Genomic DNA, 53,272 nt, shown 5'->3' on the forward strand with positions numbered 1-53,272 from the left:
CGTCGCTCCGCCGTGGTGATCTTCACCTCCGACCGCGGACTCGCGGGCGCGTTCAACTCGCAGATCCTCCGTGAGGGTCTCGAGCTGAGCGAGCTGCTGCGTTCGCAGGGCAAAGAGGTGGAGTACTACCTCGTGGGTCGCAAGGCCGTCGGCTACTTCCAGTTCCGACGCATGGCCAGCAAGGCCCAGTGGACCGGCGACACGGACACGCCCCAGTTCTCGACGGCCGAAGAGATCTCGGCCGCCGTTCTGGAGTCGTACCGCCGCTCCGGCGAGAACGACGGCGTCGATGAGATTCACCTCGTCTACAACCGTTTCGTCAGCATGATGACGCAGTCGCCCGAGACGGTGCGCCTGCTTCCTCTCGAGGTGGTCGAAGCAGACACCGCCGCGGCCCCCGCGACCGTCTACCCGCTCTACGAATTCGAGCCGGACGCCGAGACCGTTCTCGACGCGCTCCTGCCGGTGTACGTGCAGAGCCGAATCTTCAACGCCCTCCTGCAGTCGTCGGCGGCAAAGCACGCCGCCACGCAGAAGGCCATGAAGTCGGCCAGCGACAACGCCGACAAGCTCATCACCGACTACACCCGCCTGCGCAACAACGCGCGTCAGGCGGAGATCACGCAGCAGATCGCCGAGATCGTCGGCGGCGCCGATGCTCTGGCATCCGGCAAGTAAGTCCCAAGGAGAGAAGAAGCCATGAGCCTCACCGCCGAGAAGAGCGACGCGACCGTCGTCGGGCGCGTCGCGCGCGTCACCGGCCCGGTCATCGACATCGAGTTCCCCCACGACTCGATCCCCGAGATCTACAACGCGCTGAAGACGACGATCGTCATCGACGGCGTCTCCAACGAGATCACGCTCGAGGTCGCCCAGCACCTCGGTGACGACCTCGTTCGCGCGATCGCCCTGAAGCCGACCGACGGTGTCGTGCGCGGCCAGGAAGTGCGCAACACCGGCGGCCCCATCTCGGTGCCCGTCGGCGATGTCACCAAGGGCAAGGTGTTCGACGTCACCGGCGAGGTGCTCAACGCAGCGCCCGGCGAGACCGTCGAGATCACCGAGCGCTGGGGCATCCACCGTAAGGCGCCGAGCTTCGACCAGCTCGAGTCGAAGACCACGATGTTCGAGACCGGCATCAAGGTCATCGACCTTCTCACCCCGTACGTGCAGGGTGGAAAGATCGGCCTGTTCGGTGGTGCCGGCGTCGGCAAGACCGTCCTCATCCAGGAGATGATCCAGCGCGTCGCGCAGGACCACGGTGGCGTGTCGGTGTTCGCCGGTGTCGGTGAGCGCACCCGTGAGGGCAACGACCTGATCCACGAGATGGAAGAGGCGGGCGTCTTCGACAAGACCGCCCTCGTGTTCGGCCAGATGGACGAGCCGCCGGGAACGCGTCTGCGCGTCGCCCTGTCGGCGCTGACGATGGCGGAGTACTTCCGCGACGTGCAGAAGCAGGACGTGCTGTTGTTCATCGACAACATCTTCCGCTTCACGCAGGCCGGTTCCGAGGTCTCGACGCTGCTGGGCCGCATGCCCTCGGCAGTGGGTTACCAGCCCAACCTCGCCGACGAGATGGGTGTGCTCCAGGAGCGCATCACCTCGACGCGTGGCCACTCGATCACCTCGCTGCAGGCCATCTACGTGCCCGCCGACGACTACACCGACCCGGCGCCGGCGACCACGTTCGCCCACCTGGATGCCACCACCGAGCTCTCGCGTGAGATCGCGTCGAAGGGTCTGTACCCGGCCGTCGACCCGCTGAGCTCGACGAGCCGCATCCTCGACCCGCGCTACATCGGTGCCGACCACTACCGCGTGGCCACCTCGGTGAAGCAGATCCTGCAGAAGAACAAGGAACTCCAGGAGATCATCGCCATCCTCGGTGTCGACGAGCTCTCCGAGGAAGACAAGATCGTCGTGTCGCGTGCACGCCGCATCCAGCAGTTCCTCTCGCAGAACACCTACATGGCGAAGAAGTTCACCGGCGTCGAGGGCTCCACGGTCCCGATCAAGGAGACCATCGAGTCGTTCGACGCCATCGTCAAGGGTGACTTCGACCACGTCGCCGAGCAGGCGTTCTTCAACGTCGGCGGCATCGGCGACGTCGAAGAGAAGTGGGCGCAGATCCAGAAGGAGAACGGCTGACATGTCGTTGCGTGTGAGCCTGGTCTCGGCCGACGCCGAGGTGTGGACGGGAGAAGCATCTCTCGTCGTGGCCAAGACCGTCGAGGGCGAGATCGGCTTCATGCAGGGTCACGAGCCGGTGCTCGCTATCCTCGCTCAGGGTGAGGTGCGCATCACGCGGACCGACGGCACGAAGATCCTGGCCAACGCCAAGGACGGCTTCCTGTCGATGGCCGACGACGAACTCACCATCGTCGCCGGTAACGCCGCCCTCGTCTCCTGACGACTTCTTCGATCACGACGCGCGTCGCCCGGTTCGCCGGGCGGCGCGCGTCTTTCCCGTGCAAGGGTGTTCATGCTGGTCCTGCTTCCCCCGTCGGAAACCAAGCGCCCGGGCGGTGACGGCACCCCGCTCGACCTCGGGGCTCTCGCTCTGCCCTCCCTGCGACCGCACCGTGCGGCCGTGATCGACGCGCTCGTCGCTCTGTCTTCGGACGAGGACGAGGCCGCCCGCGTGCTCAAGCTCAGCGCGAAGCGCCGACACGAGGTCGCCGACAATGCGGCCCTGCGCTCGGCGCCGACCCTGCCGGCGATCGACCGGTACACCGGCGTGCTTTTCGACGCGCTGGATGCCGGGACCCTGAACGCCGAGCAGCGCTCCTGGCTCGGCGCGCACGTGCTGGTGCACTCGGCGCCCTTCGGGCCGGTCGGCGCCCTCGACGGCATTCCGGCGTACCGGTTGGCCGCGGGGACGTCGGTGCCGGGGCTGCCGGCGCTGCGCCGCGTCTGGGCGGAGGCCGTGACGACGGCGTTGTCGGCGCGGGGCGCGTCGTTCGTGCTCGACCTGCGCTCGGAGGCGTACGTGGCGCTCGGACCGGTGCCGGCGGGGGTCGACGCGGCATACGTGCGGGTGGTGACCGAGGGCGAGGGGGGCGCGGTGCGTGCGCTGAACCACTTCAACAAACACGCCAAGGGTGATCTCGTTCGCGCGCTGGCCCTGTCGAGCCCCGACATCGCGACGCGCGCCGACTTCGTCGCGTGGGCGAGCGGCGCGGGGTGGATCGTTCGCGAAATGCCGGCGGGTGAGGTGGAGCTTGTCGTCTGAGCCCGGCGTGGCCCTGTCAGGAAAGTCTCAGCTTCGCTAGCATGTGACTCGCACGGGGCGCACGGACGCTCCGCCGCGCATTCGCCTGGAAAGGAATCCGCAATGGATGACTCCTACTACTACTCAGACGACGGCGGCTTCGCAGCGCTGGCGTTCCTGGCCATTCTGATCCCCATCCTCCTCTTCTTCGTGGCCATCGCCTACGTCGTCTCGTCGTTCCTCTACATGAAGATCTTCGAGAAGGCGGGTGTGCAGGGCAAGTGGCGCGCGTGGGTGCCGATCTACAACACCCTGGTCGCCGCGAAGCTCGGCGATCTCTCGCCGTGGGTCTTCCTCATCGCCGTCGTCGCCTCCAGCGTCCTCTCGAACATCCCGGTGATCGGCTGGATCCTGTCGCTCGTGCCCCTCGCCGCGGGTCTCATGTACTCGTACCGCATCGGGCTCAAGCTGGGTAAGGACTGGCCCCTGCTGTTCCTCTGGCTCATCCCGGGCATCGGTGGCTTGATCTGGCTGGCGATCGTCGCCTTCAGCAGCAACCGCTGGAACCCCGAGGTCGGTCCCTCGCCGTGGGCGAAGACGTTCCTGGCAGACAAGACCGTCTGGAACGGCATCCCCGTTCAGCCCTACCAGAACGTCTCGGGTGGCGCAGGCGGTGCCGGTTACGGCTCGCCCGCCGCGGGGCCGGGCTACGTGCCGCCCACCGCTCCTCCGGCGCGGGGCTACACGCCCCCGCAGACCCCGCCCGCGGCAGGCCCGACGCCGCCGCCCCCGGCTCCGCCGGCCGGCCCGCAGGCCTGATGCCGCAGGTCTGATTTCGCAGAGGGCCCTCCGCTTCGGCGGGGGGCCCTTCGCTTTGCTCCTTCGCGGTGCGCCGGGATGCCGAGAGCCTTCACCCGGCCGGAGCACGCGGGGTTCGGGTCCCGGTGTCGTCGGTCGGGGATAGCGTGGAGGGATGACATCCCCCGCGCTTCCCCTTCGCTCCGTCGGTCGCTCCGGTCTGCGTGTCTCGGCCGTCGGGCTCGGCTGCAACAACTTCGGCCGAGCCGGCACCGCCACCGAGACCCTCGACGGCACGCGCGCCGTGCTGGGCGCCGCGATCGACGCGGGGGTCACGTTCCTCGACACCGCCGACGTCTACGGTCGCGAGTTCGGGTTGTCCGAGACCCTCATGGGCGAGGCGCTCGAGGGGCGCCGCGACGAGGTGGTGCTCGCGACGAAGTTCGGCCACTCGCACCTGGCGCCCGCACTCCCCGGCGGCTCCAAGGGTTCTCGCGCGCACATCCGTCGTGCCGTCGAGGGCTCGCTGCGGCGCCTGCGCACCGACTGGATCGACCTGTACCAGCTGCACACCCCCGACGACTCCACGCCGATCGACGAAACGCTCGACGCCCTGGCCGACCTCGTCCGCGAGGGCAAGGTGCGATACATCGGCCACTCCAACTTCGCGGGGTGGCAGATCGCCGAGGCCGAGTACGCGGCATCCGGAGTGCGGTTCGTCTCGACCCAGAACCAGTACAGCCTGCTGGCGCGCGCGGCCGAGCGCGAGGTGCTCCCCGCGGCCGAGCGCTTCGGGCTCGGGCTGCTGCCCTTCTTCCCGCTGCACAACGGACTGCTCACCGGCAAGTTCACGCGCGAGGGCGGTCCCGAGGGGAGCCGCATCATGCGTCAGCGTCCCCACCTGTGGCGCGACGCGCCGTGGGACGCCCTCGAGCGCTACCAGGCCTTCTGCGACGCGCGCGGCATCAGCATGCTCGAGGCGACGTTCGCCTGGTTCCTCGCGAACCCCCACGTGGCGAGCGTCATCGCCGGGGCGACCAGCGCCGACCAGGTGCGGGCCAACGCCGCGGCCGCCACGGCCTGGACCCCCGCCGCCGCCGACCTCGACGAGATCGACGGCATCTTCGCCCTCCCCGCCGATCCCGCGGCGGGATGATGGGGCGCGGCGCGTCCCCGGGCGATGCCGGGGTGTCCACTAAGATGACAGAGCCGTGCGTTTCCGCCGGCGCAGCTGTCGGCCAACCGGAGGATCTTTCGTGCCCGAGGTGACCACCCACACGCGTACCGTTCCCCTCGGCGCGGGCGACGTCGAGCTGTCGTGGGCGGCGAGCACCGACACGGGCCGCCGTCGCGAGGTCAATCAAGACGCCGTGCTCGCCGAGTATCCGCTGTTCGTCGTCGCCGACGGCATGGGCGGACACCTGGGCGGTGAGATCGCCAGTGCGAGTACCGTCGACCGGCTGAGCGCCGTCGTCGCCACCGGATCCGTCTCGTCGAAGAGCATCGAGAAGGCCCTGTCGCGCGCGGTGAAGGACATCATCGCCCACCCCGAGACCACCGACGAGGGCACCGGCACGACGCTCACCGGCCTGTATCTCGAGACGCACACCGACGAGCCGCACTGGGTCACCCTGAACATCGGCGATTCACGCGTCTACCTGCTGCGCGACGACGAGATCGTGCAGGTCACCACCGACCATTCCGTGGTGCAGGAACTCATCGCGGCAGGACGTCTCAGCCCCGAAGAGGCCGAGAACCACCCCTACGGCAACGTGATCACGCGCGCCGTCGGCCCGAGCGAAACCGTCAAGCCCGACTACCTGCGCCTCGACGTCCTCGACGGTGACCGTTTCGTCATCTGCTCCGACGGGCTCACGAAAGAGCTGACCGATTTCGGCATCCGCCACTTCCTCGAGGCCAACGCCGATCCGGCCGCAGCGGTCGAAGCCATGATGGCGGCGGCGCTCGAAAACGGCGGTCGCGACAACATCACGATCGTCGTCCTCGACGTGGCCCGCCGCTCCGCCTGAGAATCTCCTCTTGACCGCGGTGACCCGCGGATTCTACGTTCGGCATATGACCTCCGCTCCCGAACGGACGTCGGGCAAAGGATTGGCCAGCGGGACGCTCGGACTCTGGGGTTCGACCGTGATCGGACTGGCCTCCACTGCTCCCGTCTACTCCCTCGTCGCCACCCTCGGTTTCGTCGTGCTCGCCGTCGGCGCCTCGGCGCCGATCGCCTTCGTGCTCGCGTTCATCCCGATGCTGTTCATCGCCTTCGCCTACCGCGAGCTGAACAACGAGATGCCCGACTGCGGCACCACCTTCACGTGGGGGACCAAGGCCTTCGGCCCCTGGATCGGGTGGATGGGCGGCTGGGGCGTCGCCGTGGCGGGCATGGTCGTGCTGGCGAACCTCTCGCAGATCGCCGGCATCTACCTCTGGTCGCTCATCGGCGACGGCTCGCTCGCCGAGAACGTGCCCCTGGTGACGGCGACGGGCGTGGCGTTCATCGCCGCGATGACCTACATCAGCTACCGCGGGGTCGAGATCGGCGAGCGGATCCAGAACATCCTGCTCGCGGTGCAGTACCTCGTGCTGGTGCTGTTCGTCGTCGTGGCCCTGTGGAAGTTCTTCGACGGCACCGCACCCAACCCGACGCCGTTCGACCTGGCGTGGTTCAACCCGCTGGGGTTCACCGACTGGAGCGGCTTCACCGAGGCCGTGCTGCTGGCGCTGTTCATCTACTGGGGCTGGGACACCTGCCTCGCCCTGAACGAAGAGACCAAGGACCCGAAGCGCATCCCGGGCCGCGCCGCCCTGCTGACCACGGTCATCCTGCTCGCGACCTACGTCACCGTCACGGTGGCCGCCATGATGTACGCCGGGGTCGGCGAAGACGGCGCGGGACTCGCGAACGCCGAGAACGCCGACGACGTGTTCCTCGCGCTGAAGGACGACCTCTTCGGCCCCTTCGCGTGGGTGCTGATCGTGGCCGTGCTGATCTCGGCGGTCTCGTCGACGCAGACGACCATTCTGCCCACGGCGCGCGGCACGCTCGCGATGGCGGCGTACAAGGCGCTGCCCGAGCGGTTCCGCACCGTGCACCCGCGCTTCCACACGCCGTCGTTCTCGACGCTGGTGATGGGTATCGTCGCGAGCGTCTACTACGTCGGAATGACGCTCATCAGCGACAACATCCTGCAGGATTCGATCCTGTCGCTCGGGCTGGCGATCGCGTTCTACTACGCCATGACCGGCTACGCCTGCGTCTGGTATTACCGACGTGAGCTGTTCCGCTCGGGCAAGCACCTCGTGTACCGCGGCATCCTGCCCCTGCTGGGCGCGCTCATGCTGACCTACGCCTTCGTGCAGTCGGCGATCGACATGTGGGACCCGGAGTACGGCAACACCGTGCTGTTCGGCATCGGCGGCACCTTCGTCGTCGGCATCGGCGCGCTGGCGATCGGCGTCGTGCTGATGGTCGCGTGGTTCCTCGTCCCCGCGTCGAAGCCGTTCTTCCGCGGCGAGAGCCTCAACCGCGAGACCGAGGTCCTCGTGCCCGACGAGCCGATCGCGTACCCGCGCTCGGTCGACGGCGGTATCTAGGCCGCGTTCCGCTCGGCCGGGCCGCGCGTCGGGGAGACGCGGCGTGGTGCCCGGCCGGGCGCGCGCACCCACGAGAGCACACGTTGCGCGTCTGGTCTCGCGACGGTTCGATCGCGCCGCGGGGCGGGTCAGACCGCGGAGCGGATGGCGCCGACCTCGCGGCCACCGCCCGAGATGCTCAGGGGCAGCAGGGCGAGCGTGTCGGCGACGGCCTCGGGGGACAGGGCTCCGGCGCGCTCGAGCAGGCGCAGCGCGACGGCGTGGCCGGCGCGGTTGGAACCGTCGAGCATCTTCAACGCCACGGTGGTGCCATCGGGGGCCGTCATGACCTGCACGCCCTCGGCGCCCATCTTCGAGAAGACGCCGAGACGCTCGATCACCACGGTGTCGGGGCGACCGGGGCCGTCGATCGTCCACGGGTGCTCCCGCACGGCGCGCACGAGGGTGCCGGCGCTGCGGTGCAGGGCGAAGGGGGAGCGCTCCGACGAGGTCGCGATGCGCTGGATCGCGCGCGCGAGGCCGATGAGGCTCATGGCGTAGACCGGGGCACCGCAGCCGTCGATCGCGGTCGTGGTCATGCGCTCGCCGACCAGACGCTCCAGCACCTCGCGGATGTGCACCTGCAGGGGGTGCTGTTCGTCGAGGTAGTCGGCGGTGGGCCAGCCGTTCGCCACGCACGTGAGCAGCATGGCCGCGTGCTTGCCGGAGCAGTTCATCCGCAGGGGTGAGGGGGCACCGTGATCGCGGACGAGCTCGTCGCGCGCGGCGGTGTCGCTCGGCCACGCGGCGGGGCAGCCCAGGTCGTCTTCGGTCAGTCCGGCCGACTGCAGGATGCCACGGGCCACCTCGACGTGACGCTCGGTGCCGCAGTGGCTGGCCATTGCGATCGCCAGACGCTCACCGGAAAGGTCGGCGCCCGCCGACAGGCAGGCCAGCGCCTGCAGCGGCTTCATGCTCGAACGCGGGAGGAACGACGCGGACGCCTCGCCCAGAGTCAGCTTCTCGGAACCGTCGGGGGCGAGCACGACGGCGACGCCGTAGTGGCGGGACTCGACGAATCCGCTGCGTTCGATGACGGCGAGCTCGACGGAGGCGGGGGGCGTGGCGGGCATCCCTCCATCGTATCCCCGCGGCCCCCTCGTATCCCGGGTCTGCCACCCGCGTGAGGTGCCGGTATTCATCGCTTCGGCCGTGGCCGAAGCGACACATCCTGGCAGCTCACGCCCGAGGGTCGGCGGGGGCGGCAGACTGGACAGCATGAACGGAGAACACCACTACCGCCTGCGCTCGACCTGGACCGGCGACCGGGGGAGCGGGACGAGCGGCTACCGCGACTACGACCGCTCCGTCACGCTCCACGTCGATGGCAAGCCCGAGGTCGCGGCATCCGCCGACACGCCCTTCCGCGGCGACCCCGGCAAGTGGAACCCCGAAGAGCTGCTGCTCGCGGCGCTGAGCGAGTGCCACCTGCTGTCGTACCTGCACGCCTGCGTCACCACCGGCGTCGTCGTGACCGCGTACGTCGACGATGCGTCGGGCACGATGCAGGAGGACGGCAACAGTGGCGGGGCGTTCACCGAGGTGGTGCTTCGTCCTCGCGTGCAGGTCGCGGAGGAGTCGATGGTCGAGGCCGCCCGCGCCGCACACCGGCAGGCGCGCGAGTGGTGCTTCATCGCGAACTCGGTGAACTTCCCCGTGCGTCACGAACCCGAGATCACCGTCGGCTGAGCCGTCCGCTGCGGCGGCGCGCGGCGGCGTCGTACAGTGAGCGCATGCAGTTCGAACCGGCCCTCCGCCGCCTCGACCGGATCGCCGGCGGACGCCACGCCGATCATCGTGTCGCCGTCTCCGACGACCCCCGCGTGGTCCGGTCGTTCCGCTCGGTCACCGTCCTGCTGGCGATCGGCTTCGTGCTGGGGATCGCCACCGTCGTCATCGCGCTGGTCATGACGCTCGACGGCGCCGACGTCGGCCTCGCGGTGTGGATGCGCTGCCTCGTCGTGCTCGCCATCACCACGACGTTGTTCTACTTCCTGTGGCGCGCTCGCGCCGGGTGGTACTGGGCGTTCCGCCGCCTGCAGCTGTTCAGTCGGATCTTCCCCATCGTCGCCCTGGTGCTCGCGGCCATCCCCGGGTTGTACCCGTTCTGGGTCGTCACCGAGCAGATCCTCTTCGCGGTGCTGCTGATCGGGGTGTCGGACTACCTGCAGTCCGATGTCATGCGGGCGGCGTATCCCAAGCCTGAACGCTGAGTTCTCGGCATCCGGATGCCGGAGACCCGGCGTGGTCGCGGGCGCCGCGGCGAGCACGCCTCCGGCATCGTGACCTCACGAGGGGCCCTTCGCGCTCCGAGCGCGGGGTATGCAGGAGTCGTGCGTGCAGCCGCCGGGAGCCCCGACACGGTGGCCGCCGCCGGCGACGTCGGGGTCGCTCGGCCGCACAACGGAAAGGACCCCGCCGGCGCGAGGCCGACGGGGTCCGTTTCGTGAAGAGGGTGCTCAGCGCACGTCGTCGTCGACCCAGTCCATCGACTTGGTGACGGCCTTCTTCCACAGGCGCAGCTCGCGGTCGCGCTCGTCGGAGTCCATGTCGGGCTCCCAGCGCTTGTCTTCCTGCCAGTTGGCGCGGAGGTCGTCGAGGTTGTTCCAGAAGCCGACGGCGAGGCCCGCGGCGTAGGCGGCACCGAGGGCCGTCGTCTCGGCGACGACGGGACGCACGACCGGCACGCCGAGGATGTCGGCCTGGAACTGCATGAGCTCGTCGTTGGCGGTCATGCCGCCGTCGACCTTGAGCTCGGTCAGGTCGACGCCCGAGTCGGCGTTGACGGCCTCGAGCACCTCGCGGGTCTGGAAGGCCGTGGCCTCGAGGGCCGCGCGGGCGATGTGGCCCTTGTTGACGAAGCGGGTCATGCCGACGATCGCACCGCGGGCATCCGGGCGCCAGTACGGCGCGAACAGACCCGAGAACGCCGGGACGAAGTACACCCCACCGTTGTCGTCGACGGTGCGGGCCAGGGCCTCCACCTCGGGAGCCGAGGAGATGATGCCGAGCTGATCGCGCAGCCACTGGATGAGCGAGCCGGTGACGGCGATCGATCCCTCGAGTGCGTAGTGCGCGGGCTGGTCGCCGAGCTTGTATCCGAGGGTGGTCAGCAGCCCGTTCTTCGAGCGGACGATCTCTTCACCCGTCTGGAAGATGAGGAAGTTACCGGTGCCGTAGGTGTTCTTGCTCTCACCCGGGTCGAAGGCGGCCTGGCCGAAGGTCGCGGCCTGCTGGTCGCCCAGGATGCCGGCGATCGGGGTCTCGCGCAGCAGCGACGAGGACTCGACGGCGCCGTACACCTCGGACGAGGAGCGGATCTCGGGCATCATCGAGCGCGGCACACCGAAGTCGGCGAGGATGTCGTCGCGCCATTCGAGGGTCTCGAGGTCCATGAACAGGGTGCGGCTGGCGTTGGTCACGTCGGTGGCGTGGACGCCGCCGTCGATACCGCCGGTGAGGTTCCACAGCACCCAGGTGTCGGTGGTGCCGAACACGAGGTCGCCGGCTTCGGCCTTCTCGCGGGCTCCGTCGACGTTCTCGAGGATCCAGACGATCTTCGTGCCCGAGAAGTACGTCGCCAGGGGAAGACCGACGACGCTCTTGTAGCGCTCCGGGTCGCCGTCGGCGAGACGGTCGACGATCGACTGCGTGCGGGTGTCCTGCCACACGATGGCGTTGTAGACGGGCTTGCCGGTGTTCTTGTCCCAGACCACCGCGGTCTCGCGCTGGTTGGTGATGCCGACGGCGGCGATGTCGTGGCGGGTGATGTCGGCGCGGCTGAGGGCCAGGCCGATCACCTCCTGGGTGTTGCGCCAGATCTCGAGGGGGTCGTGCTCGACCCATCCCGCGCGCGGGAAGATCTGCTCGTGCTCCTTCTGCCCGACGGAGACGACGCTCCCGGACTTGTCGAAGATCATCGCGCGCGTCGAGGTCGTGCCCTGGTCGATGGCGAGGACGTAGTCGGCCATGGAAGGACTCCTTTGTCTAGTTCAGTGTGAGGAAGGGGTGAAGACGGGTGCGGGGGCGACGCGCAGTCGAGGGGCGAGTCGCCCCCGCGGGAGTGTCAGTTGCCGAGGCTGAGCAGCACGGGGGCCAGCAGACCCGCGAGCAGACCACCGACGAGGGGACCGGCGACCGGCACCCAGGCGTAGCCCCAGTCGCTGGAACCCTTGCCCTTGATGGGAAGGATCGCGTGCGCGATGCGGGGGCCGAGGTCACGGGCCGGGTTGATGGCGTAACCGGTGGGACCACCGAGCGAGGCGCCGATGCCGACCACGAGCAGGGCGACGGGAACGGCCGCGAGACCGCCGATGCCACCCGGAACGCCGATGCTGGCCACGCCGTAGTCACCGAAGCCGAAGATCACGAAGACCAGGACGAAGGTGGCGATGACCTCGGTGAGGAAGTTGAAGCCGTACGAACGGATCGCGGGGCCGGTCGAGAACACGCCCAGCTTGGCGGCCGGGTCGGGCTCGTCGTCGAAGTGCTGCTTGTAGGACGCCCACGCGAGCACGGCGCCGATGATGGCACCGACCAGCTGCGCGGCCACGGCCACGAGGAACTGGACGAAGGCGATCTTGCCGGCCACGAGGAGGCCGATCGAGACGGCCGGGTTCAGCTGCGCACCGGAGTACGCCGAGACGATGACACCGGCGAAGACCGCCAGGCCCCATCCCCAGTTGACCATCAGGGTGCCGCCGGCGTTGCCCTTGGTCTTGGCCAAGGCCACGTTGGCGACCACGCCACAGCCCAGCAGGATGAGCATCGCGGTGCCGACCACCTCCGAGAGGAAGTACAGCCCCAAGTTGACTTCTTGCATGTCGTCATCGACCTTTCTTCTGTCACCCGGACAACTTCGGCACGGGTGGTGTTATGCGGCTCGGTGCTCCGAACCTACGGCGAGCGTGCGGGCGCGCAACAGGCGGCGCGCCCGCACGTTCTCTCAGATTCGCGCGACGCCGGCCGACGCCAGGTCGACGCGGTGGGCGGAGCGCAGGATCTCGGTCGTACGGTTCACTTCTTCGTCGACACGGGCGGAGTCCCAACCGAGGGGCTCCGCGATCGTCTCGGCGACCTCTCGCAACGTGCGCTCGGTCATCCCGCCCACGAAGGCGAGGTGGGTGCGGCGCAGCAGCACGTCGATCAGGTGCACGACCTGCTCGTTCCGGGCGATCCAGACCAGCTCTTCGCGGTAGTAACCGGCTGCGTCCGCCAGGGCGGTGGGCTCGGCGGGGAGAACCGCGAGGATCGCGTCGGCGCGCGTGCCGTACCGCTCGAGCATGGCATCCACGAGCTCGGCCGAGTGCGCATTCGTGCGCGTGGCGATCCAGCGGCGCCGCTGCTCGGGGGTCGAGGGGAAGCCCGCGCCGCCGCCGATGGGCAGGCCCTGCGTGCTGATGCGGTGCGGACGACGCAGCTTCTGCAGCGTCTTCATGCTCAAGTGCTCGGCCAGCGCGCGGAACGTGGTCCACTTGCCGCCGACGAGGCTCATCGAGGGGACACCGGCGACCTCGTCTTCGACGATGCGGTAGTCGCGCGACACGAAGCCGGGCGCGGTGTCGTCGTGGCGGGGGAGCGGACGGATACCCGAGAAGGTGTACACGATCTGCGAGCGGTCGACGGCGACGCGGGGGAACACGTGCCCGATCAGGTCGAAGAAGTAGGCGATCTCGTCGTCGGTGCACACGACCGGCTTCGACGGGTCGGCGTCGATGTCGGTCGTGCCGACGAGGACGCGGTCCTTGAGCGGGTAGATGAGCACGATGCGGCCGTCGGAGTGCTCGAAGAAGATCTCGCGCCCGCCGGTCGCCGCGAACAGCTCCGGGTTGTCGAGCACGATGTGCGAGCCCTTGGTGCCGCCCATGAACTGCGTCGTGAGCCCCATGGCGGAGTTCGCCAGGTCGGTCCAGGGGCCGGCGGTGTTGAGCACGACCTTCGCCTTGACCGAGAACTCCTCGCCCGAGACCTCGTCGCGCACGCGAACGCCGTTCGCGTCGGCGCCGACGGCCGAGACGTAGTTGACGGCCTGGGTGCGACCGGCGCCGGCTTCGATGCCATCGCGCAGCACGTCGAGCGCGATGCGCTCGGGGTCGTGCATCGAGGCGTCGAAGTACGTGGCCGTATAGGCCAGGTCGGGGTTGAGCTGGGGGAGCTCGGCCAGCGACTTCTTCTTGCCGAGGAACTTGTGGCGGGGAACGGAGCCACCGTCGCGCGAGAAGGTGTCGTACATGATGAGACCGACCTTGATCAGCAGCGCACCACGCTCGTTGGGCTTTCCGCGGCCGTGCGTGACGAGCAGGCGGAAGGGCGCCGACAGGATGCCGGAGAACGTCTTGTAGATCGGGATCGTCGTCTCGAGCGGCTTGACGTAGTGGGGCGCGGTCTTGAGCAGGTCGTTGCGCTCGGTCACGGCCTCTTTGACGAGGCGGAACTCGCCGTTCTCGAGGTAGCGGATACCGCCGTGCACCATGTGGCTCGACGCCGAGGAGGCGCCCGACACGAAGTCGCCGCGCTCGACGAGGGCGACGCTGACGCCCTGCAGGGCGAGATCGCGGAGGGTGGCGAGGCCGTTGATGCCCCCGCCGATGATGAGGACGTCGAGGTTCTCGGCGTCGCGGAGCGCCTGGACGTCGGCGCGGAGCTGTGTTGCGGGGGACGACATGTCGACTGCGACCTTTCGTTGTTGGTACGACAGTCACAATGCGCCTGTCTGCACGTTGTTGCAAGCCCCTTGAACAAACGTGCACAATGGTGTTCATGGGAACGCAACCATGGTGACGCAGGCGGAAGAGCGGTCCCGTGACGCACTGCGCGCGGCGCAGCTGTACTACATGCAGGACCTGACGATGGACGCCATCGCGCACGAGATGCGCGTGTCACGCTCGTCGGTGTCGCGCCTGCTCCAGCACGCCCGCGACGTGGGCCTCGTCACGATCTCGATCAGCCCGCCCGACGACGCACGGGGCCAGATGGCACAGCGCATCGCCGACCGATTCGGCATCACCGCGCACGTCGTGCCGACCCCGGCCCGCACCTCCGAGGCCGAGCGTCTGGAGCGCACGGCGCTGACCGCGGCGCGCATCCTCGCCGAGCGGGTGGAGTCGTCGATGACCGTCGGCATCGCCTGGGGGTCGACCCTCTCGGCCGTCGCCCGTCACGTGCCGCTGAAAGACGTGCACGACACCCACATCGTGCAGATGAACGGAGCCGCGAACGTGCGCACCTCCGGCATCCCGTACGCCGGCGAGATCCTGTCGAAGTTCGGCACCGCCTGGTCGTCGTCGGTGCACCAATTCCCGGTGCCCGCGCTGTTCGACGACCCGCGCACCAAGCAGGCGATGTGGCGGGAGCGCTCGGTGCGCTCTGTGCTCGAGATCCAGCAGCGCGTCGGCCTGTTCGTCTTCGGCCTCGGCTCGCCGCACGCCGACGTGCCCTCGCACGTCTACAGCGGCGACTACTTCGACGAGCGCGACCGCGCCGTCATCGAACGCGAGGGCATCGTGGGGGACTGCGCGACGGTGTTCTACCGCGCCGACGGCTCGAGCGACGTCGCCGAACTGAACGCGCGCTCCAGCGGGCCCGACCTCGACACGGTCCGGCGCATTCCGCGCCGCTTCTGCGTCGTGTCGAGCCTCTCGAAGCTCGACGGCCTGCGCGGGGCCCTCGCCGCCGGTCTGATCACGGAGCTCGTCGTCGAGGAGTCGCTGGCGCGCCGCCTGCTGAGCGTGACCCGCTGACCCGCCTCGGTCAGCGCTCGCCGAAGCCCTCGTCGATCAGGGCGCGGAGCTCGTCGAGGGCCTGACGGGCCTGCGGGCCACTCGCGCTCACCCGCACCCGTGCACCCTGCCGGACGCCGAGCGCCATCAGGGCGAGGAGGCTCCGCGCCGACACTTCGTCGGAGCCCGCGTCGAGGTCGGCGATACGCACCTCGGCGTCGTACCGCGACGCCGCCTTGACGAACGTGGCCGCCGGGCGCGCGTGCAGGCCCGACGGGTTGACGACCACCGTCTCGAACGAGATCGCGTCCTTCTCGCCTGAGGGTGCAGAACTCCGGGAGTCGATGCCGTGCGCCGTCGGTTCGTCGTCGCGATCCGCGGATGCCGTGGCCTCGCCCTCGCCGAGCTGACGCTGTTTCGCCGCGCCCGCGCCCCGCACCTCGGCGGTCACGGCGTCGAGGTCGGCGCCGCCGGCCGCGGTGACCACCGCGGCCACGAGCCCCTCGACGAACGGCGCGGAGCTCAGCCTCACCTGTTCGGGCGCGGCGACGAACTCGAGGGCGGTCTCGGTGCTGAGGATCGCGGAACCGAGGTCCATCAGCACGAGCACCCCGTCGCCGGAGTCGGCGTCGTCGATCGCGGCGGCGATGGCGACGGCATCCGTGCCCAGATCGCCGTCGGGACCGCCCGCGGCCACGCGCACCCCGGGCGGCTGCTCGCCGCCCATCTGCAGGGCCAGGTGCACGGCGGCATCGGCCAGCGCGCGGCTGTGCGAGACCGCGACGATCCCGATCACTCGGACGCCGCCAACGTGTCGCGCAGTGCCTCGAGCAGCATCGTCGCCGAGGTCGCCCCGGGGTCGAGGTGGCCGGCGCTGCGCTCGCCGAGGTAGCTCGCCCGGCCCTTGCGGGCGACGAGCGGCTCGGTCGCGTCGCGACCGCGGGCCGCCGCCTCGGCCGCGGCCCGCGCGGCGTCGGCCGGCGTCTCCCCGGCGGCCGCGGCGGTGTCCCACGCGTCCACGGCGGGCGAGAGCGCGTCGATCATCGTCTTGTCGCCGAGCTCGGCCTTGCCCCGGGCGACGACCCCCTCGACGCCGGCGCGGAGGGCGGCACCGAGGGTGGTGGCATCCACCTCTCCCTCGCTCAGCGCGGGCCCCATGCGCAGGAAGAGGGTGCCGTACAGCGGACCGCTCGCGCCGCCCACCGACGAGACGAGCGTCATTCCGACGGTCTTGAAGAGGTCGGTCGGGCTGGCGGGCAGGGGGTCGAGCCGCGCGACGACGGCATCGAGACCGCGCGCCATGTTCGAGCCGTGATCGGCGTCGCCGATGGCGGAGTCGAGCTGCGTCAGCTCGTCTTTGTGCTGCTGGACGGTCTCGCGGAACGCCCGCATCCATGACACGAGGTCATCGACCGCGACGGTGCCGCTCATGCGCCCCACCGCAGGCCCGGGGTCACGACCGGCGCATCCCAGAGGCGCAGCATCTCGTCGTCGGCCTTCACGACGGTGAGCGAGGCGCCGGCCATGTCGAGACTCGTGATGTAGTCGCCGATCAGCACCCGCTGCACCTCGACGCCGGCCGCGGCCAGCAGCGGAGCGATCTCGCCGTAGAGCAGGTACTGCTCGATGAGGGGCGTTGCGCCCAGACCCGACAGAAGCACGATCGCGGGTCCCACCGGCTCGCCGAAGTCGTGGACGATCGGGTCGACCAGGAGGGCGGCGATCTCGTGCGCGGATGCCAGCTTCACGCGCGAGCGGCCCGGTTCGCCGTGGATGCCGACTCCGACCTCCATCTCGTCGTCGGGCAGCTCGAACGTGGGGCGACCGGCGGCGGGCACCGTGCAACTCGTGAGCGCGACGCCCATCGAACGCCCGGCGGCGGCGACACGTCGTGCGAGATCGGCCACGGCGGCGAGGTCGGCGCCTTCTTCGGCCCGTGCCCCGACGATCTTCTCGAGGATGACGGTGGTGCCGGTCCCGCGGCGTCCGGCGGTCCAGGTCGAATCCTGCACGGCCACGTCGTCGGCGACGAGGACCGACTCGACCTCGACGCCCTCGGCGGCGGCGAGCTCGGCCGCCATCTCGAAGTTCAGCACGTCGCCGGTGTAGTTCTTCACGATGTGCAGCACGCCGGCCCCCGCATCGACCGCCTGCGTGGCGGCGAGGACCTGGTCGGGGGTGGGGGAGGTGAAGACCTCGCCCGCGGCGGCGGCGTCGAGCATGCCCCGCCCGACGAACCCGCCGTGCATCGGCTCGTGACCGGACCCTCCGCCCGACACCAGCGCCACCTTGCCCGCGCGCGTGGGTTCCGCCCGCAGGATCACCCGGTTCTCGGCATCCACCCGCACCTCGGGGTGCGCGGCCTGGATCCCTCGCAGGGCTTCGGCCAGAACGTCGGCCGGGTCGTTCACGAACTTCTTCACGGGTGCCTCCTCGTTGTGGCGTCGACGGCTCGGGGCCGTCACTCCCGACCCTGCTCGCCGTGCGTCGCCGCGTCAAGCGGCAAAGGCTCAGAGGCGCTCGTGCGGCAAGACCTGCTTGATGCGCTCGAGGGGGTTCTGGGCCGGAGCCTCGTTGTACGCGTTCGCGAGCTGCTGCTCGCTGAGCGCGTGGATCGCGGCCATGATCTCGTCGGTCGCGAGTCGACGCGCGCGGCCCGAGGACGCGGGGCCGTGCGGGGAGAGGTCGAGGGGCGTGCCGAAGCGCACCGTGATGCGCTCCTGGGTCGTCGGGATCTTCGCGCCCACGGGCATGACCTTGTCGGTGCCGATGAGACCGACCGGAACGACGGGGGCCCCGGTCTGCAGAGCGAGGAACGCCACACCCGTGCGCCCCTTGTACAACCGGCCGTCGAGAGACCGCGTGCCCTCGGGGTACAGGGCCACCGCGCGGCCGTCGTCGAGCAGGGCGCGCTGCTGATCGAGCGCGTCGAGGGCCTTCTGGCCGGCGCCGCGCTCGACGGGGATGGCGCCGATGGCGGTGAAGAACTGCCGCGAGGCCCACTTCTCGAAGTACGACGACTTCGCCATGAAGTGCACGGGGCGGGGAGCGGCGACCGGGATGGCGATCGAGTCGATGAACGACAGGTGGTTGCTGGCGAAGATCACCGGTCCGGTGCGCGGCACGTTCTCACGGCCCTCGATGCGCGGGCGGTAGACGGCCCGCGCCAGCGGGGCGATCAGGAAACGGCCGAGGCCGTAGGCCGCACCCATCTGCTGCGGCGCGGCGGCGGGGGTCTCGGCAGCGTCGGAACTCACCCGTCGAGGTTACTCGCCGCCGCATGCCGGCTCGCGCATGCCCGCCCGCGTGTGCGCACCCGCGTCTGCGTGCCCGGGCGCGACGGTGTGCGCGCGGGGACTCCCAGGATCGACAAAGCCGGGTGCGTCAGGATGGACGTTCCCCGTTCTTCTCGAGAGGTCTCCCGTGCGCTTCCGCCCGATCGCTTCCCTGTCCGTCGCCGCCGCCGCGGTGCTGCTGCTGGCCGGATGCACCGGTTCGCCCGATCAGGCGCAGACCCCGGATGCCAGCGCGACCCCGGACGCCGGAGCATGCCAGACCCCGTTCACCGGCGAGGTCCCCGCCGGGCTCGAGGTGTCGGGTGACTTCCAGGGCCCCGTCACCGTCACGCGTCCCGACGGCTTCGCGCCGACCGACGTGCAGCGCACCACCCTCATCGAGGGCTCGGGCGCCGAGATCGCCCCCGGCGACATCGTCAAGGCGAACTACACCGTGATCGACGCCGCCAGCGGTGCCGTCGCGCTCGACTCCCTGACGACCGATCCCGCGGGCATGGACATGGTCGTCAACGCGCAGCAGATCTTCGGCGCGGCCCTGTCGTGCGTGCCGATCGGCTCGCGCACGGTGTCGACCTTCCCCGCCGGCCTGCTCGGCGACGGGTCGCCGGCCTACGTGCTCGTGGCCGACGCCATCGAAGAGCTGCCCACGCGCGCCACCGGCACCGAGGTCCCGCCCGTCGACGGCATGCCCACGGTCACGCTGGCCGACGACGGCGCTCCCACCATCACCGTGCCGACCACGCCCGCTCCCACCGAGACGCGCATCGAGAACCTGCGCCGAGGCGACGGCGACGTGGTCAACCCCGGCGACCAGGTGATCGTGCAGTACACCGGCGTCCTCTACGACGGCGGTACCGTGTTCGACTCCAGCTGGGACAAGGGCATGCCCACCGAGTTCCCGACCACGGGCGTCGTCGCGGGCTTCCGGCAGGCTCTCGAGGGCCAGACGGTCGGCTCGCAGGTGCTCGCCGTCATCCCTCCCGCCGACGGCTACGGCGACGAGGAGAAAGGATCGATCCCGGCGAACTCGACGCTCGTCTTCGTGGTCGACATCCTCGGCGTCCAGCACGCCCCCGCCGCCGCTCAGTAGGCTGACGGGATGCGCCGCGTCCTCATCCTCGGTTCCACCGGTTCGATCGGCACGCAGGCGCTCGACGTCATCCGCGCCAACGCCGACCGCTTCGAGGTCGTCGGCCTCGCCGCCGGCACCGATCGCGCCGGACTCCAGGCGCAGGCCGTCGAGTTCGGCGTGGAGCACACGGCGCTCGGTGCGACCGACGCCGAGCAGCTCGTCCGCGACGTCGACGCCGACGTGGTGCTCAACGGCATCACCGGTTCGGTCGGCCTCGGCCCCACGATCGCCGCGCTCGAAGAGGGCCGCACCCTCGCCCTCGCCAACAAGGAGTCGCTGATCGTCGGCGGTCCGCTCGTCACCGCGCTCGCCGCGCCGGGCCAGATCGTGCCGGTCGACTCCGAGCACTCCGCGATCGCGCAGGCGTTGCGCTCCGGTGAGGCGTCCGAGGTGCGCCGGCTGGTGCTCACGGCATCCGGAGGCCCCTTCCGCGGGCGCTCGCGGGCCCAGCTCGCCGAGGTCACCCCCGCCGAGGCGCTCGCGCACCCGACCTGGGACATGGGCCGCGTGGTCACCACCAACTCCGCCACCCTGGTCAACAAGGGCCTCGAGGTCATCGAGGCGCACCTGCTGTTCGACGTGCCCTACGACCGCATCGACGTCACGGTGCACCCGCAGTCGATCGTGCACTCGATGGTGGAGTTCGTCGACGGCTCCACGATCGCCCAGGCGTCGCCGCCCGACATGCGACTGCCCATCTCGCTCGGGCTCGACTGGCCGCACCGCGTCGCCGGCGTCGGCGCTCCCCTGGATTGGACGCGCGCGTCGCAGTGGACCTTCGAGCCCCTCGACGAGGAGGCCTTCGGCTCGGTCGCCCTCGCCAAGCGCGTCGGACGCGCGGGGGCGACCTACCCCGTCGTGTTCAACGCCGCCAACGAGCAAGCCGTCGACGCGTTCCACGAGGGGCGACTGAGCTTCCTGGACATCGTCGACCTCATCGAACGCGTGGTCGACCAGCACGAGCCGCCGTCCACGCTCACGCGGGAGTCGCTGGCCGAGGCCGAGGCCTGGGCGCGCCGCACGGCCGACGAGATCATCGCCGCGCGCTGACGACGGCTCGCGGGCTCCCGCTCCCGCGGGGCTTCGCGCGCGGGGCGGCAGAGCCGTCCTCACGCGCCGGGCGGCGTCGGGCCGCGGATCCGCGGGACGGGCGGGCGTCAGGCCGGGAAGTCGACCGGGCGCTCGGGATCCGACGACGGCGTCTGGTCGGCGGGATACGGGACGGGCCACTGCGGATCCGGCACGGCCCAGCCGGCCGCGCGCAGCGCGCGGCGCGAGAGCTCCCGCGCCGAGTACGGGGTGCGAACGCCCCGGATGTCGCGGTAATCCTGGTGGCCGGGGCCGGCCCACAGGATGGCGTCGCCCTCGCCGACGAGCTTCACGGCCTCGAGGATCGCCCGCTCGGGCGGGGTGAACTCGTGGACCTCGGCGTCGGGGCGGGCACGGCGCGCGCCCTCGACGAGCACCGTGCGAATGGCATCCGGGTTCTCGTGACGGGGGTGGTGGTCGGTGACGATGAGCACGTCGCTGCCCAGGACGGCGGTGCGGCCCATGTCGAGACGCTTGGTCGCGTCGCGATCGCCGTCGGCGCCGAACACCATGACGACCTTTCCGGGCGTCACGCGGCGGACCGCCGCGAGCGTCTTCTCGAACGCGTCGGGGGAGTGCCCGAAGTCGACGTAGACCGCGGGCCCGTCGGCGCCCGAGACGAGCTGCGTGCGGCCGGGGAGCGAGGCCTCGATGCGCTCGCCGTCGAGGGTGCTGAACAGGTGCTCCCACGTGTAGCCGGTCTCGAGCAGCATGACGATCGCCAGACCCGCGTTGGCGGCCATGTGCCGGCCGATCACCGGCACCACCGTGGTGAGCGAGCGGCCCGCGCGATCACGCAGCGTGAACTCGGTGCCCTCCTGACGCTCGTCGACGATCTCGACGACCCAGTCGGCGTGCTCCGCCGCGGCGGCGTCGTCGGCGATGGCCGGCGTCGCGATGGTCACGACGGGGATCTCGGCGCGGGCCGCGATCTCGGCACCCGAGGCGGAGTCGAGGCAGACGACCCCCCGTCGTGCGCGGTCGGGACGGAACAGCGGGAGCTTGGCCTCGAAGTACTCGCGCATGTCGGCGTAGTCGTCGAGGTGGTCGTGGGTGAGGTTGGTGAAGCCGGCGACGTCGAAGACCAGACCGTCGACGCGGTGCCGGGTGAGCGCCTGCGCGCTGACCTCGACCGCGACGGCCTGCACGCCGCGCTCGCGCATGAGGGCGAGCAGGGCATGGAACTCCGAGGCCTCGGGAGTCGTCAACCGCGACACGATGACGTCGCCCGCGATGTGACGCTCGGCCGTCGACGACAGACCCGTGACGACCCCGAGCTGCCCCAGGATCCCCTCGAGCAGGTGCGACACGCTCGTCTTGCCGTTCGTGCCGGTCGTGGCGAGCAACTGGGGGAGCTCGTCGTCGGGACCGGTGCCGTAGACCCAGGCCGACAGGTCGCCCAGCAGGGCGCGGGGATCGTCGACCACGACGATCGGAAGACCCGCGGGGCCCGCGATCTCGGCGCCGTCGGCATCGGTGATCACCGCGACCGCACCGCGCTCGGCGGCGGTCGCGCTGAACTCGGCACCGTGGCGGTTGACTCCGTGGATCGCGACGAAGGCCTCGCCCGCGCGCAGATCGGCGGTGGCCAGCGTGATGCCGGTGAGGGTCGTGCCGTCGACGTCGCCGGAGCTGCGCACGCCGAAGCGGCGGGCGAGTTCCGCGAGGTCGCGGCGGGGCGGACGCTCCGGCCGGAGCACGGGCGGGAGGTTCGAGGGCGCGTGGGTCGGCATCTCGTCCATTGTCGCATCCGGTGTCGCACAGACACCGCATCGCGGCCGCACGGGCGGTTCAAAGGGATGCGGCGGTATCGTCGGCGGGTGACTGCGATCGCGTTCCTCCTCGGCGTCATCGTGCTCGTGCTCGGCCTGGCCGTCTCGATCGCGTTGCACGAGGTCGGGCACCTGGTGCCCGCCAAGCTCTTCGGCGTGCGCGTCGGGCAGTACATGATCGGCCTGGGGCCCACGCTCTGGTCCAAGCGCATCGGCGAGACCGAGTACGGCGCCAAGGCCCTGCCGCTCGGCGGATACATCTCGATGGCGGGCATGTATCCGCCCGCCCCCGACGAGGGCGAGCCCGGCACCCGCCGGTCGCGCTTCTTCGCCACGATGGTGCAGGACGCCCGCGACGCCAACGCCGAGACGCTCGTCGCCGCCGACGATCGCGTCTTCTACAAGCTCCCGGTCTGGAAGCGCGTGATCGTCATGCTCGGCGGCCCGCTGATGAACCTCGTGCTCGCCGTCGTGCTGTTCTCGATCGCGCTGAGCGGAATCGGCGTGCAGCAGGGCACCACCACCGTCGCGTCGGTCTCGCAGTGCGTGATCCCGGCGAGCCAGCAGCGCGACGCGTGCACGTCGGCCGATCCCGTCGCCCCCGCCGCCGCCGCCGGCATCGAGCCGGGCGACACGATCGTGTCGATCGACGGGACGCCGGTGGCGACGTTCGCCGACGCCGCGGCGATCATCCAGCGCTCGCCGGGCACGCCGCTCTCGGTCGTCATCGAACGCGATGGGGCGCAGCAGACCGTGCAGTTCACCCCGCAGACCACCGATCGCGCCGTGACCGACGCCCAGGGCCGCCCGGTCGTCGACGCGTCGGGTGCCCCCGAGTTCGAGACCGTCGGCTTCGCCGGCGTGACCGCGCAGCAGTCGCTCGTGCCGCAACCCCTGTGGAGCGGTCCCCAGGCGACCGTCACCCAGATCGAGGCGGTCGGCCGGATCGTGGCGACCCTGCCCGTGCGCATCTACGACACCGCGGTCGACACCCTCACCGGTCAGCCCCGAGACCCCAGCAGCCCCATGAGCGTGGTGGGTGCGGGCCGCCTCGCGGGCGACATCGCCGCGGTGGACGCGCCGATCCTCGACCGTGTGCAGCGGATCATCGCCCTGCTGGCGGGTCTGAACGTCGCCCTCTTCGTCTTCAACCTCATCCCGCTGCTGCCGCTCGACGGCGGCCACATCGTCGTCGCCCTCTGGGACGGTCTGAAGAAAGCCCTCGCGCGCGCTCGCGGGCGCATCGCGAAGCCGGTCGATGCCACCCGCCTGGTGCCGGTGACCTTCGTGGTGGTGATCCTGCTCGTGGGGATGGGCGGCGTGCTGTTCCTGGCCGACATCTTCAACCCGGTGAAGCTGCTCTAGGCGCACGCGGCGCTCTTGCCGCCGGCACATCGACGCGGCCGCACCCGGAAGGGGGGCGGCCGCTGTCGCTTGTGCAGGAGGCGTGCCGTTCGCCCCGGCCTCAGAGCACGTGGGCGATGAGACGCTCCAGCGTGCGCATGCCGTCGCGCGACAGGATCGACTCGAGGTGACCCTGCACCGAGGCGTAGCCCGGGCCACGGAGCGCGTAGACGTCGCCCGTCTCGGCATCCGCCGCGACGTCGGTGACGGTCTGCGTCGTGCCGCCCGCGGAGCCGACGGCGAGGCCGCGCTGCGTGTCTCCGGCAGCCACCCGCGCCGTGAACGTGTTGTAGAACCCGATCGAGGCGGACTCGCCGAACAGCTCGACGCTCTTCTGCAGGCCCTGGTGCGGCCGGGCCAGGGGTTCGAGGTCGATCCCCAGCGAGTCGGCGAGGATCTGGTGGCTCAGGCACACCGCCAGCAACGGCGTCGATGCGGCGCGGCGGCGTCCGACGACGTGGCGCATCGCGCTCATGCGCGGGCTGTCGTCGCGCGGGTCGCCGGGGCCGGGGCCCGAGACCACCAGGTCGGCGGCGTCGAGGTCGTCGTCCGAGACCTCGGACCAGTGCACGATGCGGGTGTCGAGACCCAAGTGGCGCAGCTGGTGCGCGAGCATCGTGGTGAAGCGGTCCTCGGCGTCGACGACGAGCGCCGTGCGACCCGCGAAGGGACCGGAGCCGTCGGGATCCTGCGGGTTCATCCAGAACGGTGCGAGGCGGTCGTTGCGGGATGCCAGCAGCTCGGCGATCGCGGGATCCTCGCCGAGGGGGCGGCGCGGGGCCGCCGGTGCGTCGGGATCGGCGTCGGCGGGAGCGGCGGGTGTCGTGTCGCGGGGGATCGCGCCGATCGCGCCGAGCACGCCGGCGGCCTTGCCGTGGGTCTCGCCGACCTCGCCGTACGGGTCGGAGTGACGCACGAGCGTCGCGCCGACCGGCACGCGCAGCCGCCCGTCGACCAGGTAGGCCGTGCGGATGAGGATGGGCGCGTCGAGGTCGTGCGTGGGTCCCTCGGTGGCGCCGTTCGGGGTGAAGAGCGCGGCGACGCCGGAGTAGTAACCGCGGGGGGTCGTCTCGTGGCGCGCGATCACCGTGCAGGCGTTCTGCATGGGGGAGCCGGTGACGGTGGGCGCGAACATCGTCTCGCGCAGGATGTCGCGCGGGTCGAGATCGCTGCGCCCGCGCAGCATGTACTCGGTGTGCGTCAGGCGCGACATCTCTTTGAGGTGGGGACCGGTGATGCGTCCGCCGTCGCTGCAGACGGCGCTCATCATCTTCAACTCCTCGTCGACGACCATGAAGAGCTCTTCGGTCTCTTTGGTCGAGCGCAGGAACTCCGCGAGGGTCTCGGCCGTCGCCCCGCCCGCCGGGTGGCGGAAGGTGCCCGAGATGGGGTTCATCGTGACGATGCCGCCCTGGGCGCTGACGTGCGCCTCGGGGCTCGCTCCCACGGCGATGTGCCCGTCGGTGACGACGGCGAAGGTCCAGTAGGCGCCCTTCTCGTGCTCGAGCAGCGCGCGGAACCAGGTGAGCGCGGCGATCCGCGGGTCGACGTCGACCCCGGCGACGAAGTCGCGACGGATGACGAAGTTGGCGCCCTCGCCGCGGCCGATCTCATCGGCGATGACCTCGCGCACGATGTCGGCGTAGTCCTCGTCGGTGATGTCGAAGCCGGCGTCGTGCAGGGGGATCGCGGTCGTCGGCAGCGATGCCAGCACCTCGGCGCGGGGGAGCGAGACGCGCTGGTCGATGACGAGGCATCGGAGCGGCGCGCCGTCGTCGTGGCAGACGAAGCCGCGCTCGCGCACCTGACGGTACGGCACGAGCGCGAGCACTTCGCGGGGTGTGCCGGCGTCGTCGACGAGCGGCACGTCGGCCAGCAGGTCGACGTCGACGACGTCGCCCGTGAGGACCTCGACCGTGACGCCGTCACGGGCGATCACGGCGAAGGGAGCAGAACCTGCGGCGAGGTCGAGGAGCAGGGAGGAGGGGTCGGGCCCGGTCATCGAGATAACTTCCGTCTGTGAGCGAGGGTCCAAAGCGGCCGCCGAAAACACGAAGACCGCCCGGATTCCCCAGGGGGAGGGCGGTCTGTTGCATGCGAGCGCACCGCCTAGACGGTGTGCCACCAGGATGTGTGCGCGCGCATGGCGCCGAACCTACCACAGGGCACCTTCAGCCCCCGTCCGGGTACCACGGCGTAGGCTGAGTCCGTGCCTGCAGTGAACATCGGGATGCCCCGCGTGCCGGAGGTCCTCGCGCCTCGTCGCAAGACCCGCCAGATCAAGGTGGGCAAGGTGCTCGTGGGCGGTGACGCCCCCGTGAGCGTGCAGTCGATGTGCACGACTCCCACCACCAACATCAACGCCACCCTTCAGCAGATCGCCGAGCTCACGGCATCCGGCTGCGAGATCGTGCGCGTGGCCGTGCCGTCGCAAGACGACGCCGACGTGCTGCACATCATCGCCAAGAAGAGCCAGATCCCGGTCATCGCCGACATCCACTTCCAGCCGAAGTACGTCTTCCAGGCGATCGACGCCGGCTGCGGCGCGGTGCGCGTGAACCCGGGCAACATCCGCAAGTTCGACGACCAGGTCGGCGCGATCGCGAAGGCGGCCAAGGCCGCGGGCGTGTCGCTGCGCATCGGCGTGAACGCCGGGTCGCTCGATCGCCGCCTGCTCGAGAAGTACGGCAAGGCCACGCCCGAGGCGCTCGTCGAGAGCGCCGTATGGGAGGCCTCGCTGTTCGAGGAGCACGACTTCCACGACTTCAAGATCTCGGTCAAGCACAACGACCCCATCGTCATGGTGAAGGCCTATCGACTGCTCGCCGAGCGGGGCGACTGGCCCCTGCACCTCGGCGTCACCGAGGCCGGCCCCGCGTTCCAGGGCACGATCAAGAGCGCCACGGCCTTCGGCATCCTGCTGTCGGAGGGCATCGGCGACACGATCCGCGTCTCGCTCTCGGCCCCGCCCGCCGAAGAGGTCAAGGTCGGCCACCAGATCCTGCAGTCGCTGAACCTCCGCGAGCGCAAGCTCGAGATCGTCTCGTGCCCCTCGTGCGGCCGTGCGCAGGTCGACGTCTACACGCTCGCCGACGACGTCACCGAGGGCCTCAAGGACATGACCGTGCCGCTGCGCGTGGCCGTCATGGGCTGCGTCGTCAACGGCCCCGGAGAGGCGCGCGACGCCGACCTGGGCGTCGCCTCCGGCAACGGCAAGGGCCAGATCTTCGTGAAGGGCGAGGTCGTGAAGACCGTCCCCGAGTCCGAGATCGTGGCGACCCTCATCGCCGAGGCCAACCGCCTCGCCGCCGAGATGGGCCCCGACGCCGCCACCGGCACCGCGCAGGTCATCACGGCCTGACGCGCCCCGGCTCCGCCCGGCCGCGGGGAGACCCGGCGCGCCGAGCGCTGGCCTGCGTGCGCAGTGCGGGCGTTGCGCCGTGACGGTCCGCTAGCGTCGGCATCGTCATGACCGAGAATCCCGCCGCCTCCCTCACCCGCCCGCTCATCGCCGGGGTGGTCACCGCCCTCGTCGGCTTCACCAGCACCTTTGCGGTCGTCCTCACCGGTCTCCGGGCCGTCGGGGCGACGGCGGAGCAGGCGGCCAGCGGGCTGCTCGCCATCACCCTCGTCGTCGGTGTCGGGTGCATCGTTCTCGCGGGGCGCTACCGCATTCCCATCACCGTCGCGTGGTCGACCCCCGGCGTCGCGTTGCTCGCCGCCACGGGTGCGGTCGACGGCGGATGGCCCGCCGTGGTGGGCGGCTTCCTCGTGTCGGCGGCGCTCATCCTCTGCACCGCGCTGTTCCCCCCGCTCGGGGCCCTGATCGCCCGCATTCCCCCCTCGATCGCGCAGGCCATGCTGGCCGGTGTGCTGCTGCCGCTGTGCGTGGCCCCGTTCCTGGGCCTGATCCAAGACCCGTGGGGCGTGGCGCCGGTGCTGATCGTCTGGCTCGTGGCCTCGCGTCTGCTGCCCCGCTGGGCCGTGCCGCTGGCCTTCCTCGCCGCCATCGCCGTGGTCGCCGTGGAGCTGGCGCGCACCGGCGTCGACGCGGATGCCGCGACCTTGCTGCCGCGGCTGGAGTTCACCGTCCCCACGCTCACCGTCGGATCGGTGGTGGGCATCGCGCTGCCGCTGTTCGTGGTGACCAAGGCGTCGCAGAACGTCCCCGGCGTCGCCGTGATGCGCAGCCTCGGCTACACGATCCCGTGGCGCCCCGCGATGCTGGTCACCGGCCTCGGATCGGCCGCCGCGGCGGGCTTCGGCGGACACGCGATGAACCTGGGGGCCATCAGCGCGGCGATCGCCGCCGGCCCCGACTCCCACCCCGACCCGAAGAAGCGCTGGGTGGCGGGCGTCTCGGCGGGCAGCACCTATCTCGTTCTGGGCGCGCTGTCGGCGGCCTTCGCCGCGATCGTGCTGCTGGCCCCGGCGGGCGTCATCCCGGCGGTGGCGGGCGTCGCGCTGTTCGGCGCGTTCGGCTCGGCGGTGCAGCAGGCCATCGATGATCCCGGCGAGCGGCTCCCCGCCGTGGTGACGTTCCTGGTCGCGGCATCCGGGATCGCGGTGTTCGGGGTGAGCGCGGCCTTCTGGGCGCTCGTGGCGGGCCTCGTCACGCGCGCGGTGCTGCACGTGGGGCGCCGCGCCGGGTGAGCCCGGGGGCTGCGCGCGGCCTCAGTGCAGGGTGCCGGCCGACACGGCGAGATCCGTCGGCACGTCGATCGCGGCGCGCACCGCGCTCTCGAGCGCGCGCACGATGTCGTCCAGCGGGAGCGACGGGGCGCCGGCGGGGGCGTCCTCGTTCGCGTACGGGACGTGCACGAACCCCGCGCGCGCCCCCGGCGTCGACGCCGTCGCGTGCAGGGCGGCGAACATCACCTGGTTGCACACGAACGTGCCCGCCGAGTACGACACCGCGGCGGGAATGCCGGCCTCGCCCATCGCCGTCGCCATCGCCTTGACCGGGACGGTCGCGAAGTACGCCGCGGGCGCGCCCTCGACGATCGGGCGGTCGACGGGCTGGGCGCCGTCGTTGTCGGGGATGCGGGCATCGGCCAGGTTGATGGCGACGCGCTCCGGGGTGACCTGCGTGCGACCGCCGGCGAGTCCCGTGGCGATCACCACGTCGGGTCGATGCCGGTCGATGAGGGCCCGCAGCTGCGCGTCCGCCCGGTCGAAGGTGACCGGCAGCACCTCGACGATCAGCTCTTCGGGGCCGCTCCAGCCCGCCGCGACGGCGCGCACCGCCTCACCGGAGGGGTTGGTGGCGTCACCGGCGAACGGCTCGAAGCCCGTGAGAAGCACCGTGGTCATCGTTCCAGGCTACGGCGCGGGGGCTGCGTCGACGATGCGCGCGGCGCGGGCGCCGCACACCCGGCATCCGGCGCGCCCGTCGACGCCGATCGGCGACGTCGTTACCGATTCGACATCGAAAACATTCCCCGCGAGGGAACCGATGGGCGGGATGTGGACACTACAGAGTGTGGATGACGACGACGCCGGGCTCTGGTCCCGGGTATGCCGAGGCGACGAGCTCGCGCTCGCCGCGCTGTTCGATCGGCACGAGGCGCGGCTGTTCCGCCACGCCACGAGACTGCTCACGCATCGGGAGGACGCGAAGGATGCCGTGACGGTGGCGTTCTTCGAACTCTGGCGCAAACGCGCGTCGGTGCGTTTGGTCGACGGGTCTCCGCTGCCGTGGCTGCTGACGGCGGTGGCGCACTGCGCCCGCAACCTCGAGCGCTCGGGGAGGCGGTACCGCACCCTGCTCGAGCGTGTGCCCGCGGCGCCGCCCGCTCCGGCGCCCGACGTCGACGACGGCGCCGTGCTGGGCGCCCTGAAACGGCTCCCCGAACGGGAGCAGGCCGTCGTCGTGCTGGCGGTGCTCGAGGGCTACGCCGAACGCGAGGTGGCCCAAGCCCTGGGCATCCCCGCGGGAACGGTCAAGTCGCGTCTCGCCCGCGCGAAGGCGAAGATGCGCGACGACCTCGCGCCGGAAGGAGCACGGGCATGAACGACGAGCTGACGCCCGATGAGCGCGCGGCGATGCGCGCACGCATCCTCGGCGGTGCGCGGGGGATCACCCCGACGGGCGCCCACCGGGGCACCTGGATCGCGGGATCGGTGGCGGCGGCTCTGATCGTCGCGATCGCCGGGGGCGTGGCGGCGACGTCGACGCTGAGCGCGCCCGAGATCGCGACCTCGCCGTCGCCGAACGCGACCGCGCCGACGCCCCGCTTCACCGCGACGCCGACGCCCACCCTGAGCCCGACCGCTCCCTCGCCGACCCCGACCGCGCCGGCTCTGGCTTTCGGCGGCGACTGTTCGACCGTCTTCGACGACAGCACGGTCTCGGCCATCGCGGGCGTGGAGATGCGGCTGTCGCGGGAGCCGATCGTGTGGGACGCGAGGTGGCTCGGCGGGATCTCGTGCCAGTGGCGCGCCCAGGACCCGACCGAATGGCAGGTGGTGAACCTCACCGTTCTGCCGTGGTCCGTCGTGCCGGACGAGGTCCGGTCGCGGGTCGGAGCGGCACCCGTCTGCGACGGGGGTGGACCCTGCGACTACTCGGAGCGGTTCGGCGACGCGTGGGTGGTCGTCGGTTCCGACGATGGCGCCACCGCGGTACGTGCGGTCGCGGAGGCGGGCGCGCGCGCAGCCGTGTCGCCGGGGACCGAGCGGCCCCTCTCGCCCGGCGCGTGGCGCCTCGCCGACTGCGGCGAGCAGCTCGAGGGGGCGGTGGAGGGGGCACTCGGGCGTGACGATCTCGGACCGCTCGGAACCGACAACGTGCCGCAAGGTCAGGCCTGGGAGGTTCTCACGGCCCGGGGCGCGGCATCCTGGTGCACGTTCGCCCCGGTCTCGTACGACGAGACGAATCCTCCCAGCCTGCGGGTCAGCCTCGCCGCGGGTGCGCGATCCGATCCGGGCGAGGGGGAGCAGTCGGGCGGCAGCCCCGTCGAGGTCGGCGGAGCGCAAGCAGCCTGGTGGATGCCCGCGGCAGACGGCAACGGCGGGCGCCTTCTCGCGAACGCCGCCGGAGGGGTCGTCGACGTCAGCGGCGAGAATCTGTCGCGGGAACAGCTGCGAGCCGTGACCGCGGCGATCATCTCCGCCCTCGGCTGAGCTCTCGGCATCCACCTCCCACCCGCCGCCCTAGACTCGACTCTCGTGGTGACCCGTCTGTCGAACTTCTTCCTCCGCACGCTCCGTGAAGACCCCTCCGATGCCGAGGTGGCCAGCCACCGCCTGCTCGTGCGGGCCGGCTACATCCGCCGTAACGCGCCGGGCATCTTCGCCTGGCTGCCGCTGGGCCTGAAGGTCAAGGCCAAGATCGAGGCGGTCGTGCGCGAGGAGATGGCGAACGCCGGTGCCTTCGAGGTGCACTTCCCCGCGCTCCTGCCCCGCGATCCGTACGAGCAGACCGGTCGATGGGAGGAGTACGGCGACGCGCTGTTCCGCCTTCAGGACCGCAAGGGTGCCGACTACCTGCTCGCTCCCACGCACGAAGAGATGTTCACCCTGCTGGTGAAGGACCTGTACTCCTCGTACAAGGACCTGCCGCTGACGCTCTACCAGATCCAGGACAAGTACCGTGACGAGGCGCGCCCCCGCGCCGGCCTGCTGCGCGGCCGCGAGTTCACGATGAAGGACGCGTACTCGTTCGACGCGACCGATGCGGGACTCGACGTCTCGTACCAGGCGCAGCGCGATGCCTACGAGCGCATCTTCACGCGCCTGGGCCTCGAGTACGTCATCGTCGCCGCCGACGCCGGTGCCATGGGCGGCTCGAAGTCGGAGGAGTTCCTGCACCCGACCCCCATCGGCGAAGACACCTTCGTGCGCTCCGCCGGTGGCTACGCGGCCAACGTCGAGGCGTTCACCACGGTCGTGCCCGAGTCGCTGTCGATCGAGGGCCGCCCGGATGCCGTGATCTTCGACTCCCCGAACACCCCCACCATCGCGACCCTCGTCGACCACAGCAACGCCCACCTCGACGCACCCGCCCCCGGCATCGCCGGCCCGGCGACCGACGGGGCCACCGAGTGGACCGCCGCCCACACGCTGAAGAACGTCGTGATGGCCCTCACCCACCTCGACGGCACGCGCGAGCTCGTCGTCGTGGGTCTTCCCGGCGACCGCGACGTCGACGACAAGCGCGTCGAGGTCGCCTTCGCGCCCGCCGAGGTCGAAGCCGCGACCGAAGCCGACTTCGCCAAGCACCCCCTGCTGGTCAAGGGCTACATCGGCCCCTGGTCGCCGGCGGGCGCCGTGCTGGGCGAGGAATCGGCCACCGGCATCCGGTACGTCCTCGACCCGCGCGTCGTCGACGGCACCGCGTGGATCACCGGCGCCAACGTCGACCAGAAGCACGTGCACTCGCTCGTCGCCGGCCGCGACTTCGTCGGCGACGGCTTCGTCGAGGTGTCGACCGTGCGCCCCGGAGACCCCGCTCCCGACGGCTCGGGCCCCGTGGAGCTCGCGCGCGGCATGGAGATCGGTCACGTCTTCCAGCTCGGTCGCAAGTACGCCGAGGCCCTGGGCCTGAAGGTGCTCGACGAGAACGGCAAGCTCGCCACGGTCACGATGGGCTCGTACGGCATCGGCGTCACCCGCATCCTCGCGATCATCGCCGAGCTCAACAACGACGCGAAGGGCCTGATCTGGCCCCAGTCGGTCGCCCCCTTCGACGTGCACGTCGTCGCCACCGGTCGCGACGCGGCGGCGTTCGAGCTCGCCGAGTCGGTCGCCGCCCAGCTCGAGGCCGCGGGGCGCGACGTGCTCTACGACGACCGCCCCAAGGTCTCGCCCGGCGTCAAGTTCGGCGACGCCGAGCTCGTCGGCATCCCGCGCATCCTCATCGTCGGCCGCGGCGCCGCCGAGGGCCAGGTCGAGCTGTGGGACCGCCGCACGGGCGAGCGCGAGACGCTCGCGGTCGCCGACGCGGTGGCGGCGCTCACCCGCTGATCGATCCGCCGGAACGGCACCCCGCCGACGCGAAGTCGACCGGGGTGCCGTTCCGCCTTTGACCGACCCGGTAGGTGCGCGCGCCGGTAGCGTGGATGCCATGATCGCCGCCCCCCGCCTGTCGCTGTCCGACGGCTCCACGATCCCGCAGCTCGGCATCGGCACCTACAAGGTGCCCGCCGACGTCACCGCCGACCTGGTCGCCGGCGCGCTCGCCGCGGGCTACCGTCACGTCGACACGGCCGCGCTCTACGGCAACGAGACCGAGGTCGGCGAGGGACTGCGCGCGTCGGGGCTCGACCGCGACGACCTGTTCGTCACGACCAAGGTGTGGAACGACGACCAGGGGTTCGATGAGACGCTGCGCGCGTTCGACGCCAGCAGCGCACGGCTGGGCCTCGACCGGGTCGACCTGTACCTGATCCACTGGCCCATCCCCAGCGCGGACCGCTACGTCGACACCTGGCGCGCCCTGCTGCGCCTGCGCGACGAGGGCCGGGCCACCTCGATCGGCGTCAGCAACTTCGCCATCCCGCACCTCGAGCGGCTGCGCGATGAGACGGGCGTGCTCCCCGCGGTGAACCAGGTCGAGCTGCACCCGCGCTTCCCGCAGAACGACCTCGTCGACTGGGACTCCGCGCACGGCATCGTCACCGAGTCGTGGGCGCCGCTGGCGCGCGGCGGGCTGCTCGACGAGCCCGTGCTGATGCGGATCGCCGAGCGCTACGGCAAGACTCCGGCCCAGGTCGTCGTCCGCTGGCACCTGGACCGCGGCCTGGTCGTGTTCCCCAAGTCGGTGTCACTCTCGCGTCTGCGCGAGAACGGCGATGTCTTCGACTTCACCCTCGACGCCGACGACCACGCGGCGATCGCCACGCTCGACACGGGGGAGCGCACCGGGCGCGACCCCGCGCTGGACTGACGCTCAGACGTCGAGCCGCGCGTAGCGGGCGCGGAACACCGTGAACACGCCGTAGGCGACGAAGCCCAGGCCCACGAGGAACGCCAGCACCGGCCCGGCGGGAAGCGCGATCAGCGCCGACACCGCGCCGTCGAGGCCGCCCGCGGTATCGGGCTCGACGGTCACGGCGGCCACGACGAGCAGCACCCCGACGATCCCGAGCGCGACGCCCTTGGCGAGGAAGCCCACCACCCCGAGAGCGCTGAGGGCGTGGCCCGCCGGTCCGTCGGGGATGCGCACCTTGGAGTGGAACGAGCGGCGCAGTCCCATCCACACGAAGCCGATGCCGACGCTCGCGACGACGACTCCGGTGGTGCCCAGCAGCAGCCCGCCGAGGGGAAGGGTCAGCACGGCGGCGCTGGCGTCTTCGGCGGCCTGCTCGGCGCGGGGGCGCGCGCCGAGCGCGACCGAGGCCGAGAGGATCCCGATGACGACGAAGACGAGGCCCTGCGGCGCCTCGGCCGCGATCCGCGCGAGGCGGCGCCACCCCGACAGGTGACGGGGAGCGACGGCCTGCAGCAGGTGCCAGCAGCCCAGGGCGACGAGTCCGATCGCCAGAGCCCAGAGGGCCACGGCACCGAGCGGCACCGCCGCGAGGGCTCGGAATGCCCCGGTCTGGTCGGTGTCTTCGGCCGCTCCGAAGCCGACGGCGAGCACGAGGGCGCCGATGAGCAGGTGCAGGATGCCGTTGGCGACGTATCCCGTGCGCGCCGCGACGCGGAAGGCGGGGTTGGCCTCGGCATCGCGCGCGGCTGTTCGGGCGGAAGACGGCACGGACGAACCGTATGCCGCGGTACGGGAATCCGGCAATCGCGTGTGCCGTGTCCCTTGCGTCGTGTGCGGCGCCGTGCGTTCGCCCGCGCGCCCGCGTGGCCGCGCCCGTCGCGCGTCGTCTCGCGGCGTCCGCGGAGGCCCGAGCCCCGCGCCCCGCCCCTCGCCCGATTCGCGCGGTGCCGCGTTGCCTAGGATTGCCTGATGCCCGCTCCCCGCCGCCCGCGCCCGCGCCGGTGGAATGCGCTCCCCGTGCTCACCCGCCACGCCCCGCCGCGCGTGCTGCTGATCGTCGGGATCGTCGTGGTGGTGCTGGGGGCGTTGATCGTGTCGCGCCCGCTCACCTCGCTGGTCTTGCTCGGCATCTACGTCGGTGCCAGTGCCGTGGTGATGGGCATCGTCGAGCTGGTCGCGCGCCCCGCCGGATGGTGGGCGCGGTCGGTGGCCGCCGCCTGGATCGTCGCGGGCGTCGCGGTCCTGGTCTGGCTGGGGCGCAGCCTCGAACTGCTGCCGCCCGTGCTCGCGGTGCTGCTCGTCATCGGGGGGCTCGCGTCGGTGGGACGCGCCGTCTCGCCGGGTGAGGTCAGCGCCCGCGTGCTGTCGTTGGCCTGGGGTGTCGCCCAGATCGCCCTCGGACTGCTGTCGTTCACCTGGCCCGACGTCACCGTTCTGGTGCTTGCCGTGGTGTTCGGGGTGCGCACGATCGTGTTCGGCGTGGGGGTGTTCGCCCGCGGAGTCCGCGGCATCCGTCGTCCGCACGCGCCGCGAACGCCGTTCGACGCGCCGCGGGCCGTTCGACGTCGCCGGACGCGGCTGCGCTGGGCCGCCGCCGGCCGCTACGCCCTCTCTCTCGTGCTGGTCGCGACCGCCGCGGGCGGGTGGTGGCTGAACGACTGGCTCAACGACGGCGCCCCGGTCGTCGACGCCTTCTACGACGCCCCGGCCGAGGTGCCGAGCGGTCACGGCCGTCTCATCCGCTCCGACGCGTACCTCGGCCGTCTTCCCCAGAACGGCGACGTCACGCGCATCCTCTACACGACGAGGGATGCCGTGAGCCGGCCCGCCGTGGCGAGCGCCCTCGTGATCATGCCCAAGGACCCGCCCCCGGGACCGCGTCCCGTCATCATCTGGAACCACGGCACGACGGGGGTGGCCCAGGGGTGCGCACCGAGCCTGCGCGACGCCTCGGCGACCCGGTGGTCGATCCCGGCGCTCGAGCAGGCGCTGAAGGCCGGCTGGGTGGTCGTCGCCTCGGACTTCTCCGGCCAGGGTGCACCCGGCACCTACCCCTACCTGATCGGCCGGGGCGAGGCGCGCTCGTCGCTGGACGCGGTGCTGGCGATGGCGGAGCTGCGCACCGACGTGACCCTCTCGCCCGACACGGTGGTCTGGGGTCACTCGCAGGGCGGACACGCGGCGCTGTGGACCACCGCGATCGCCGAGGACTACGCCCCCGGGATCGACGTGCTCGGCACGGCCGTGGTCGCCCCCGTCGCCGACCCGCCCGCTCTGGCGCGCGAGCTGCTGTCGGGACCGCCGAACGCGATGCTCTCGGTGATCACCTCGTGGGTGCTGGTGCCGTACTCGCAGACCTACGCCGACGTGCACCTCGACGACTACATCGCCGAGGGCTCGCGCTCGATCGTGCTCGAGATGACCCAGCGATGCCCCACCGAGCCGGGCGTCGTCGTCTCGGTGCTGACGGCGCTCGGGGTGTCGGAGGACCGCCCGCTGTACAACGCCGACCTCACCGACGGCGCCCTCGGACGCCGACTCGCCGAGAACGCCATGACCGAGCCGCTCGGCACGCCGATGCTCGTGGCCTGGGGAGCCGACGACGAGGTCATCCCGCCGAGCCTGCAGCGCGACTACGTGCAGAAGCTCTGCGCCGAGGGGCAGCCGGTGCGGTGGGCGACGTACGCGGGCTACGACCACCTGCGCCCCATCCTGCCGAAGTCGCGCTTCCTGCCGGTCCTCTACACCTGGACGAAGAACCTCATCGAAGGCAAGACGCAGGTCGTCGACGGGTGCGGTCTGCGCTGACCGCCGGCATCCGGCATCCGGCATCCGGCACCCCGGTCGTCGTGCGGCGCGGTGGTGAAGATCATGTGTCGTTCTCGGTGAATCCTGGCAGGACGGGGTCGTTCTGATTACGGTCGGAGGGTGCCCGAGAACACACCAGAGCTCCGTCCCACCCACCCGCTCGCGATCGCGCCCGTCGTGGCGCCCGCAGCCTCGGTCGACGGCTTCACGAAACAGTTCCTGCAGAACCTGAACTTCGACCAGGGCGTGACCCTGTCGGCGTCCGACGTCAACGACCAGTACCTGGCGCTGGCGTTCACGGTGCGCGACTACCTCATGGCGCGCTGGTTCGACGATCGCGCCCAGCAGAAGAAGCTGCAGGCGAAGACCGTCTGCTACCTCTCGGCCGAGTATCTGCTGGGCCGTCAGCTCGACAACAACCTGCTCGCGGCGCGCCTCACCGACATCGCCACCGAGGCGCTCGCCCAGTGCGGCATCGACATCGACGCCGTGCGCGCGGTCGAGATCGAGCCGGGCCTCGGCAACGGCGGCCTGGGTCGTCTGGCCGCCTGCTTCATCGACTCGCTCGCGACGATGAGCGTGCCGACCATCGGGTACGGCATCCGGTACGAGTACGGCATCTTCCGTCAGGCGTTCGCCGACGGGCAGCAGATCGAGCAGCCCGACGCGTGGCTGCGCATGGGCTCGCCGTGGGACTTCCCGCACCCCGAGGCCGCGCAGACCGTCTCGTTCGCCGGCACGACCGAGACGTACGACGACGACGGCGTCGAGCGCACCCGCTGGGTCCCCGAGTGGAACGTGCTCGCGGTGCCGTACAACATGATGGTCCCGGGCTATCACAACGGCCGCGTCAACACCCTGCGCCTGTGGCGTGCGGTGGCCACCAACGCCTTCGACCTGCACACCTTCAACTCGGGCGACTACGTCGAGTCGGTGCGCGCGCAGACGTTCGCCGAGAACATCTCGAAGGTGCTCTACCCCGAGGACTCCACGCCACAGGGCAAAGAGCTGCGCCTGCAGCAGCAGTACTTCTTCGTCGCGGCCTCGATCGCCGACTTCATCGAGAACGTGCTGCCCGACGACTTCGACATCGAGGCACTGCCCGAGCGCGTCATCTTCCAGCTGAACGACACCCACCCCGTCATCGGCGTGCCCGAGCTCATGCGCGTGCTCGTCGACGAGAAGAAGCTCGAGTGGGATGCCGCCTGGGCCATCACGCAGAAGTGCTTCGCCTACACCTGCCACACGCTGCTGCCCGAGGCGCTCGAGGTCTGGCCGGTCGACCTGCTCGGCCGCCTGCTGCCCCGCCACCTCGAGATCATCTACCGCATCAACGACGAGTTCCTGCTCGAGGTGCGCGAGCGCTTCGGCGACGACGAGATGCTCATCCGCAACATGTCGATCATCGGCGAGCACCCCACCCGCTCGGTGCGCATGGCCTACCTCGCCACCGTCGCCGGTTCCAAGGTGAACGGCGTCGCCGAGCTGCACTCGCAGTTGCTGCGCGACAACGTGCTCAAGGACTTCGCCCAGATGTGGCCCGACAAGTTCACCAACGTCACGAACGGCGTGACCCCGCGCCGCTTCCTGCGCCTGGCGAACCCCGACCTGTCGGCCCTCATCACCGAGGCCCTCGGCGCGGGCTGGACGGTCGACCTCGAGCGGCTGCGGGGGCTCGAGGCCCTCGCCGACGACGGCGACTTCCGCGAGCGCTTCGCCGCGGTGAAGCTCGCCAACAAGCGGCGCCTCGGGCGGGTGCTCGAGTCCCGCGGTGACGCGCCCCTCGACGACACCCACATGCTCGACGTGATGATCAAGCGCCTGCACGAGTACAAGCGGCAGACGCTGAAGGTGCTGCACATCGTCAGCACGTACGAGGGGATCGTGTCGGGGCGCCTGCCGATCGACGAGGTGCAACCGCGCACGTTCCTCTTCGGGGCGAAGGCCGCACCCGGGTACGGCATGGCCAAGCGCATCATCCACCTCATCAACGCCGTGGGCGAGGTCGTCAGCGCCGACCCGCGCGTCGAGGGCAAGCTCCAGCTGCTGTACCCGGCGAACTACAACGTGACGTTGGCCGAGAGCATCATCCCCGCCGCCGACCTGTCGGAGCAGATCTCGCTCGCGGGCAAAGAGGCTTCGGGCACGGGCAACATGAAGCTCGCGCTCAACGGAGCGCTCACCATCGGCACCGACGACGGAGCGAACGTCGAGATCCGCCGCCTGGTCGGCGACGACAACTTCTTCCTCTTCGGCATGAGCGAGCCCGAGGTCGAGGCGCTCTGGAGCGAGGGCTACCGCCCCGCCGACCACTACCAGGGCGACGAGCGGCTGCGCAGCGCGATCGACCTCATCGCCTCGGGAGCGTTCTCGGACGGCGACCGCACGGTGTTCGAGCCGCTCGTGTCGAACCTGCTGTACGAAGACCGGTTCATGGCCCTCGCCGACTTCTCGTCGTACCTCGACGCGCAGGAGCGCGTCGACGCCGCCTACGCCGACCAGGACGGCTGGGTGCGCTCGGCGATCCTCAACGTCGCGCGCAGCGGGTACTTCTCGTCGGACCGCGCGATGCGCGACTACCTCGAGCGCATCTGGCACGCGTCGCCCGTGAGCTGAGCGGTTCCGGATGCCGCGGCCCCCTCGGTCGCGGCATCCGCGTTCCGTGACGTGCGCGCGACGCACGACCGGCGTGCCGCTCGGGGCCCCGCGGGGTGCCCCGCTCTGGCAGGATGCCTTCGCTCGCTGACCGGCGCGGGTCTGTCGGCGCCGGGCGCGCGGCGGAAGAGTGAGGGTTCACCCGACCCCGGAGGCCCCGTGCAGATCGCCGACATCCCCGTGCCCGACACCCTCGCCGCGCGCGGTGCCCTCGAACTGGCGACCCAGTACCAGTCGCCCGCGATCACCGCGCACGCCCTGCGCTCCTGGCTGTGGGCCGAGGCGTTCGCGCGCGTCGACGGCATCACCGGCATCGACCACGAGCTGCTGTACGTCGCCGCCGTGCTGCACGACGTCGGCACGGTCGCCGAGTACGACAACCACACCCTCTCGTACGAGCACGCGGGCGGCCACGTCGGCATCGCCCTGACCACGGGGGCGGGGTGGGAGCCCGCGCGGCGCCAGCGCGTGCTCGAGGTGATCGTGCGGCACAACTGGCCGAGCGTCGACCCGGCGATGGATGCCGAGGGCCACCTGCTCGAGACGGCGACGGCGCTCGACATCTCGGGCGCCCGCCCCGACGCGCTGCCCGAGGACTTCCGCCGCGAGGTGCTCCGCGCCCATCCGCGGGGAACGCTCGCCGCCGAGTTCGGCGCCTGCGTGCTCGACCAGGCCGCGCGAAAGCCCGACACCGCGGCGCGCCGACTGGCGGAGGGGGGAGTGGTCGCGAAGCTGGCCGCGAACCCGCTCGAGCGCCTGTGACGCAGGCTCCCGTGCGTCGGGCTGCCCGCCACCGGCCCTCCCGTGCAGAACTCCTGAACTTCGCGACGTCGCGCGGGTCGAGGTGCCGAGATTCCGCGTGTCGGCGGGGAGGCGGCGGGCGGATCACAGCAGTCGTGCGCAGCCCGGGCGTCGGCCGAATCGCTCGCCGGGTCGCGGGGCGGGTGGCATCCCGGGTATCGTAGGGGGGTTGTCGGCGCCGGTCGCGTCGACGAGAGCTGAATAACGGAGGGCCCTTGTGGACATCGATCTCGCACTTCTGAAGACGATCGAACGCGAGAAGGAGATCCCCTTCGATGAACTCGCGCGCATCATCGAGCAGGCGATCCTGACCGCCTACGCCAAGCACATCTCGCCCACCGGCGAGATCCCCGCCGGCGCCCGCGTCGAACTCGATCGCAAGACCGGACACGTCGGCGTCTTCACGCCCGTGACCGACGACGAAGACATCGTCATCGGCGAAGAGGAGCAGTCCTCCGATGACTTCGGTCGCATCGCCGCCTTCGCCGCCAAGCAGGTCATCAGCCAGCGTCTGCGCGACATCGCCGACGACGCGGTGCTGGGGGAGTTCCGCGGCAAAGAGGGCGACATCGTCGCCGGCGTCGTGCAGCAGGGCCCGAACCCGCGCATGGTGCACGTCGACCTCGGAACGGTCGAGGCGATCCTCCCGCCCGAGGAGCAGGTTCCCGGCGAGACCTACGCGCACGGCTCGCGTCTGCGCGTCTACGTGACGAGCGTGTCCAAGGGCAACAAGGGGCCGCAGATCACCGTGTCGCGCACGCACCCGGGCCTGGTCCGCAAGCTCTTCGCCCTCGAGGTGCCCGAGATCGCCGCGGGCCTGGTCGAGATCGTGTCGCTGGCCCGCGAAGCCGGTCACCGCTCGAAGATCGCCGTCAAGGCCAACGACCCGACGGTCAACGCCAAGGGCGCCTGCATCGGTGAGCTCGGCCGCCGCGTGCGCGCCGTCACCGAAGAGCTCGCGGGCGAGAAGATCGACATCATCGACTACGACGCCGAGCTGCCGCGCTTCGTCGCGAACGCGCTGTCGCCGGCCAAGGTCACGTCGAGCTTCGTCCTCGATGCCACGACCAAGGCCGTCCGGGCGCTCGTGCCCGACTACCAGCTGTCGCTCGCGATCGGCAAAGAGGGGCAGAACGCGCGTCTGGCCGCCAAGCTGACCGGCGCGAAGATCGACATCCAGCCCGACAGCATCCTCGAAGACAACTGAGCGTCCGTCGCTGCGGCGACGGCGAGGTGTACGATGGAACCAGTACGAACGTGCGTCGGATGCCGCGCACGCGCCCCCCGATCCTCGCTTCTGCGTGTGGTCGCCGACGGATCTCAGCTCGTCCCCGACGAGCGGGCGGTCCTGCCGGGCCGGGGTGCGTGGGTGCACGAGACGGACGCGTGCGTGAGAAAAGCTCTCGCGCGTCGCGCCTTCGTACGAGCATTGCGTGTGTCAAGCCCGCTTGACACGCAGACCTTCGAATCACACCACCAGCGAAAAGGCTGAACGGCTATGGACACGAAGTGAACGGCTCGAAATGAGACCCGTCCGCAAGTAACGGTCTGCCCTGTCCGGGGTAGGCCCTCAGACAGGAGAATTGTGGCAAAACCACGCGTGCACGAGATCGCTTCCGAGCTCGGCGTCGACAGCAAGGTCGCGCTTGCGAAGCTGAAGGAGCTCGGCGAGTTCGTCAAGAGCCCCTCATCCACCATCGAGCCCCCCGTGGCTCGTAAGCTCCGCGCCGCCCTCGCGGCCGAGAGCTCCTCCGGATCCTCGGATGCCAAGCCCGCCGCCGCTGCGGCGCGCCCCGGCGCCCGTCCCGGCCCCGCTCGTCCGGCAGCGACCCCGGGCGCCCGCCCGTCGGGTCCGACCCCGGGCCCCGCCAAGCCCGCAGCCCCCGCCGCCCCGGCTCCGGCCGAGGCCGCTCCCGCGGCAGCGACCCCCGCGGCATCCGCTCCCGAGGCCTCCGCCCCGGCTGCGGCGACCCCCGCTCCCGCAGCTCCCGCGTCCGGTGACGCCGAGGCGTCGTCGTCGGCGACCCCCGGTGCCCCCAAGCCCGGCCCGAGCTCGCCCCCGCGTCCGGGTGGCGCGCGTCCGGGCAACAACCCGTTCGCGTCGGCCCAGGGCATGGGCCAGCGTCCCGCCGGTCCCCGTCCGGGCAACAACCCGTTCGCGTCGGCGCAGGGCATGGGCCAGCGCCCGACGCCCGGCAACATCCCGCGCCCGCAGGCTCCGCGTCCCGGTGCGCCGCGTCCCGGCGCTCCCCGTCCCGGCGGTGCCGGTCGTCCCGGCGGTGCCGGTCGTCCGGGCGCCCCGTTCCAGCAGCGTCCCGGCGGCCCCGGTCGTCCCGGCGGTGCCGGTGGCGGCTTCCAGCGTCCCGGTGGCGCACCCGGTGCGGGCGGCGGCGGTTTCGCCGGTCGTCCCGGCGGTGGTGGCGGTCGTGGCCGTGGTCCCGGCGGTGGTACCGCAGGTGCCTTCGGTAAGGGCGGCGGCAAGTCGAAGCAGCGTAAGTCGCGTCGGGCGAAGCGGCAGGAATTCGAGATGCGGTCGGCGCCGGTCGTCGGCGGCGTCAACGTCTCGAAGGGCAACGGCGAGATCATCCGCCTCCGTCGCGGCGCATCGATCTCCGACTTCGCGGACAAGCTCGAGGCCCTGCGCGGCTACAACGTGCAGCCCGGCACGCTCGTGACCATCCTGTTCAACCTGGGCGAGATGGCCACCGCGACCGAGTCGCTCGACGAGGCCACCTTCGAGGTGCTCGGCGCCGAGCTCGGCTACAAGATCCAGATGGTCTCGCCCGAGGACGAGGACAAAGAGCTCCTCGAGGGCTTCGGTCTCGACCTCGACGGCGAACTCGAAGCCGAGAGCGAGGACGATCTCGAGATCCGTCCTCCCGTGGTCACCGTCATGGGCCACGTCGACCACGGTAAGACGCGACTGCTCGACGCCATCCGCCAGACCAACGTCGTGGCGGGCGAGGCCGGCGGCATCACGCAGCACATCGGTGCGTACCAGATCTGGACCGAGCACGACGGCATCGAGCGCGCGATCACCTTCATCGACACCCCGGGTCACGAGGCGTTCACCGCCATGCGTGCCCGCGGTGCGCAGGTGACCGACATCGCGATCCTCGTGGTCGCGGCCGACGACGGCATCATGCCCCAGACGGTCGAGGCGTTGAACCACGCCCAGGCGGCCAACGTGCCGATCGTGGTCGCGGTCAACAAGGTCGACAAGCCCGACGCCAACCCGGCCAAGGTGCGCCAGCAGCTCACCGAGTACGGTCTGGTCGCCGAGGAGTACGGCGGAGACGTCATGTTCGTCGACGTGTCGGCTCGCGAGAACCTCAACATCCAGGCTCTGCTGGATGCCGTGCTGCTCACCGCCGACGCGGGGCTGGACCTCACGGCCAACCCGAACAAGGCGGCCCGCGGTGTCGCGATCGAAGCGAGGCTCGACAAGGGCCGCGGCTCGATCGCCACGGTGCTCATCCAGTCGGGAACTCTGCGCGTCGGAGACGCGATCGTCGCCGGAACGGCTTACGGCCGCGTCCGCGCGATGATGGACGAGAACGGCGACGCGGTCGACGAGGCCTACCCCTCGCGTCCCGTCTCGGTGCAGGGCCTCAACTCGGTTCCCCGCGCCGGCGACGTCTTCATCGTCACCGAAGAAGACCGCACCGCGCGTCAGATCGCCGAGAAGCGTGAAGCCGCCGAGCGCAACGCCCAGCTGGCCAAGGCCCGCAAGCGCATCTCGCTCGAGGACTTCACCCGTGCTCTCGAAGAGGGCAAGGTCGAGTCGCTCAACCTCATCATCAAGGGTGACGTGTCGGGTGCCGTCGAGGCGCTCGAGGAATCGCTGCTCAAGATCGAGGTCGACGACAGCGTCCAGCTGCGCATCATCCACCGCGGTGTGGGTGCGATCACCGAGTCGGACATCAACCTGGCCACGATCGACAACGCGATCGTGATCGGCTTCAACGTCCGTCCCGACACGAAGGCCCGCGAGCGTGCCGCCCGTGAGGGTGTCGACGTGCGGTTCTACTCGGTCATCTACAACGCGATCGACGATGTCGAGCAGTCGCTCAAGGGCCTGCTCAAGCCGGAGTTCGAAGAAGTGCAGTCGGGTGTCGCCGAGATCCGCGAGGTGTTCCGCTCCTCGAAGTTCGGCAACATCGCCGGTGTCATCGTGCGATCGGGAACGATCACGCGAAACGCCAAGGCTCGTGTCATCCGCGACGGTGTCGTGCTGGCCGATGGCCTGGCCATCGAGTCGCTGCGTCGCTTCAAGGACGACGTCACCGAGGTGCGTACGGACTTCGAGGCCGGTATCGGTCTCGGCAAGTTCAACGACATCCAGATCGGTGATGAGATCGAAACGACGGAACTCATCGAGAAGCCGCGAGGCTGATCCACGGGGCGGGGGTCGCGCTGTTCGGCGCGGCTCCCGCTTCGGCCTGCGGGGGTGTGCATTCCCCCGAGCAGAGCGGGGCCCCTACCCCGATGCTCGGGAGAATGCACACCCCCTCCGGCCTACGCTGGGTGCAGCGGCGAACGGCGCCACCTCACCCGGCGGATGAGCCACGGGGCGCTCGACTCGCGGCGGTAGTGAAACAAAGGAGAAGGCAGTGGCAGGAGAGCGACAGGCACGAGTGGCGGACCGGATCCGCGTGGTGCTCGCCGAACGTCTCGAGAAGGGGCTGCGCGACCCGCGGCTCGGTTTCGTGACGATCACCGACGTACGCGTCACGGGCGACCTGCAGCACGCGTCGGTGTTCTACACCGTCATGGGCGACGAAGCGCACCGCAACGACACCGCAGCGGCACTGAAGTCGGCGACCGGACTGCTGCGCAGCGAGGTGGGAAAGAACCTCAACACGCGCCTCACCCCGTCGCTGGAGTTCATCCTCGACGCCATTCCCGAGAACGCCGACCACATCTCGGCGCTGCTGCGCGAAGCGCGCGAGCGCGACCAGTCGGTCGCGGGTCTCGCCGCCGCGGCCACGTACGCCGGCGACGCCGACCCGTACGTCAAGCCGCGCGAAGACGACGCCGACGACGAAGACGAGCTCGACGAAAGTGACGCGGACGACGACGACGCCGCCACCGACGACGAAGACGCCCCGCGGGCCTGAGCCCGCGCGACGACACGGCCGGATGCCCGCCCCTCGGGGCCGGTGTCCGGCCGTTTCTCGTATCGCGGGCGTGCCGGAGCTCCCGGGCGGGACTCAGGATGCCGGGTGGCCCGGCAGGTGCAGGAGGCCGTCCGATGCCTCGGCGAGGCCGTCGGCGATGAGGGAGTCGATCGCGCGGTCGCGCTGAACGGCGTCGGGCCAGTCGGGGACGACGGCGAACAAGGCGACGGGCGCGGGGGCGGCCTCGCGCAGCACCCTCAGCACGGCGCCGCGCGCCTGGCGGTCGCTGCCCTCGTATTTCGCCTGACGTCGGCGGCGGTCCTCCGACTCGGGGTATCCGGCCGCGCGCCAGGCGCATTGCGCCGCCAGCGGGCAGACCTCGCATCTCGGTGACCGAGCCGTGCACACGATCGCGCCCAGCTCCATCGCCGCCGCGTTGACGATGGCCGACTCGACGATGTCGTCGGGCAGCTCGGCATCCATCCGCGCCAGGTCGGCCTTGTTCGGGGATCCCGGCTGCGCGCGCCCCTCGACGGCTCGGGCGAGGACGCGCCGCGTGTTCGTGTCGACGACCGGATGCCGATCCCCGTACGCGAAGACCGCGACCGCGCGCGCCGTGTAGTCACCGATACCGGTGAGGGCCAGCAACGCGTCGACGTCGCGCGGAACCACACCGTCATGACGATCGCGGATCTCGACCGCCGCGCGGTGCAGCCACAGGGCCCGCCGCGGGTAGCCGAGATTGGCCCACTGCGTCACGGCGTCGGCCGGGGGAGCAGCGGCCAGGTCCGAGGGCGTCGGCCATCGGGTGAGCCAGGCGTCGAGGTGCGGGATCACCCGTGCGACCGGGGTCTGCTGCAGCATGAACTCGCTGACGAGCGTGCCCCACGCGCCGAACCCCTCCCGGCGCCACGGAAGATCGCGCGCCGCGTCGCGGTACCACTCGATGAGCGGGGCGGCGAGTGCGGGCATCCGTTCAGCCTAGAACGCCGCGGGCGGGCGGAGCGTGCGGGGAGGTCGCGAGAAACGCCGATCGTGCCGAGACACGCGGTGTCGCGGCGTGTCTCGGGCGGATCCGCGTTTCTCGCCCCGCGCGAGCCGGATACGCCGGGGGCGAGAGCCTCGGGCGGGGGTGCGATGTCGGTGGTCGACCGTAGGCTGGAGGCATGTCGTCCGAGAACACCGCCCCCGAATTGCCGCGCAGCCTGCGCGACCTGATGCGGCAGAACAACCGCGCGGGGCGCGTCGTCGTCGCCGTCGACGGGCTCGACGCCGAGGCGGCGGGCGCCTTCGCCGATGCGTTCGCGGCCGCTGTCGACGAGGAGGGCACGGCGGTCTTCCGAGCGGCCCTCGCCGACGGGGCGCCGCGCGCCCGTGAGCGCCTGATCGCGCCCTTCCGAGCGGGCGAGTCGTTCGGGCCGGGCGAGGTCGCCCCCGCCGACGCGGTGCTCGTCGTCTCCGGACGCTTCCTCCACGCCTCCGAGGTGCGCGGACTCTGGAACTTCTCGATCTGGCTCGAGAGCAACCCGCCCATCGGCACGCCCCGTCCGGAACTGCCCGAGGCCGAGAAGCACTACCTCCGCACGGCGCGACCGAAGGCTGCGGCATCCGTCATCGTCGAGAACTCCGACCCCGCCCACCCCGTGCAGGTCTTCGGAGACTTCTGCTGATGGTGCGCCCCGGAATCCTCCTGGTCGACAAACCGGGAGGCATCACCAGCCATGACGTCGTGTCGCGGGCGCGCAAGGCGCTCGGCACCCGCAAGATCGGGCACGCCGGCACCCTCGACCCGATGGCGACCGGCCTTCTCGTGCTGGGCGTCGAAGGGGCGACGCGCCTGCTGACCTACATCGTGGGCGTCGACAAGACCTACGAGGCCACCATCCTGCTGGGTGTCGCCACCGACAGCGACGACGCCGACGGGATCGAGACGGCCCGAGCGGATGCCACGGCCCTGGCCGCCGTGACCGACGCGGCCATCGCCGCGGGCATCGCCGACCTGACCGGCGAGATCGAGCAGGTACCGAGCACGGTGTCGGCCATCAAGGTGGACGGGCGCCGCGCCTACGACCTGGCCCGCGCGGGGGAAGAGGTCGTGCTGAAGGCCCGGCGCGTGACGGTGTCGCGCTTCGCCGTTCGAGAGACCCGCCGGGGTGAGGCGACGATCGAGCTCGACGTCGTCGTCGACTGCTCCAGCGGGACCTACATCCGCGCCCTCGCCCGCGACCTGGGTGCGGCCCTCGGGGTGGGCGGGCACCTGACGATGCTGCGCCGCACGCGGATCGGCTCCTTCGACGTCGCCGTCGCGGCGCCCGTCGACGACATCGCCGAGAACGAGCTCGTGCCCCCCGCGACCGCCGCGGCCGTCGTGATGGGGGCGTTGGCCGTGGGCGCCGACGAGGCCCGCGACCTGCGACACGGCAAGCGCATCGACGGCGGCGGGCGCCTCACCGGAGCCGTGGCCGCGGCCATCGACCCCGACGGAGAGCTGATCGGCGTCGTCGAGAAGCGCGGCGCGCAGCTGAAGAGCGTCATGAACATGCCGACGGAGGCCGCCCGATGATCCTGTGGTTCACCCTCGCGCAGGTCGGCATCGCTGTGCTCGCCGGTCTCGTCGCCGTCGTGGCGGGGCTCGCCGGTCGCCGCCCGGGCGACGTCACGGTCGGCTCCCTCGCCCTCATCGAGCTGCTGCTCATCGTGCAGATCGTCGTCGCGATCATCGCGCCGTTCGCGGGAAACCCGCCGTCGGGCAGTCTGCTCGAGTTCTGGACCTACCTCGCGTCGGCGGCTCTCGTCCCCGTGGCCGGCGCCGCGTGGGCGCTCATCGAGCGCAGCCGCTGGAGCACCGTGATCATGGGCGTCGCCGCCCTCGCCGTCGCGGTCATGGTGTGGCGCATGTACGTCATCTGGACGGTGCAGATCGCCTGAGCGCCTTCGCCGACGACCCGGCCGAGCCGTCTCGCGCACGAGGCATCGCGCCATCAGGGTGCCCGACGGGCTCGGCGACCTCGCGCAGGGCGCATCCACGCCGGCGGCGGGGCCGCGCGGCGCGACGCCCTCGACGGGCTCGAGCAGCCCGCGGCGGGGGAGCGCCGCTCGACGGCGGCGTGAGCGAACTAGAATCGTGGGGTCATGGCATCCACCACTCCCACCCGCTCCCGGGGGATGACCGGCATCGGCCGTGTCCTCGTCGTCGTCTACGGCATCATGGCGCTCGCCGCCACGGGCCGATCGTTCGTGCAGATCGTGCGCGAGTTCGACGACGCCCCGCTGGCGTACTCGCTGTCGGCGCTCGCCGCGGTCGTGTACATCCTCGCCACCCTCGCCCTCATCTTCTCGGCGCGGCCCGCCTGGTACCGCGTCGCCTGGATCGCGATCGGCTTCGAACTCGTCGGCGTGCTCGTCGTCGGGACGCTCAGCCTCGTGCTGCCGGCGCTGTTCCAGCACCCGACGGTGTGGTCGGTGTACGGCTACGGCTACCTCTTCATCCCGCTCGTCCTGCCCTTCCTCGGCCTGTGGTGGCTCACGCGCCATCGCCGGATGGCACCGTGATCGTCTTCCGCGATCCGGCGGAGGTGCCGGCGGGGTTCGGCCCCTCGGTCGTCGCGATCGGCAAGTTCGACGGCGTGCACACCGGGCACCGGGCCGTCATCGATCGCGCGCGGGTCGATGCGTCCGACGGCGCCCGCGTCGTCGCCGTCACCTTCGACCGCAACCCGCTCCGCGTGCTGCGGCCCGATCTGTGCCCGACCGACGTGATCGGTCCGCACCAGAAGCTCGAGCTACTCGAGCGCGCGGGCGTGGACGCCACCCTGCTGCTGACCTTCGACGAGGCACTCGCGGCCCTTCCCGCCGAGGAGTTCGTCCGCCGCATCATCGTGGACGCCCTGCAAGCGCGGACGGTGCTGGTCGGCAGCGACTTCCGCTTCGGTGCCGGGGGAGCGGGCGACCCCGCGCTGCTCACGCGCCTGGGCGCCCAGCACGGCTTCCGCGTCGACGTCGTGGACGACGTGCGCGCGGTGCACGCCGACCGACGGGTGTCGTCGACCTGGATCCGCGAGGCGCTGTCGGCCGGAGATGTGACCACCGCGGCTCGACTGCTCGGCCGTGCGCCGTCGGTCTGGGGCGAGGTCGTGCACGGCCTGAAGCGCGGGCGCGAGCTGGGGTATCCGACGGCCAACCTGTCGAGCGATCTCGAGGGCTTCGTGCCCGCCGACGGCGTCTACGCCGGATGGCTCGTCGATGTCGAGGGCGGCCGGCGCATCAGCTACCCCGCCGCGATCAGCGTCGGCACCAACCCGACGTTCGACGACGTGCATTCCCGCCAGGTCGAGGCGTACGTGCTCGACGAAACCGACCTCGACCTCTACGGACACCACGTCGAGGTGCGCTTCGTCGAGCGGGTGCGCGAGATGACGGCGTTCGACGGCATCGACGCGCTGCTCGTGCAGATGGCCGACGACGTGGAACGGACGCGCGCGATCCTCGCGTGAGGCGGGCGGGGTCGGGGCGGCGCGCTGCGGGTGGGGGCGTCGGATGTGGCCCCGGGGTGCGGGGCATGGCCGCGCGGTCACCCACGGCCGAGCGGATCCGGCCGTCAGTCCTGCCGCGACAGGTGATTGCGGATGCCGAGGAACGCGGCCGTGGCTCCCAGCACCATCAGTGAGGCGGTGACGAGGGCCGCCCGGTGGAAGCCGCCGAGATCGAGCGCGCCGCCCACCACCGCCGACACGCCCGCGATGGCGAGGAGACCGGCGACGCGGGAGACCGCGTTGTTGACCGCCGAGGCGATGCCCGAGCGCTCGGTGTCGATCGCGCCGAGCACGGCGGCGGTGAGGGGTGAGATCGTGGCGGTCAGGCCCAGGCCGAACACGACGATGCCAGGCAGCACCTGCGTCCAGTAGTCGAAGTCCTCGCCCACGGTGAGCAGCAGCAGCGAGCCGGCGGCCATCGCGAGCGGGCCCAGTGTCATGAACAGGCGCGGTCCGAAGCGTCCGGCGAGGGCGCCCATCCGGGAACTCAGCGCGATCATGAGCAGCGTGCTCGGCAGCGACGCGAGACCCGCGAGCGTGGCGGGCAGGCCCGCGCCCTGCTGCAGGTAGACGCTCACGACGAAGCCGTTCAGCGACAGGGCCGCGTACACGAACGCGGTGGCGAGGTTGCCGGCCCAGAAGTTGCGGGCGCGGAACAGATCGAGCGGCATCATCGGATCGCGCGCCACGCGCTGACGCACGAGGAAGCCGACCAAGGCTGCGGCGCCGATCACCCCCGGCATCCAGATCACCGGTGACGTCCACCCGAGGTTCGGCTGCTCGATGAGGGCGAAGACGACCCCGCCGAGACCCGTTGCGCAGAGCACCGCGCCGAGGATGTCGACCCGGGCGCCGGGGCGACGATGGTCCCGCCAGCCCAGACGGGTGAGCAGCCACATCGTCACCGCGATCGGCAGCACGTTGACGAGGAACACCAGGCGCCACGACAGGGTGTCGACGAAGACGCCGCCGATCAGGGGTCCCGCGATCATGGCGACGGTGGTGGCCCCGGTCCAGATGCCGATCGCGCGGGACTGCGCGGGTCCGCGGAAGGTCGAGGTGATGAGGGCGAGAGAGCTCGGCACGAGCAGGGCCCCCGCCACGCCCTGCAAGGCCCGCGCCACGATGAGGAACTCGGCCGTGGGAGCCGCGGCGATCGCCACCGACGTGATGCCGAAGCCGATCAGGCCGACGCGGAGCACGACGACGCGGCCGAAGACGTCGCTGAGCGAACCGGCGACGAGGATGAACGCACCGAGGGTCACCAGGTACGCGTCGACCACCCACTGCTGGGTCGACAAGCCCCCGCCCAGCTCACCGGCGATCGCGGGGAGGGCGACGTTGACGACCGTTCCGTCGAGGAACGACACGAACGAGGCCAGGACCGCGATCGCGAGAACGGTGCGCTGCTCGCGTGTCATCGGCTCGGCCATGGCTCCAGCGTAGGGTCGCGCGGCGGGGGCGGGTCCGGTTCGGCCGCGGGACGGGCGGCCGCGGGAGGGAGCTTCGAGCAGCAGAGCCGGCGCGCGGTGGGGCGCGGGGTGCGCGGCGGACTGCTGCATCGTGTCCGGGCGACCCCCCGGAATACCCCCAGGGGGTATCGTGTTGTCCCGGGGGACACGAGGAGGAGCCATGCGCGAGAACACGGATGCCACCGCACCCACCGCCGAGGCGGTGCTCGACATCGAAGGCATGACGTGCGCGAGTTGCGTCGCACGCGTCGAGAAGCGCCTGCACCGCGTCGACGGCGTCGAGGCGGCGGTGAACCTCGCGACCGAGACCGCGCGCGTGCGCTACCCGGCCGAGCTCGACCCCGCCGCGCTGGTCGACGCCGTGCGGGCGGCCGGGTACGACGCCCGGGTGCGCACGCGCGGCGCGACGGCAGCGCCCGCCCCCGTCGCGGCGGTCGCCGTGCCCGCCCCGGGGGGAGAGATCGACGCCGTCACCGGTCGTGACATCGTCGCGCCGCACGGTCGCGCGGCGTCGACCCCTGTCGAGGTCGAGACCGCCCGCGACGCCGCCACCGCCGGACCCGACGCTCGCACGCATGACCACGCCGGCCCCGACGCCCACGGCGACCACGATCACGCTCCCGGCGCCCCCGGCGACCACGATCACGCGCACGCTCCCGGCGCCCCCGGCGCTCACGCCCACGATCATGCCGACGCCCCCGGAACCACGCCCCTGCGCGTGCGCCTCTGGGTCTCGCTCGGCCTGGCGGTTCCGGTCGTCGCGCTCGGAATGGTGCCCGCGTGGCAGTTCCCCGCCTGGCAGTGGGTCTCGCTCGTGCTCGCCACCCCGATCGTGCTCTGGGGCGGGTGGCCCTTCCACCGCGCGACCCTGCGCAACGCGCGCCACGGCGCGGCGACGATGGACACGCTCATCACCCTGGGCACGTTCGCGGCCTACCTGTGGAGCGTGTGGGCGCTCGTGTTCGGGACGGCCGGGCGCATCGGCATCCGGCACGAGGTGATGCTGTTCGGTCCCGTGCACGACTCCACCTCGGTCGTCTACTTCGAAGTCGCCGCCGCCGTGACGGTGTTCCTGCTGCTGGGTCGCGTGATCGAGCAGCGATCGACGCGTCGCGCCGGCGCGGCGCTCCGCGCTCTGCTCGACCTGGGTGCGCGCGAGGCCGAGCTGGCCGACGGTCGCCGCATCGACGTCGACGCTCTCGCCGTGGGCGACGAGTTCGTCGTACGCCCGGGCGCCACCGTCGCCACCGACGGAGAGGTGCTCGAGGGGCGCGCCTCGGTCGACGAGAGCATGCTGACCGGCGAGTCGGTTCCCGTCGAGGTCGGGCCCGGGTCGCGGGTCACCGGCGGCACGATCGCGGCGGGCGGTCGCCTGGTCGTCCGCGCGACGGGTGTCGGCGAGCAGACGCGCCTCGCCCGCATCGCGCGCCTCGTCGAAGACGCCCAGCTCGGCAAGAGCCGCGTGCAGCGCCTCGCCGACCGCATCTCGGGCGTCTTCGTGCCCGTCGTCATCGTGCTCGCGGTGCTCACCCTCGTGGCATGGCTCGTCGCCGGTCAGCCGGTCGCCGCCGGGTTCACCGCGGCCGTGGCCGTGCTCATCATCGCCTGCCCGTGCGCGCTGGGTCTGGCGACCCCGATCGCCATCCTCGTCGGCACGGGGAGGGGCGCGCAGCTCGGCATCCTGGTCACGGGTCCGGCGGCACTGGAATCGGCCGAGCGCATCGACACGATCGTTCTCGACAAGACCGGCACCCTGACCTCGGGCCGCATGAGCGTCACGACCGTCACGGTCGTCGACGGAGGGGATGCCGCCGACGCCCTGCGGCGCATCGCGGCGGTCGAGCGCGGGTCGGAGCACCCCGTCGCCCACGCGATCGTGGCG

Annotated in this window: 47 protein-coding genes (1 of these 47 cut by a window edge); 33 read left to right on the forward strand and 14 right to left on the reverse strand. The window is 71.2% G+C overall.

The genetic code is table 11. The features are described from left to right. From IFR11_RS04000 to IFR11_RS04035, 8 genes are all read left to right on the forward strand, one after another. Positions 1–678 carry the 3' portion of a F0F1 ATP synthase subunit gamma gene (locus tag IFR11_RS04000; RefSeq protein ID WP_055834862.1) on the forward strand. The gene continues 222 nt to the left of window position 1, outside the view, so only the last 678 of its 900 coding nucleotides appear in the window; the start codon falls outside the window, past its left edge; it ends in the stop codon at positions 676–678. A 21-nt stretch (positions 679–699) separates the two neighbouring features. Next, the gene (gene atpD / locus IFR11_RS04005; RefSeq protein ID WP_055834865.1) at positions 700–2,148 is read left to right on the forward strand and encodes a F0F1 ATP synthase subunit beta; all 1,449 of its coding nucleotides are present in this window, start codon (positions 700–702) and stop codon (positions 2,146–2,148) included. 1 nt (position 2,149) lies between these two features. Then, positions 2,150–2,410: a F0F1 ATP synthase subunit epsilon gene (locus IFR11_RS04010; protein ID WP_055834867.1), complete on the forward strand. Its 261-nt coding sequence runs from the start codon at positions 2,150–2,152 to the stop codon at positions 2,408–2,410. Between the two features lie 72 nt (positions 2,411–2,482). Continuing rightward, a complete protein-coding gene (locus IFR11_RS04015) occupies positions 2,483–3,232 on the forward strand; it encodes a YaaA family protein (RefSeq protein WP_191915383.1) in 750 nt (249 codons plus the stop codon). Positions 3,233–3,334: 102 nt separating this feature from the next. Next, positions 3,335–4,030: a large exoprotein gene (locus IFR11_RS04020; RefSeq protein WP_191915294.1), complete on the forward strand. Its 696-nt coding sequence runs from the start codon at positions 3,335–3,337 to the stop codon at positions 4,028–4,030. 154 nt (positions 4,031–4,184) lie between these two features. Then, a complete protein-coding gene (locus tag IFR11_RS04025) occupies positions 4,185–5,165 on the forward strand; it encodes an aldo/keto reductase (protein ID WP_055936902.1) in 981 nt (326 codons plus the stop codon). A gap of 100 nt (positions 5,166–5,265) precedes the next feature. Beyond that, positions 5,266–6,039, forward strand: a complete 774-nt coding sequence (locus tag IFR11_RS04030; RefSeq protein ID WP_055834876.1) for a PP2C family protein-serine/threonine phosphatase — start codon at positions 5,266–5,268, stop codon at positions 6,037–6,039. A 46-nt stretch (positions 6,040–6,085) separates the two neighbouring features. Beyond that, positions 6,086–7,618 (forward strand): APC family permease, encoded by a 1,533-nt coding sequence (locus tag IFR11_RS04035; RefSeq protein WP_055936905.1) that lies wholly within the window; start codon positions 6,086–6,088, stop codon positions 7,616–7,618. Positions 7,619–7,746: 128 nt separating this feature from the next. On the opposite strand, the gene IFR11_RS04040 is transcribed toward IFR11_RS04035, so the two are convergent. Next, positions 7,747–8,730 (reverse strand): asparaginase, encoded by a 984-nt coding sequence (locus IFR11_RS04040; protein WP_055834882.1) that lies wholly within the window; start codon positions 8,728–8,730, stop codon positions 7,747–7,749. A 145-nt stretch (positions 8,731–8,875) separates the two neighbouring features. Between IFR11_RS04040 and IFR11_RS04045 the strand changes: the two genes are divergently transcribed. Then, positions 8,876–9,346 (forward strand): OsmC family protein, encoded by a 471-nt coding sequence (locus tag IFR11_RS04045; protein ID WP_055834885.1) that lies wholly within the window; start codon positions 8,876–8,878, stop codon positions 9,344–9,346. Between the two features lie 44 nt (positions 9,347–9,390). Beyond that, positions 9,391–9,870, forward strand: coding sequence for a hypothetical protein (locus IFR11_RS04050; protein ID WP_191915295.1), 480 nt, complete (start codon positions 9,391–9,393; stop codon positions 9,868–9,870). A gap of 246 nt (positions 9,871–10,116) precedes the next feature. Here IFR11_RS04050 and glpK read toward each other — a convergent pair whose 3' ends face one another. From glpK to IFR11_RS04065, 3 genes are all read right to left on the reverse strand, one after another. Then, complete coding sequence (gene glpK, locus IFR11_RS04055; protein WP_055834891.1) at positions 10,117–11,628, reverse strand: glycerol kinase GlpK; 1,512 nt, start codon at positions 11,626–11,628, stop codon at positions 10,117–10,119. A 95-nt stretch (positions 11,629–11,723) separates the two neighbouring features. Continuing rightward, the gene (locus IFR11_RS04060) at positions 11,724–12,479 is read right to left on the reverse strand and encodes an MIP/aquaporin family protein (protein ID WP_191915296.1); all 756 of its coding nucleotides are present in this window, start codon (positions 12,477–12,479) and stop codon (positions 11,724–11,726) included. A gap of 123 nt (positions 12,480–12,602) precedes the next feature. After that, the gene (locus IFR11_RS04065; protein ID WP_191915297.1) at positions 12,603–14,321 is read right to left on the reverse strand and encodes a glycerol-3-phosphate dehydrogenase/oxidase; all 1,719 of its coding nucleotides are present in this window, start codon (positions 14,319–14,321) and stop codon (positions 12,603–12,605) included. 109 nt (positions 14,322–14,430) lie between these two features. Here IFR11_RS04065 and IFR11_RS04070 point away from each other — a divergent pair, with 109 nt between their 5' ends. Then, positions 14,431–15,396, forward strand: a complete 966-nt coding sequence (locus IFR11_RS04070; RefSeq protein ID WP_191915298.1) for a sugar-binding transcriptional regulator — start codon at positions 14,431–14,433, stop codon at positions 15,394–15,396. Between the two features lie 10 nt (positions 15,397–15,406). Here the strand turns inward: IFR11_RS04070 and dhaM are convergent, their stop codons facing one another. The 4 genes from dhaM to IFR11_RS04090 form a co-directional block, all read right to left on the reverse strand. Continuing rightward, a complete protein-coding gene (gene dhaM, locus IFR11_RS04075; RefSeq protein ID WP_191915299.1) occupies positions 15,407–16,171 on the reverse strand; it encodes a dihydroxyacetone kinase phosphoryl donor subunit DhaM in 765 nt (254 codons plus the stop codon). Beyond that, positions 16,168–16,806 (reverse strand): dihydroxyacetone kinase subunit DhaL, encoded by a 639-nt coding sequence (gene dhaL / locus IFR11_RS04080; protein ID WP_191915300.1) that lies wholly within the window; start codon positions 16,804–16,806, stop codon positions 16,168–16,170. The genes dhaM and dhaL overlap by 4 nt, the downstream gene beginning before the upstream one ends. After that, positions 16,803–17,798: a dihydroxyacetone kinase subunit DhaK gene (gene dhaK / locus IFR11_RS04085; protein ID WP_191915301.1), complete on the reverse strand. Its 996-nt coding sequence runs from the start codon at positions 17,796–17,798 to the stop codon at positions 16,803–16,805. Before dhaK ends, dhaL begins: the two co-directional genes overlap by 4 nt. Positions 17,799–17,885: 87 nt before the next feature. Further along, a complete protein-coding gene (locus IFR11_RS04090) occupies positions 17,886–18,587 on the reverse strand; it encodes a lysophospholipid acyltransferase family protein (protein ID WP_194717045.1) in 702 nt (233 codons plus the stop codon). Between the two features lie 211 nt (positions 18,588–18,798). Between IFR11_RS04090 and IFR11_RS16720 the strand changes: the two genes are divergently transcribed. Then, the gene (locus tag IFR11_RS16720) at positions 18,799–19,761 is read left to right on the forward strand and encodes an FKBP-type peptidyl-prolyl cis-trans isomerase (RefSeq protein WP_191915302.1); all 963 of its coding nucleotides are present in this window, start codon (positions 18,799–18,801) and stop codon (positions 19,759–19,761) included. Between the two features lie 9 nt (positions 19,762–19,770). Beyond that, positions 19,771–20,853 (forward strand): 1-deoxy-D-xylulose-5-phosphate reductoisomerase, encoded by a 1,083-nt coding sequence (dxr, locus tag IFR11_RS04100; protein ID WP_191915303.1) that lies wholly within the window; start codon positions 19,771–19,773, stop codon positions 20,851–20,853. Between the two features lie 107 nt (positions 20,854–20,960). Here dxr and IFR11_RS04105 read toward each other — a convergent pair whose 3' ends face one another. Then, positions 20,961–22,625, reverse strand: a complete 1,665-nt coding sequence (locus IFR11_RS04105; protein ID WP_191915304.1) for a Mur ligase family protein — start codon at positions 22,623–22,625, stop codon at positions 20,961–20,963. Between the two features lie 87 nt (positions 22,626–22,712). Between IFR11_RS04105 and IFR11_RS04110 the strand changes: the two genes are divergently transcribed. Then, complete coding sequence (locus IFR11_RS04110) at positions 22,713–24,029, forward strand: site-2 protease family protein (RefSeq protein WP_191915305.1); 1,317 nt, start codon at positions 22,713–22,715, stop codon at positions 24,027–24,029. 100 nt (positions 24,030–24,129) lie between these two features. On the opposite strand, the gene IFR11_RS04115 is transcribed toward IFR11_RS04110, so the two are convergent. Next, positions 24,130–26,070 carry an anthranilate synthase family protein gene (locus tag IFR11_RS04115; RefSeq protein ID WP_191915306.1) on the reverse strand — a complete coding sequence of 647 codons (1,941 nt, stop codon included), beginning with the start codon at positions 26,068–26,070 and terminating at the stop codon, positions 24,130–24,132. A gap of 207 nt (positions 26,071–26,277) precedes the next feature. Between IFR11_RS04115 and ispG the strand changes: the two genes are divergently transcribed. Then, entirely contained in the window at positions 26,278–27,429 is a 1,152-nt protein-coding gene (gene ispG / locus IFR11_RS04120) for a flavodoxin-dependent (E)-4-hydroxy-3-methylbut-2-enyl-diphosphate synthase (RefSeq protein ID WP_181015976.1), read from the forward strand. A gap of 107 nt (positions 27,430–27,536) precedes the next feature. Beyond that, positions 27,537–28,721 carry a benzoate/H(+) symporter BenE family transporter gene (locus tag IFR11_RS04125; protein ID WP_191915307.1) on the forward strand — a complete coding sequence of 395 codons (1,185 nt, stop codon included), beginning with the start codon at positions 27,537–27,539 and terminating at the stop codon, positions 28,719–28,721. Between the two features lie 21 nt (positions 28,722–28,742). Here the strand turns inward: IFR11_RS04125 and pcp are convergent, their stop codons facing one another. Then, on the reverse strand, positions 28,743–29,381 hold the full coding sequence (gene pcp / locus IFR11_RS04130) for a pyroglutamyl-peptidase I (protein WP_191915308.1): 639 nt from the start codon (positions 29,379–29,381) through the stop codon (positions 28,743–28,745). A 169-nt stretch (positions 29,382–29,550) separates the two neighbouring features. Here pcp and IFR11_RS04135 point away from each other — a divergent pair, with 169 nt between their 5' ends. The 4 genes from IFR11_RS04135 (at position 29,551) to IFR11_RS04150 (ending at position 33,957) form a co-directional block, all read left to right on the forward strand. After that, positions 29,551–30,081, forward strand: coding sequence for an RNA polymerase sigma factor (locus IFR11_RS04135; RefSeq protein ID WP_055834932.1), 531 nt, complete (start codon positions 29,551–29,553; stop codon positions 30,079–30,081). Further along, a complete protein-coding gene (locus IFR11_RS04140; RefSeq protein ID WP_191915309.1) occupies positions 30,078–31,193 on the forward strand; it encodes a hypothetical protein in 1,116 nt (371 codons plus the stop codon). The genes IFR11_RS04135 and IFR11_RS04140 overlap by 4 nt, the downstream gene beginning before the upstream one ends. Before the next feature lie 45 nt (positions 31,194–31,238). Further along, positions 31,239–33,035: a proline--tRNA ligase gene (locus IFR11_RS04145; RefSeq protein ID WP_191915310.1), complete on the forward strand. Its 1,797-nt coding sequence runs from the start codon at positions 31,239–31,241 to the stop codon at positions 33,033–33,035. Between the two features lie 100 nt (positions 33,036–33,135). Next, a complete protein-coding gene (locus tag IFR11_RS04150) occupies positions 33,136–33,957 on the forward strand; it encodes an aldo/keto reductase (protein WP_191915311.1) in 822 nt (273 codons plus the stop codon). Positions 33,958–33,960: 3 nt separating this feature from the next. Here IFR11_RS04150 and IFR11_RS04155 read toward each other — a convergent pair whose 3' ends face one another. Then, the gene (locus IFR11_RS04155) at positions 33,961–34,770 is read right to left on the reverse strand and encodes a DUF1206 domain-containing protein (RefSeq protein ID WP_191915312.1); all 810 of its coding nucleotides are present in this window, start codon (positions 34,768–34,770) and stop codon (positions 33,961–33,963) included. A 201-nt stretch (positions 34,771–34,971) separates the two neighbouring features. Here IFR11_RS04155 and IFR11_RS04160 point away from each other — a divergent pair, with 201 nt between their 5' ends. From IFR11_RS04160 to rbfA, 7 genes are all read left to right on the forward strand, one after another. Beyond that, on the forward strand, positions 34,972–36,810 hold the full coding sequence (locus IFR11_RS04160) for a lipase family protein (RefSeq protein ID WP_191915313.1): 1,839 nt from the start codon (positions 34,972–34,974) through the stop codon (positions 36,808–36,810). A gap of 120 nt (positions 36,811–36,930) precedes the next feature. After that, the gene (locus IFR11_RS04165) at positions 36,931–39,426 is read left to right on the forward strand and encodes a glycogen/starch/alpha-glucan phosphorylase (RefSeq protein ID WP_055834950.1); all 2,496 of its coding nucleotides are present in this window, start codon (positions 36,931–36,933) and stop codon (positions 39,424–39,426) included. 198 nt (positions 39,427–39,624) lie between these two features. Beyond that, positions 39,625–40,227, forward strand: coding sequence for an HD domain-containing protein (locus IFR11_RS04170; RefSeq protein ID WP_055834953.1), 603 nt, complete (start codon positions 39,625–39,627; stop codon positions 40,225–40,227). Between the two features lie 256 nt (positions 40,228–40,483). Continuing rightward, a complete protein-coding gene (gene nusA, locus IFR11_RS04175; protein WP_055834956.1) occupies positions 40,484–41,473 on the forward strand; it encodes a transcription termination factor NusA in 990 nt (329 codons plus the stop codon). 33 nt (positions 41,474–41,506) lie between these two features. Continuing rightward, entirely contained in the window at positions 41,507–41,758 is a 252-nt protein-coding gene (locus IFR11_RS04180) for a YlxR family protein (RefSeq protein WP_082509308.1), read from the forward strand. Positions 41,759–41,851: 93 nt separating this feature from the next. Beyond that, on the forward strand, positions 41,852–44,662 hold the full coding sequence (infB, locus tag IFR11_RS04185) for a translation initiation factor IF-2 (protein ID WP_191915314.1): 2,811 nt from the start codon (positions 41,852–41,854) through the stop codon (positions 44,660–44,662). Positions 44,663–44,879: 217 nt separating this feature from the next. Further along, positions 44,880–45,386, forward strand: coding sequence for a 30S ribosome-binding factor RbfA (gene rbfA, locus IFR11_RS04190; RefSeq protein ID WP_191915315.1), 507 nt, complete (start codon positions 44,880–44,882; stop codon positions 45,384–45,386). Between the two features lie 93 nt (positions 45,387–45,479). Here rbfA and IFR11_RS04195 read toward each other — a convergent pair whose 3' ends face one another. Next, positions 45,480–46,358, reverse strand: a complete 879-nt coding sequence (locus IFR11_RS04195; protein ID WP_055834965.1) for an A/G-specific adenine glycosylase — start codon at positions 46,356–46,358, stop codon at positions 45,480–45,482. A gap of 194 nt (positions 46,359–46,552) precedes the next feature. Here IFR11_RS04195 and IFR11_RS04200 point away from each other — a divergent pair, with 194 nt between their 5' ends. From IFR11_RS04200 to IFR11_RS04220, 5 genes are all read left to right on the forward strand, one after another. Then, positions 46,553–47,056, forward strand: a complete 504-nt coding sequence (locus IFR11_RS04200) for a hypothetical protein (RefSeq protein ID WP_055834968.1) — start codon at positions 46,553–46,555, stop codon at positions 47,054–47,056. Beyond that, the gene (truB, locus tag IFR11_RS04205; RefSeq protein ID WP_055834971.1) at positions 47,056–47,949 is read left to right on the forward strand and encodes a tRNA pseudouridine(55) synthase TruB; all 894 of its coding nucleotides are present in this window, start codon (positions 47,056–47,058) and stop codon (positions 47,947–47,949) included. The genes IFR11_RS04200 and truB overlap by 1 nt, the downstream gene beginning before the upstream one ends. Further along, the gene (locus IFR11_RS04210) at positions 47,946–48,314 is read left to right on the forward strand and encodes a hypothetical protein (RefSeq protein WP_191915316.1); all 369 of its coding nucleotides are present in this window, start codon (positions 47,946–47,948) and stop codon (positions 48,312–48,314) included. Before truB ends, IFR11_RS04210 begins: the two co-directional genes overlap by 4 nt. A 204-nt stretch (positions 48,315–48,518) precedes the next feature. Further along, complete coding sequence (locus IFR11_RS04215) at positions 48,519–48,938, forward strand: hypothetical protein (protein ID WP_055936972.1); 420 nt, start codon at positions 48,519–48,521, stop codon at positions 48,936–48,938. Then, positions 48,935–49,879, forward strand: coding sequence for a bifunctional riboflavin kinase/FAD synthetase (locus IFR11_RS04220; protein ID WP_055834980.1), 945 nt, complete (start codon positions 48,935–48,937; stop codon positions 49,877–49,879). The genes IFR11_RS04215 and IFR11_RS04220 overlap by 4 nt, the downstream gene beginning before the upstream one ends. A gap of 104 nt (positions 49,880–49,983) precedes the next feature. Here IFR11_RS04220 and IFR11_RS04225 read toward each other — a convergent pair whose 3' ends face one another. Next, the gene (locus tag IFR11_RS04225) at positions 49,984–51,351 is read right to left on the reverse strand and encodes an MFS transporter (protein WP_191915317.1); all 1,368 of its coding nucleotides are present in this window, start codon (positions 51,349–51,351) and stop codon (positions 49,984–49,986) included. Positions 51,352–51,550: 199 nt separating this feature from the next. On the opposite strand from IFR11_RS04225, the gene IFR11_RS04230 reads away from it, so the two are divergent. Continuing rightward, a partial coding sequence (locus IFR11_RS04230; RefSeq protein ID WP_244630560.1) for a heavy metal translocating P-type ATPase occupies positions 51,551–53,272 on the forward strand: 1,722 nt, incomplete at its 3' end.

The organism is Microbacterium sp. CFBP 8801 (assembly GCF_014839455.1).
Taxonomy (GTDB): domain Bacteria; phylum Actinomycetota; class Actinomycetes; order Actinomycetales; family Microbacteriaceae; genus Microbacterium.

Bases quoted from the DNA above. Each gene is read 5' to 3' on its own strand.
- IFR11_RS04200 (WP_055834968.1), top strand. From the start codon at position 46,553: ATGTCGTCCGAGAACACCGCCCCCGAATTGCCGCGCAGCCTGCGCGAC.
- IFR11_RS04010 (WP_055834867.1), top strand. From the start codon at position 2,150: ATGTCGTTGCGTGTGAGCCTGGTCTCGGCCGACGCCGAGGTGTGGACG.
- IFR11_RS04025 (WP_055936902.1), top strand. From the start codon at position 4,185: ATGACATCCCCCGCGCTTCCCCTTCGCTCCGTCGGTCGCTCCGGTCTG.
- IFR11_RS04225 (WP_191915317.1), bottom strand. From the start codon at position 51,351: ATGGCCGAGCCGATGACACGCGAGCAGCGCACCGTTCTCGCGATCGCG.
- atpD (WP_055834865.1), top strand. From the start codon at position 700: ATGAGCCTCACCGCCGAGAAGAGCGACGCGACCGTCGTCGGGCGCGTC.
- pcp (WP_191915308.1), bottom strand. From the start codon at position 29,381: ATGACCACGGTGCTTCTCACGGGCTTCGAGCCGTTCGCCGGTGACGCC.
- IFR11_RS04150 (WP_191915311.1), top strand. From the start codon at position 33,136: ATGATCGCCGCCCCCCGCCTGTCGCTGTCCGACGGCTCCACGATCCCG.
- IFR11_RS04195 (WP_055834965.1), bottom strand. From the start codon at position 46,358: ATGCCCGCACTCGCCGCCCCGCTCATCGAGTGGTACCGCGACGCGGCG.
- glpK (WP_055834891.1), bottom strand. From the start codon at position 11,628: ATGGCCGACTACGTCCTCGCCATCGACCAGGGCACGACCTCGACGCGC.
- IFR11_RS04210 (WP_191915316.1), top strand. From the start codon at position 47,946: ATGATCCTGTGGTTCACCCTCGCGCAGGTCGGCATCGCTGTGCTCGCC.
- IFR11_RS04015 (WP_191915383.1), top strand. From the start codon at position 2,483: ATGCTGGTCCTGCTTCCCCCGTCGGAAACCAAGCGCCCGGGCGGTGAC.
- IFR11_RS04115 (WP_191915306.1), bottom strand. From the start codon at position 26,070: ATGACCGGGCCCGACCCCTCCTCCCTGCTCCTCGACCTCGCCGCAGGT.
- IFR11_RS04050 (WP_191915295.1), top strand. From the start codon at position 9,391: ATGCAGTTCGAACCGGCCCTCCGCCGCCTCGACCGGATCGCCGGCGGA.
- IFR11_RS04215 (WP_055936972.1), top strand. From the start codon at position 48,519: ATGGCATCCACCACTCCCACCCGCTCCCGGGGGATGACCGGCATCGGC.
- IFR11_RS04105 (WP_191915304.1), bottom strand. From the start codon at position 22,625: ATGCCGACCCACGCGCCCTCGAACCTCCCGCCCGTGCTCCGGCCGGAG.
- IFR11_RS04035 (WP_055936905.1), top strand. From the start codon at position 6,086: ATGACCTCCGCTCCCGAACGGACGTCGGGCAAAGGATTGGCCAGCGGG.
- IFR11_RS04125 (WP_191915307.1), top strand. From the start codon at position 27,537: ATGACCGAGAATCCCGCCGCCTCCCTCACCCGCCCGCTCATCGCCGGG.
- IFR11_RS04060 (WP_191915296.1), bottom strand. From the start codon at position 12,479: ATGCAAGAAGTCAACTTGGGGCTGTACTTCCTCTCGGAGGTGGTCGGC.
- IFR11_RS04070 (WP_191915298.1), top strand. From the start codon at position 14,431: ATGGTGACGCAGGCGGAAGAGCGGTCCCGTGACGCACTGCGCGCGGCG.
- IFR11_RS04045 (WP_055834885.1), top strand. From the start codon at position 8,876: ATGAACGGAGAACACCACTACCGCCTGCGCTCGACCTGGACCGGCGAC.
- IFR11_RS04040 (WP_055834882.1), bottom strand. From the start codon at position 8,730: ATGCCCGCCACGCCCCCCGCCTCCGTCGAGCTCGCCGTCATCGAACGC.
- dxr (WP_191915303.1), top strand. From the start codon at position 19,771: ATGCGCCGCGTCCTCATCCTCGGTTCCACCGGTTCGATCGGCACGCAG.
- IFR11_RS04160 (WP_191915313.1), top strand. From the start codon at position 34,972: ATGCCCGCTCCCCGCCGCCCGCGCCCGCGCCGGTGGAATGCGCTCCCC.
- IFR11_RS04090 (WP_194717045.1), bottom strand. From the start codon at position 18,587: ATGGGTGCGGCCTACGGCCTCGGCCGTTTCCTGATCGCCCCGCTGGCG.
- truB (WP_055834971.1), top strand. From the start codon at position 47,056: ATGGTGCGCCCCGGAATCCTCCTGGTCGACAAACCGGGAGGCATCACC.
- IFR11_RS04020 (WP_191915294.1), top strand. From the start codon at position 3,335: ATGGATGACTCCTACTACTACTCAGACGACGGCGGCTTCGCAGCGCTG.
- IFR11_RS04140 (WP_191915309.1), top strand. From the start codon at position 30,078: ATGAACGACGAGCTGACGCCCGATGAGCGCGCGGCGATGCGCGCACGC.
- IFR11_RS04180 (WP_082509308.1), top strand. From the start codon at position 41,507: ATGGAACCAGTACGAACGTGCGTCGGATGCCGCGCACGCGCCCCCCGA.
- IFR11_RS04065 (WP_191915297.1), bottom strand. From the start codon at position 14,321: ATGTCGTCCCCCGCAACACAGCTCCGCGCCGACGTCCAGGCGCTCCGC.
- dhaL (WP_191915300.1), bottom strand. From the start codon at position 16,806: ATGAGCGGCACCGTCGCGGTCGATGACCTCGTGTCATGGATGCGGGCG.